Source organism: Falsiroseomonas stagni DSM 19981 (assembly GCF_900114315.1).
GTDB lineage: Bacteria > Pseudomonadota > Alphaproteobacteria > Acetobacterales > Acetobacteraceae > Falsiroseomonas > Falsiroseomonas stagni.
This window is the reverse complement of sequence record NZ_FOSQ01000021.1, coordinates 1-54,711: the sequence shown is the minus strand read 5'-3', so window position 1 is coordinate 54,711 and position 54,711 is coordinate 1. Positions and strand designations below refer to the sequence as shown.

55 protein-coding genes and 1 pseudogene are annotated in these 54,711 nt (G+C 69.1%); 34 read left to right on the top strand and 22 right to left on the bottom strand.

Annotation, left to right across the window (positions count from 1 at the left end; all coding sequences use genetic code 11):
- Positions 1-33 precede the first annotated feature (33 nt).
- Positions 34-798, bottom strand: a complete 765-nt coding sequence (locus tag BM041_RS28140; protein ID WP_092963243.1) for an amino acid ABC transporter permease — start codon at positions 796-798, stop codon at positions 34-36.
- Positions 799-905: 107 nt separating this feature from the next.
- Between BM041_RS28140 and BM041_RS28135 the strand changes: the two genes are divergently transcribed.
- On the top strand, positions 906-1,703 hold the full coding sequence (locus BM041_RS28135; RefSeq protein WP_092963242.1) for a transporter substrate-binding domain-containing protein: 798 nt from the start codon (positions 906-908) through the stop codon (positions 1,701-1,703).
- Positions 1,700-2,092: a Rid family hydrolase gene (locus tag BM041_RS28130; protein WP_092963241.1), complete on the top strand. Its 393-nt coding sequence runs from the start codon at positions 1,700-1,702 to the stop codon at positions 2,090-2,092. The genes BM041_RS28135 and BM041_RS28130 overlap by 4 nt, the downstream gene beginning before the upstream one ends.
- Here BM041_RS28130 and BM041_RS28125 read toward each other — a convergent pair.
- On the bottom strand, positions 2,077-2,871 hold the full coding sequence (locus BM041_RS28125; protein ID WP_092963240.1) for a creatininase family protein: 795 nt from the start codon (positions 2,869-2,871) through the stop codon (positions 2,077-2,079). The two genes, BM041_RS28130 and BM041_RS28125, sit on opposite strands and share 16 nt — an antisense overlap.
- A gap of 2 nt (positions 2,872-2,873) precedes the next feature.
- Here BM041_RS28125 and BM041_RS28120 point away from each other — a divergent pair, with 2 nt between their 5' ends.
- From BM041_RS28120 to BM041_RS28085, 8 genes are read left to right on the top strand one after another with little or no spacing between them, the layout of a single operon-like run.
- Entirely contained in the window at positions 2,874-4,055 is a 1,182-nt protein-coding gene (locus BM041_RS28120) for an NAD(P)/FAD-dependent oxidoreductase (RefSeq protein WP_092963239.1), read from the top strand.
- On the top strand, positions 4,052-5,065 hold the full coding sequence (locus tag BM041_RS28115) for an isopenicillin N synthase family dioxygenase (protein WP_217648875.1): 1,014 nt from the start codon (positions 4,052-4,054) through the stop codon (positions 5,063-5,065). The genes BM041_RS28120 and BM041_RS28115 overlap by 4 nt, the downstream gene beginning before the upstream one ends.
- Before the next feature lie 8 nt (positions 5,066-5,073).
- The gene (locus tag BM041_RS28110; RefSeq protein WP_092963238.1) at positions 5,074-5,685 is read left to right on the top strand and encodes a hypothetical protein; all 612 of its coding nucleotides are present in this window, start codon (positions 5,074-5,076) and stop codon (positions 5,683-5,685) included.
- Positions 5,682-6,494 (top strand): amino acid ABC transporter permease, encoded by an 813-nt coding sequence (locus BM041_RS28105; protein WP_217648874.1) that lies wholly within the window; start codon positions 5,682-5,684, stop codon positions 6,492-6,494. The genes BM041_RS28110 and BM041_RS28105 overlap by 4 nt, the downstream gene beginning before the upstream one ends.
- Positions 6,495-6,520: 26 nt before the next feature.
- Positions 6,521-7,366, top strand: a complete 846-nt coding sequence (locus BM041_RS28100) for a transporter substrate-binding domain-containing protein (RefSeq protein ID WP_092963237.1) — start codon at positions 6,521-6,523, stop codon at positions 7,364-7,366.
- Positions 7,366-8,268: an amino acid ABC transporter permease gene (locus tag BM041_RS28095; RefSeq protein ID WP_092963236.1), complete on the top strand. Its 903-nt coding sequence runs from the start codon at positions 7,366-7,368 to the stop codon at positions 8,266-8,268. Before BM041_RS28100 ends, BM041_RS28095 begins: the two co-directional genes overlap by 1 nt.
- The gene (locus BM041_RS28090; protein WP_092963235.1) at positions 8,265-8,888 is read left to right on the top strand and encodes a carboxymuconolactone decarboxylase family protein; all 624 of its coding nucleotides are present in this window, start codon (positions 8,265-8,267) and stop codon (positions 8,886-8,888) included. The genes BM041_RS28095 and BM041_RS28090 overlap by 4 nt, the downstream gene beginning before the upstream one ends.
- Positions 8,888-9,697, top strand: a complete 810-nt coding sequence (locus BM041_RS28085) for an alpha/beta fold hydrolase (RefSeq protein ID WP_092963234.1) — start codon at positions 8,888-8,890, stop codon at positions 9,695-9,697. Before BM041_RS28090 ends, BM041_RS28085 begins: the two co-directional genes overlap by 1 nt.
- Positions 9,698-9,702: 5 nt before the next feature.
- On the opposite strand, the gene BM041_RS28080 is transcribed toward BM041_RS28085, so the two are convergent.
- Positions 9,703-10,665 carry a Bug family tripartite tricarboxylate transporter substrate binding protein gene (locus tag BM041_RS28080; protein ID WP_217648873.1) on the bottom strand — a complete coding sequence of 321 codons (963 nt, stop codon included), beginning with the start codon at positions 10,663-10,665 and terminating at the stop codon, positions 9,703-9,705.
- 85 nt (positions 10,666-10,750) lie between these two features.
- On the opposite strand from BM041_RS28080, the gene BM041_RS28075 reads away from it, so the two are divergent.
- The 5 genes from BM041_RS28075 (at position 10,751) to BM041_RS28055 (ending at position 15,785) form a co-directional block, all read left to right on the top strand.
- Positions 10,751-11,707, top strand: a complete 957-nt coding sequence (locus BM041_RS28075) for an NAD(P)H-dependent flavin oxidoreductase (protein ID WP_092963260.1) — start codon at positions 10,751-10,753, stop codon at positions 11,705-11,707.
- Positions 11,704-12,885 carry a CaiB/BaiF CoA transferase family protein gene (locus tag BM041_RS28070; protein ID WP_092963233.1) on the top strand — a complete coding sequence of 394 codons (1,182 nt, stop codon included), beginning with the start codon at positions 11,704-11,706 and terminating at the stop codon, positions 12,883-12,885. Before BM041_RS28075 ends, BM041_RS28070 begins: the two co-directional genes overlap by 4 nt.
- Positions 12,882-13,622, top strand: coding sequence for an enoyl-CoA hydratase/isomerase family protein (locus BM041_RS28065; RefSeq protein ID WP_092963232.1), 741 nt, complete (start codon positions 12,882-12,884; stop codon positions 13,620-13,622). The genes BM041_RS28070 and BM041_RS28065 overlap by 4 nt, the downstream gene beginning before the upstream one ends.
- A complete protein-coding gene (locus BM041_RS28060) occupies positions 13,619-15,184 on the top strand; it encodes an AMP-binding protein (RefSeq protein ID WP_092963259.1) in 1,566 nt (521 codons plus the stop codon). The genes BM041_RS28065 and BM041_RS28060 overlap by 4 nt, the downstream gene beginning before the upstream one ends.
- Before the next feature lie 151 nt (positions 15,185-15,335).
- Entirely contained in the window at positions 15,336-15,785 is a 450-nt protein-coding gene (locus BM041_RS28055) for an NUDIX hydrolase (protein ID WP_245762299.1), read from the top strand.
- Positions 15,786-15,791: 6 nt separating this feature from the next.
- Here the strand turns inward: BM041_RS28055 and hydA are convergent, their stop codons facing one another.
- The 4 genes from hydA to BM041_RS28035 all read right to left on the bottom strand — a co-directional run bounded on the left by hydA (position 15,792) and on the right by BM041_RS28035 (position 19,821).
- Positions 15,792-17,258, bottom strand: coding sequence for a dihydropyrimidinase (hydA, locus tag BM041_RS28050; RefSeq protein ID WP_092963231.1), 1,467 nt, complete (start codon positions 17,256-17,258; stop codon positions 15,792-15,794).
- A gap of 13 nt (positions 17,259-17,271) precedes the next feature.
- On the bottom strand, positions 17,272-17,907 hold the full coding sequence (locus BM041_RS28045; protein WP_281244721.1) for an amino acid ABC transporter permease: 636 nt from the start codon (positions 17,905-17,907) through the stop codon (positions 17,272-17,274).
- Positions 17,908-18,058: 151 nt separating this feature from the next.
- Positions 18,059-18,880 (bottom strand): ABC transporter substrate-binding protein, encoded by an 822-nt coding sequence (locus BM041_RS28040; RefSeq protein ID WP_092963229.1) that lies wholly within the window; start codon positions 18,878-18,880, stop codon positions 18,059-18,061.
- 29 nt (positions 18,881-18,909) lie between these two features.
- Positions 18,910-19,821 carry a dihydrodipicolinate synthase family protein gene (locus tag BM041_RS28035; RefSeq protein WP_092963228.1) on the bottom strand — a complete coding sequence of 304 codons (912 nt, stop codon included), beginning with the start codon at positions 19,819-19,821 and terminating at the stop codon, positions 18,910-18,912.
- Positions 19,822-19,889: 68 nt separating this feature from the next.
- Here BM041_RS28035 and BM041_RS28030 point away from each other — a divergent pair, with 68 nt between their 5' ends.
- The 7 genes from BM041_RS28030 (at position 19,890) to BM041_RS32115 (ending at position 29,620) form a co-directional block, all read left to right on the top strand.
- Positions 19,890-22,757, top strand: a complete 2,868-nt coding sequence (locus tag BM041_RS28030) for an FAD-dependent oxidoreductase (RefSeq protein ID WP_092963227.1) — start codon at positions 19,890-19,892, stop codon at positions 22,755-22,757.
- Positions 22,758-22,801: 44 nt separating this feature from the next.
- On the top strand, positions 22,802-23,920 hold the full coding sequence (locus tag BM041_RS28025) for a TIGR03364 family FAD-dependent oxidoreductase (protein ID WP_217648871.1): 1,119 nt from the start codon (positions 22,802-22,804) through the stop codon (positions 23,918-23,920).
- Entirely contained in the window at positions 23,917-24,708 is a 792-nt protein-coding gene (gene phnX, locus BM041_RS28020; protein ID WP_092963225.1) for a phosphonoacetaldehyde hydrolase, read from the top strand. Before BM041_RS28025 ends, phnX begins: the two co-directional genes overlap by 4 nt.
- A 103-nt stretch (positions 24,709-24,811) precedes the next feature.
- Positions 24,812-25,831 (top strand): putative 2-aminoethylphosphonate ABC transporter substrate-binding protein, encoded by a 1,020-nt coding sequence (locus BM041_RS28015; RefSeq protein ID WP_092963224.1) that lies wholly within the window; start codon positions 24,812-24,814, stop codon positions 25,829-25,831.
- A 10-nt stretch (positions 25,832-25,841) separates the two neighbouring features.
- A complete protein-coding gene (locus BM041_RS28010) occupies positions 25,842-26,963 on the top strand; it encodes an ABC transporter ATP-binding protein (RefSeq protein ID WP_092963223.1) in 1,122 nt (373 codons plus the stop codon).
- Complete coding sequence (locus BM041_RS28005; protein WP_092963222.1) at positions 26,956-28,662, top strand: putative 2-aminoethylphosphonate ABC transporter permease subunit; 1,707 nt, start codon at positions 26,956-26,958, stop codon at positions 28,660-28,662. Before BM041_RS28010 ends, BM041_RS28005 begins: the two co-directional genes overlap by 8 nt.
- Positions 28,663-28,862: 200 nt before the next feature.
- Positions 28,863-29,620 (top strand): IS5 family transposase gene (locus BM041_RS32115; protein ID WP_092963257.1). Its coding sequence is split into 2 segments (ribosomal slippage): positions 28,863-29,199 and positions 29,199-29,620, totalling 759 coding nucleotides; the frame shifts between segments, so codons are not numbered across the junction.
- Between the two features lie 39 nt (positions 29,621-29,659).
- Here BM041_RS32115 and BM041_RS27995 read toward each other — a convergent pair.
- The 4 genes from BM041_RS27995 to BM041_RS27980 all read right to left on the bottom strand — a co-directional run bounded on the left by BM041_RS27995 (position 29,660) and on the right by BM041_RS27980 (position 33,893).
- On the bottom strand, positions 29,660-30,670 hold the full coding sequence (locus BM041_RS27995) for a S1C family serine protease (RefSeq protein ID WP_245762296.1): 1,011 nt from the start codon (positions 30,668-30,670) through the stop codon (positions 29,660-29,662).
- 9 nt (positions 30,671-30,679) lie between these two features.
- Complete coding sequence (locus tag BM041_RS27990; RefSeq protein ID WP_092963220.1) at positions 30,680-30,910, bottom strand: hypothetical protein; 231 nt, start codon at positions 30,908-30,910, stop codon at positions 30,680-30,682.
- Positions 30,911-31,175: 265 nt separating this feature from the next.
- On the bottom strand, positions 31,176-33,350 hold the full coding sequence (locus BM041_RS27985; protein WP_281244717.1) for a malate synthase G: 2,175 nt from the start codon (positions 33,348-33,350) through the stop codon (positions 31,176-31,178).
- Positions 33,351-33,470: 120 nt separating this feature from the next.
- The gene (locus BM041_RS27980; protein ID WP_092963218.1) at positions 33,471-33,893 is read right to left on the bottom strand and encodes a tellurite resistance TerB family protein; all 423 of its coding nucleotides are present in this window, start codon (positions 33,891-33,893) and stop codon (positions 33,471-33,473) included.
- Positions 33,894-34,216: 323 nt separating this feature from the next.
- Between BM041_RS27980 and BM041_RS27975 the strand changes: the two genes are divergently transcribed.
- Together BM041_RS27975 and BM041_RS27970 are read left to right on the top strand one after the other, a co-directional pair.
- The gene (locus BM041_RS27975; RefSeq protein WP_217648870.1) at positions 34,217-34,873 is read left to right on the top strand and encodes a GntR family transcriptional regulator; all 657 of its coding nucleotides are present in this window, start codon (positions 34,217-34,219) and stop codon (positions 34,871-34,873) included.
- 49 nt (positions 34,874-34,922) lie between these two features.
- Positions 34,923-35,390 (top strand): hypothetical protein, encoded by a 468-nt coding sequence (locus tag BM041_RS27970; RefSeq protein WP_092963216.1) that lies wholly within the window; start codon positions 34,923-34,925, stop codon positions 35,388-35,390.
- A 10-nt stretch (positions 35,391-35,400) separates the two neighbouring features.
- Here the strand turns inward: BM041_RS27970 and BM041_RS31990 are convergent.
- Positions 35,401-35,937: pseudogene (locus BM041_RS31990) on the bottom strand (serine/threonine-protein kinase); the annotation flags it as partial.
- 14 nt (positions 35,938-35,951) lie between these two features.
- Positions 35,952-36,302, bottom strand: a complete 351-nt coding sequence (locus tag BM041_RS31985; RefSeq protein WP_092963214.1) for a protein kinase domain-containing protein — start codon at positions 36,300-36,302, stop codon at positions 35,952-35,954.
- A 284-nt stretch (positions 36,303-36,586) separates the two neighbouring features.
- Here BM041_RS31985 and BM041_RS27955 point away from each other — a divergent pair, with 284 nt between their 5' ends.
- The 4 genes from BM041_RS27955 to BM041_RS27940 all read left to right on the top strand — a co-directional run bounded on the left by BM041_RS27955 (position 36,587) and on the right by BM041_RS27940 (position 40,718).
- A complete protein-coding gene (locus tag BM041_RS27955) occupies positions 36,587-38,170 on the top strand; it encodes a gamma-glutamyltransferase (RefSeq protein WP_092963213.1) in 1,584 nt (527 codons plus the stop codon).
- Positions 38,171-38,175: 5 nt separating this feature from the next.
- Positions 38,176-38,838, top strand: a complete 663-nt coding sequence (locus tag BM041_RS27950; RefSeq protein ID WP_092963212.1) for a GOLPH3/VPS74 family protein — start codon at positions 38,176-38,178, stop codon at positions 38,836-38,838.
- A 148-nt stretch (positions 38,839-38,986) separates the two neighbouring features.
- On the top strand, positions 38,987-39,976 hold the full coding sequence (locus BM041_RS27945; RefSeq protein ID WP_092963211.1) for a Bug family tripartite tricarboxylate transporter substrate binding protein: 990 nt from the start codon (positions 38,987-38,989) through the stop codon (positions 39,974-39,976).
- A 70-nt stretch (positions 39,977-40,046) separates the two neighbouring features.
- On the top strand, positions 40,047-40,718 hold the full coding sequence (locus BM041_RS27940) for a GOLPH3/VPS74 family protein (protein ID WP_092963210.1): 672 nt from the start codon (positions 40,047-40,049) through the stop codon (positions 40,716-40,718).
- 1 nt (position 40,719) lies between these two features.
- Here BM041_RS27940 and hpxZ read toward each other — a convergent pair whose 3' ends face one another.
- Genes hpxZ through BM041_RS27920 form a run of 4 tightly spaced genes read right to left on the bottom strand, consistent with a single transcriptional unit; the run spans position 40,720 to position 44,833 of the window.
- Complete coding sequence (gene hpxZ / locus BM041_RS27935) at positions 40,720-41,115, bottom strand: oxalurate catabolism protein HpxZ (protein WP_092963209.1); 396 nt, start codon at positions 41,113-41,115, stop codon at positions 40,720-40,722.
- Positions 41,115-42,278: an amidase gene (locus BM041_RS27930; protein WP_092963208.1), complete on the bottom strand. Its 1,164-nt coding sequence runs from the start codon at positions 42,276-42,278 to the stop codon at positions 41,115-41,117. Before BM041_RS27930 ends, hpxZ begins: the two co-directional genes overlap by 1 nt.
- A 50-nt stretch (positions 42,279-42,328) precedes the next feature.
- On the bottom strand, positions 42,329-43,879 hold the full coding sequence (locus BM041_RS27925; protein WP_092963207.1) for a TRIC cation channel family protein: 1,551 nt from the start codon (positions 43,877-43,879) through the stop codon (positions 42,329-42,331).
- A 54-nt stretch (positions 43,880-43,933) separates the two neighbouring features.
- A complete protein-coding gene (locus tag BM041_RS27920; protein ID WP_092963206.1) occupies positions 43,934-44,833 on the bottom strand; it encodes a polysaccharide deacetylase family protein in 900 nt (299 codons plus the stop codon).
- A 65-nt stretch (positions 44,834-44,898) separates the two neighbouring features.
- On the opposite strand from BM041_RS27920, the gene BM041_RS27915 reads away from it, so the two are divergent.
- From BM041_RS27915 to BM041_RS30855, 5 genes are all read left to right on the top strand, one after another.
- Positions 44,899-46,326 (top strand): amidase family protein, encoded by a 1,428-nt coding sequence (locus tag BM041_RS27915; RefSeq protein ID WP_092963205.1) that lies wholly within the window; start codon positions 44,899-44,901, stop codon positions 46,324-46,326.
- Between the two features lie 16 nt (positions 46,327-46,342).
- Complete coding sequence (locus tag BM041_RS27910) at positions 46,343-47,212, top strand: fumarylacetoacetate hydrolase family protein (protein WP_092963204.1); 870 nt, start codon at positions 46,343-46,345, stop codon at positions 47,210-47,212.
- 63 nt (positions 47,213-47,275) lie between these two features.
- Positions 47,276-48,262 carry a Bug family tripartite tricarboxylate transporter substrate binding protein gene (locus tag BM041_RS27905; protein ID WP_217648869.1) on the top strand — a complete coding sequence of 329 codons (987 nt, stop codon included), beginning with the start codon at positions 47,276-47,278 and terminating at the stop codon, positions 48,260-48,262.
- A gap of 58 nt (positions 48,263-48,320) precedes the next feature.
- Positions 48,321-49,493 (top strand): M20 family metallopeptidase, encoded by a 1,173-nt coding sequence (locus BM041_RS27900; protein ID WP_092963255.1) that lies wholly within the window; start codon positions 48,321-48,323, stop codon positions 49,491-49,493.
- A gap of 514 nt (positions 49,494-50,007) precedes the next feature.
- Entirely contained in the window at positions 50,008-50,238 is a 231-nt protein-coding gene (locus tag BM041_RS30855) for a hypothetical protein (protein WP_175534222.1), read from the top strand.
- Between the two features lie 75 nt (positions 50,239-50,313).
- On the opposite strand, the gene BM041_RS27890 is transcribed toward BM041_RS30855, so the two are convergent.
- Both BM041_RS27890 and BM041_RS27885 read right to left on the bottom strand, forming a co-directional pair.
- Positions 50,314-50,694 carry a hypothetical protein gene (locus BM041_RS27890; RefSeq protein ID WP_092963202.1) on the bottom strand — a complete coding sequence of 127 codons (381 nt, stop codon included), beginning with the start codon at positions 50,692-50,694 and terminating at the stop codon, positions 50,314-50,316.
- Positions 50,681-51,979 (bottom strand): FliI/YscN family ATPase, encoded by a 1,299-nt coding sequence (locus BM041_RS27885; RefSeq protein ID WP_175534221.1) that lies wholly within the window; start codon positions 51,977-51,979, stop codon positions 50,681-50,683. The genes BM041_RS27890 and BM041_RS27885 overlap by 14 nt, the downstream gene beginning before the upstream one ends.
- Positions 51,980-52,151: 172 nt before the next feature.
- On the opposite strand from BM041_RS27885, the gene ctrA reads away from it, so the two are divergent.
- Complete coding sequence (gene ctrA / locus BM041_RS27880) at positions 52,152-52,886, top strand: response regulator transcription factor CtrA (protein ID WP_092963200.1); 735 nt, start codon at positions 52,152-52,154, stop codon at positions 52,884-52,886.
- A 79-nt stretch (positions 52,887-52,965) separates the two neighbouring features.
- Here the strand turns inward: ctrA and BM041_RS27875 are convergent, their stop codons facing one another.
- The 3 genes from BM041_RS27875 to BM041_RS27865 all read right to left on the bottom strand — a co-directional run.
- Positions 52,966-54,036 (bottom strand): extracellular catalytic domain type 1 short-chain-length polyhydroxyalkanoate depolymerase, encoded by a 1,071-nt coding sequence (locus tag BM041_RS27875; RefSeq protein ID WP_175534220.1) that lies wholly within the window; start codon positions 54,034-54,036, stop codon positions 52,966-52,968.
- A 215-nt stretch (positions 54,037-54,251) separates the two neighbouring features.
- Entirely contained in the window at positions 54,252-54,542 is a 291-nt protein-coding gene (locus BM041_RS27870; protein ID WP_245762295.1) for a hypothetical protein, read from the bottom strand.
- Positions 54,463-54,711, bottom strand: a 249-nt coding sequence (locus tag BM041_RS27865) for a transposase (RefSeq protein ID WP_175534017.1), incomplete at its 5' end; no start/stop codon positions are given. The genes BM041_RS27870 and BM041_RS27865, both read right to left, overlap by 80 nt.

The window sequence follows — 54,711 nt, the reverse complement described above, 5'->3', positions numbered from 1 at the left end:
GCTCCGGGCGGCCGTCGCGCTGCGGGGCGGGCTTCAGCCGACGCGTCGCACGCCCTGGTCCGCGCCCATCTTCTTCTCCAGCCACCGCACGGCGAAGGAGATCGCCAGGATCAGCACCAGGTATTCGAGGATGAGGATGGTGTAGAGCTCCAGCGGCCGGAAGACCGTCACCACCAGCTCATTCGTCTTCCGCGTCAGCTCCTGGTAGCCGATGACGCTGGCGAGCGAGGACATCTTCACGACGTAGATGAACTGGTTGGCGATGGGCGGCAGCACGCGGCGGATGGCCTGGGGCAGGATCACGAAGCGCATGCGCTGCCAGGGCGTCAGGCCCAGCGCCATCGCGGCCTCACGCTGTCCCTGTTCCACGGATTGGATGCCGGCGCGGAAGATCTCCGCCTCGAAGGCGCTGTCGCAGATGGCAATCGCCAGCATGGCGGCGACGAAGACATCGAGCCGGATATCGAGCACCACCGGCAGCCCGTAGAAGACCCAGAGGATCATCACCAGGATGGGGATGGAGCGGAACAACTCCACATAAATGCGATTGGTCCAGCGGGCGACGCGGTATCGCGCCATGCCCAGCATCGCCACGCCCAGCCCCAGTACGACGGACAACAGCATGGTGGCGAGGCTGAGGGAGATGGTGGCCCAGAAGCCCGACAGCATGAAGGAGAGGTTGGCCTGGCCGCGGGCATCGCGGGGGTCCACGACGTGCCAGCCCCAATTGCCGCCGCAGGCCGAGAGCAGGGGCAGTGCCACGAACAGCAGCAGGAAGGCGCGCGCCTTGAGTGTCATGCGAAGCCCTGCCATCCGAATCCCGGCGCACCCGTTGCACCTGTTCAACCGTTGTCGCACCCTTACCTGTCAAAGCAAGTCCCGACCGCCCGCCTGAGGAGATCCCCATGCAACGCCGCTTCCTTCCCGCCGCCGCGGCCGCCGCCGCCGTGGCCATCCCCGGCCAGGCCCTCGCCCAGGCGGCGGGGTCGTCCCGCCTCCAGGCCATCCAGTCCTCCGGCCGCATCCGCTTCGGCACCACGGGCGACTTCAACCCGATGAGCTTCCGCGACCCGGCCAGCCGCGAATACCGCGGCCACCAGATCGATTGCGGGCAGCGCCTGGCGCGGGACATGGGCGTGCGGGCGGAATTCATTGCCACCGACTGGCGCACCCTCATCAACGGGCTGGTGGCGGACCAGTATGACGTGGTCTGCACCGGCACCTCCATGTCCGTCGCCCGTGCCATGGCGGCCAGCTTCACCATCCCCTGGGGGCGCAACGCCTTCGTGCCGCTGGTGCATCGCCGCAACGCCAACCGCTTCGCCAACTGGGATGCGATGAACCAGCGCGGCGTGACGATCGGCACCAACCTCGGCACCACCATGGAGCAGTTCGTGCAGCAGGGGCTGCCCAACGCGACGCTGCGGCGCGTGGAGAGCCCGGCGCGGGACTGGCAGGAACTGCTGGGCGGCCGGGTGGATGCGACCATGTCCTCGATGATCGAGGCCGCGTTCCTGACCAAGGAATACCCCGACCTCGTCGCCATCTTCCAGGACAGCCCGCGCAACCCGATCCCCATGGCCTTCCTGAGCCCGCTGAACGATCAGGTCTTCACCAACTTCCTGAACGCCTGGATCACCATCAGCACGGCGAATGGCTTCTTCGCGGAGACCAACGCGAAGTGGGGGATCGTGCAGGGGTGAGCCCTCGGCAAAGCCACAGCACCGACCGGTCATGGGAGGTCGCCTGCGGCTACAGCCGGGCGGTGCGCGTGGGGCCCTATGCCGAGACAGCGCTGTGCAGTCCCTGCGCGCCGGATGGCACGGTACTGCACCCCGGTGATGTCTACCGGCAGACGCTGGTGTGCCTCGACATCATCCGGGAGAGCCTGGAGGCGGTGGGGATGACGATGGCGGATGTGGTGAAGACCCGCATCTACGTCGTTGATCCCCAGCACTGGAAGGATTCAGGCCGCGCGCATGGCGAGGTCTTTGCCGATATCCGGCCCGCCCTCGGCTGGGTCTACATGAGCAGCTTCTTCGCCCCCGGCATCACCGTGGAGGTGGAGGCGACGGCCTACCGCGCCGGGTGATCCGGCGCGGCCTCAAAGGCCGCGAAGAGGTCCGCCACATCGGCCGTCGCGGCTTCCAGCAGCGCGTGGCCGTGTTCCGGGCGGGCCAGCGACGGATCGCTGCCGATGAGGCCGTCCGGGAACATCGCCCGATGACGGGCGGCGTCCAGGTGGCGGTCCCCGCCAGGGTCATGGAGCGGGTCGGCGGCCAGGGGGTGCCAGGCGGGCCAGGCGCCGGGCGGGGCGGCAAGCTGGGGGTGCAGCGCCATCGTCAGCGCGATCTCGGACGGGGTCGCGTGGAAACCCTCCCGCTCTCCGTAGAGGTCGCGGCGCAACGCGGCGACGCGCGGCCCGTCCCACCAGGCGCGAAGCTTCACGGTCAGGGGATGCGGCGGCGCGAGGCGGCCTTGCGAGATCTCCGCCATCACTTCCTGCACCGCCGTCTGCGCCGGGGCGATGTTCCCGCCATGGCCGGTCAGCAGCAACACGCGACTGAAGCCGCCAAGCGCGAGGCTGGTGAGGATATCCGCCAGTACGGCGACGAGGGTGGAGGGCCGCAGGCTCGCGGTGCCGGGGCGGCCCAGGTGGAACTGCGCCTGGCCATAGGCGAGGACGGGGGCGCTGACGCCGCCCGCGCGTGCGGCCGCACGGTCCGCCACCGCCTCGGCGCAGATCGTGTCCGTGCCGATCAGGCCGGGTGCGCCATGCTGTTCCAGGCTGCCGAGTGGCAGGATGATGCTGCGCCGGCCCTCGGCGAATCGGGCTTCGAGGGCCGAGAGGCTCAATTCGGCGAGGCGCATCGATGACTTCCCTGACGGCGCGAATCGCCGCCCTGCTTGATGGTCGCACGGACCGGCCGCGGCGCATCGCGGTGGTCGGCGCCGGGGTGCTCGGCCTGACAACCGCCTGGGCGCTGGCGCGTCGCGGCCATGCGGTGACGGTGCTGGATGCCGGGCCGATCCCGAATCCGGAGGGATCCTCCTTCGACGAGGGGCGCATCATCCGCCACGCCTATGGGACGATGGAGGGCTACGCGGCGATGATGCCGGCAGCCTTCACCGCCTGGCGCGCCCTGTTCGCGGAGACTGGGGCCGACCGCCTGGTGCCGGCGCGCGCGATCTATGCGCTGCGGGAGGAGACGCCCTGGCAGGGGGCGGTGGCGCGGAGTCAGGCGCGGCATGGGCTGGGCTTCACGGCGGTGGACCCCGCGACGATCCCGGTGCTGAACCCCGATGGCGTGATCCGCGCCATGGAGGTCGCGGGTTCGGGCATGCTGCTGGCGGCCCCGATCCTGGCCGACCTGGTCGCGCTGCTGCCGAGCCTCGGCGTGGTGCTGCGGCCGTGCAGCGTCGTGGCGGCCTGCCCGGAAGGCGGGCCGGTGCTGGCGGATGGCACGCGTATCCCCGCCGATGCCACGCTGGTCGCGGCGGGGGCGGGGGTGCTGCGCCTGATGCCGGAGGCGGCACGGCGGTTCGGGCTGCGGGCATCCTTGCAGACGGTCGCCTACCTCGAACCACCGCCAGGGCTGTGGGAGGATGCGCCGATGCTGCTCTGCCGGTTGCCGGGGCACCCGACGGGGGGCGTCTATGTGCTGCCGCCGCGGGCGGGAACGCGCCTCAAGATCGGGGATTACGACACATCGGCCACCGTGTCGCCGGATGCGCCGCGCGACCCGCCCCGTGCCGGCCGGGTGGCGGCGCTGCTCCATGCCGGAGCGCGGGCCATTGCGGGGTTCGGCGCCCATCGCGTGATGGGCGCGCGGCACTGCCTCTACACCATGGCGCCGGAGGATCGCTTCGTGCTGCAGCCGGTGGCGGCGGGCGTGACGCTGGCCAGCGCCTGTTCCGGCCATGGCTTCAAGCTGGCGCCGTTGATGGCCCTGGGACTGGCCGCGGGGGTGGAGGGGCAGGTGACGGCCGAGCACCTCGCTTTCTGGGCGAGCGGGCGGGAGGGCGAGGCTTCCGCTGCAACCGCATCCGCATGATGATGCGGCGACAGGAGAAGCACCCCATGGCCTATGCGACCGCGAAGCAGATCGCCGTCAGCGAGATCCCCGTCATCGACATCGCCGCGCTGGTCGCGGGCGATGCCGCCGGCAGCGAGGCCGCGGGCCGCGCCATGCGGGAGGCGAGCGAGCGGATCGGCTTCTTCTACGTCGCCAACCACGGCATCCCCCAGGCACTGATCGACGGCGTCTTCGCCCGCGCGCGCGACTTCTTCGCGCTGCCGGAGGACGCCAAGGCCTCGGTCAAGGTCAACAAGCGCCATCGCGGCTGGATCGGCCACGGCGGCGCCAAGATGTATACGGGTGCCAAGGTCGATCTGAAGGAGAGCTTCGTCTTCGGCCTCGAACTGCCGGAAGAAGACCCCGATGTCGCCGCCGGCACGCCGCTGATGGGGCCGAACCAGTGGCCGGAGGCACTGCCCGCGCTGCGGGAGACGGTCTATCCGTATTACGAGGCCGTGCTGGGCCTGGGGCAATCCGTGCTGCGCGGCCTGGCTCTCAGCCTTGGCCGCGATGCCGGCTTCTTCGCGCAGCGCTTCGCGCGGCCCTTGGCGCGCGGATCGCTGATCTGGTACCCGCCGCAGCCGCCAGACCTGGGGCAGGACCAGTTCGGCGTGGCGCCGCATACCGATTACGGCGGGTTGACCTTCCTGTACCAGGACATGACGGGCGGGCTGCAGGTGCGCAGCGCCAGCGGCGACTGGGTGATGGCCCACCCGATCGAGGGCACCTTCGTGGTGAACATCGGGGACCTCATGCATCGCTGGACCAATGACCGCTTCCATTCGAACCCGCATCGCGTGGTGAACACCTCCGGCCATGCGCGGCAGAGCATCGCGGTCTTCTACGACCCGGGCTTCCACACCGTGGTCGATCCGCGCGACCTGCTGGATGATCCGGGCCAGGCGAAGCATCCGCCGGTGGCCTGCGGGGAATGGGTGGTGGGGCGCTTCGACAAGGCGTTCCGCTACCGGGCGCCGGCGGCCTGAGGCGTGCCGTGGAGGAAGGGCGCACCCCGCTTCTCAAGCCGGATTTCCGCTATGTCGAGGCCCCGCGCCTGGACGCCTTCCGCCGGGAGGACTGGCAGTTGCTCGGCCGGCAGCGCCGGATCTTCGATGCAGAACACCAGGCGGCGCATGCGCTGCGCCTGCTGGAAGCGACGGCCGGCGATCCCGCCTTCGGCTATCAGGTGAACAACTACCGCCACAGCATCCAGGCGGCGACGGCGGCGATGCAGGACGGGCGGGACGAGGAGTATGTCGTCGTCACGCTGTTCCACGACGTCGGCTTCACCGTCTGCCCCGGCAGCCACGGCGCCTTCGCCGCCGCGATGCTGTCCCCCTATGTCAGCGATGCCAGCCGCTGGATCCTGGAACGCCACCAGATCTTCCAGTCCCACCACTGCCACGATCATCCGGATGAGGCGGTGGACCCCGATGGCCGCGAACGCTGGCGGGGCCATCCCCATTTCGCTGCGACCGCGGAATTCGTGGAGCGGTACGACATCACCACCATCGCCGCCGGCCTGCCGGAAGCGCCGCTGGCGGTCTTCGCCCCGATGGTGAGGCGCGTGCTCGCCCGGCCGCCCCGCCTGATCGCCCCGGCGTGAGGCCCCCGCCCGCCGCGGCACGATGGCGGCAGCGGCGCCGCGCGCTGCTCGACATCGCGCAATTCGCCGTCTTCGCGGCGGGGCTCGTCTGGCTGGTAGCCTCTGGCGCGGCGGGGATGGGCTACAACTGGCAATGGCATCGCGTGCCGCGCCATCTGTTCCAGGTCTTCGAGGGCGAGTTCTTCCCCGGCCCCTTGCTGAAGGGCCTGGTGGTGACGCTGGAGATCAGCGCCATTGCCCTGGTGCTGACCATCGTCATCGGCCTCGGCGCCGCGATCCTGCGGCTGTCGGGATCGGTCGCCGGGCGGTGGATCGTGCTGGCCTATGTGGAGGCCATCCGCAACACGCCGCTGCTGGTCCAACTCTACATCGTCTATTTCATCCTGGCGCCGATCCTGGGCCTGGATCGCTTCTGGGCCGGGGTGCTGGCGCTGGCGATCTTCGAGGGCGCCTTCGCCGCCGAGATCTTCCGGGGTGGCATCCAGGCGGTGCGCCTGGGCCAATGGGAGGCCGCCTGGACCCTTGGCCTCACGCGCGCGCAGGCCTATCGGTTGATCGTGCTGCCGCAGGCGCTGCGCGTCATCCTGCCGCCGCTGGCGGGGCTCGGCGTGTCGCTGATCAAGCATTCCGCCATCGTCAGCGTCATCGCCATCTTCGACCTGACGAATGAAGGCCGGAACGTCATCAGCGACACCTTCATGACCTTCGAGATCTGGCTGACCGTCGCGGCGCTCTATCTATGCGTGACGGTCACGCTGTCGCTTGCCGTGCAGGGGCTGGAACGCCGGCTGCGCGGCACCGTCGCCTGAACGAACCACAACGAGGAGAGAGAACCATGGGCTGGATCACGAGACGCTTCCTGGCACCCGCCGCCGCCGCCGGCGCCGCCGTGTCCATCACCGGCACCGCCCAGGCGCAGACCGCCGATGCGCGGGCTGCGCTGGCCGCGAGCTCCGTCATCGAGGAGATCAAGCGCCGCAATTCGCTGCGCGTCGGCATGTCCACCTTCGTGCCCTGGGCCTTCCGCAATCGCGCGGGCGAGCTGATCGGCTACGAGATCGATGTCGCGACCAGGCTGGCGCAGGATATGGGCGTGCGCGTGGAATTCGTGCCCACCGCCTGGGACGGCATCGTGCCCGCGCTGCTGGCGGGACGCTTCGACATGATCATCGGCGGCATGACGGTGACGGCGGCGCGCAACCTCTCCGCCAACTTCACCAATTCCTACTCGGCCTCCGGCGTCGATCTCGCGGCCAGCCGGCGGCTGGCGGAGGGCATGACGACGATGGAGGCCTGGAACCGGCCCAACGTCACCATCAGCGGCCGCCGCGGCACTTCCGCCCTGGCGGCAGCCCAGCGGCTGTTCCCGCGCGCGACCTTCCGGCAGTTCGACGACGATGCGCAGTCGGTGCTGGAAGTGGTGAATGGCCGGGCGCATGGCATGGTCGGGTCCATGCCCCGCCCGCGCTTCGCGGTGCTGGAGAATGAGGCCGCGCTGTTCAGCCCCTTCGCCCAGCCGCTGGCGCGCCAGATCGACAGCATGGCGCTGCGCAAGGGCGATCCGGATGCGCTGAACTTCCTCAACAACTGGATCGCGTCGCGGCAGTTGGATGGGTTCCTGGAGGAGCGCCAGGCCTACTGGTTCCAGAACCGCGAATGGCGTGACCAGGTCCCGGGCTGATGCAGCGACCCGGTGGACCTTATGCGCGGGGCAACCCGCGCTTCGGCCTGCTGGACGCGGCTCTGCTGGCCGTCGTGGTCGGCGCGCTGGGCTTCCTGGCCTGGCGCGCCGGCGCGGCGCTGGATTATCGATGGAATTTCTGGCCCGTGCTGGGCTTCGTCGCACGGCAGGATGCGTCGGGCGCCTGGGTCGCGAATCTGCTGCTGCAGGGCGTGATGACGACGCTGCGCGTATCCTTCTGGGCGGCGATCGTCGCGGCGGTGGTCGGCACGCTGATGGGCATCGCGCGCTGTGCGACGGCGCTGCTCCCGCGCCTGGTCGCCGGCGCCTATGTGGAGACGATCCGCAACATCCCGCCGCTGGTCTTCATCTTCGTCTTCTACTTCTTCGTCACCGCGCAGATCGTGCCGGCGCTGGGCATCGAGGACTGGATCCGGCGGCAGGATGACGACACCTTGCGTGTGATCGGCTGGTTCTTCGGCCCGCCGCAGCAGGCCGCGGGCGTGATCGCCGCCATCCTCTGCCTCGGCCTGTTCGAGGGCGCCTATGTCGCGGAGATCGTGCGCGGCGGCATCCAGTCCCTGCCGCGCGGCCAGTGGGAGGCGGGGCAGGCGCTTGGCCTGTCGCGCATCAGGCTGTTCCGCCTGGTGATCCTGCCGCAGGCCGTGGCGCGCGTGGTGCCGCCGCTGGCGGGGCAGGGGATCAGCCTGGTGAAGGACAGTTCCATCATCTCCCTGGTTTCCATCCAGGACCTGTCCTTCCTGGGCAACGAAGTCGCTGCCACCACGGGCCGGGTCTTCGAGACCTGGCTGATGGTGGCGCTTTTCTACTTCATCATCTGCGCCGTGCTCTCCGCCGCTGCCGCGCGGCTGGAACGGCGTTTCTCCACGAGGAATGCATGACCGACGAAGCGAACCCCGCCTGGATCCGCCTGGTGCCCTATGGGGAAAGCGAGGGCTATCTCCGTACGCTCTATGACCGCGTGAAGGGGCCGGGCGGGAAGATCGACAATGTGATGCGCGCGCACAGCCTGCGGCCGCACACGATGGAGGGGCACAGCGCGCTCTACAAATCCGTCCTCCACCACACCGGCAATTCCACGCCCGTCTGGTTCCTGGAATGCCTGGCCGTCTACACGAGCCTGTCGAACCGCTGCGACTATTCCGTGGCGCACCACTTCGCCGGCCTGTCGCGCCTGCTGGCCGATGAAGCCCGGGCGGGTGCGATCTACAAGGCCTTCGCCGCCGCGCAGCCGGAACGCGTCTTCCAGGGCAAGGAACTCGCGCTGCTGCGCTATGTCCGCAAGCTGACGCTTGATCCGCAGGGCATGGTGGAAGCCGATGTCGCGGCACTGCGGGAGGCCGGGGCGAATGACGGGGAGATCCTGGAGGCCAACCAGGTCTGCGCCTATTTCAACTATTCCAACCGTCTGCTGAACGGGCTGGGCGTGACGACCAAGGGGGATATCCTCGGCACATCGCCGCCCAACACTGATTCCCTCGACGATTGGGAACACCAGTGATGCCCTTCGGCGCGACGCGCCACGCAACGGCCGATGATGGCGTGGTGCTGGCCTATGGCATTGCGCCGGCGCGCCGGCCGGGGGCGCCGCGCATCGCGCTGCTGCATTCGCTGGCGCTGGACCGGCATTTCTGGAACGGCGTTGCCACGGCCATCGACGGGCAGGCTGACCTGCTGGCGATGGATTGCCGCGGCCATGGGACCTCCGGCCGCGATGCCGGGCCGTTCCCGGTCGGCCGCATGGCGGATGACCTGGCGGTGGTGCTGAACCATGCGGGCTGGGACCGGGCGCTGGTCTGCGGCTGTTCCATGGGGGGCACCATCGCGCTGGCCTTCGCCACGGCGCATCCCGCGCGCTGCGACGGCTTGGTCGCGATCGACACCACGGCCTGGTACGGGCCGGACGCGCCCAAGGCCTGGGAGGATCGCGCCGCGAAGGCAGAGGAGGGCGGCATGGCGGCGCTGCTGCCCTTCCAGCACGCTCGTTGGCTGAGCCTTGGCTTCCGCGAATCGCACCCGGAAGTCGAGGCCGCCGCCGATGCGGTATTCCTGGCGAATGACGTCGCCTCCTACGGCGCCGCCTGCCGGATGCTGGGCACGACGGACCTGCGGGAGGCCATCACTGCCATCCGCATGCCGACGCTGGTGATGGTCGGCACGGAGGATGGCGCGACGCCGCCCGCGATGGCGGAGGAGATCGCCCGGCGCATTCCGGGCGCGATCCTTCAACCGCTGGAGGGCGCGCGGCACCTGACGCCGCTGGAACGCCCGGCGGAGATCGCGGCGGCGCTGCTGCGGATGGCGCGGTAGCGGCGCTATTCCGCGGTGATGCGGGCGCGCGCCGCGACGTCGCGCCACTGCGGGACCTCCGCCCGCATGCGCTCCGCCAGCCGCGCGGGGCCGTCCAGCAGCAGCTTGGCGCCGCTTTCCTCCATGCGCGTCGCCAGGACGTTGCCGCGTGCGAGTGGCGCCATCTCCGCCGCCAGGCGCTGCACCACGGCGGGCGGCGTGCCGCGCGGGCCGAACATGGCGTACCAGATGTTCAGGTCGAAGCCCGGGACGATCTCCGCCATGCTGGGTACGTTCGGCAGCACGGGGCTTCGCTCACGACTGGTGATCGCGATGCCGCGCAGCCTGCCGTCGCGCAGATGGGGCAGCGCATCGATGGTGCCGGCTACGACCAGATCCGTGTCGCCGGACAGCAGCGCGGTCGTCGCCTGGGCGGCGCCGCGATAGGGCACGTGCAGCAACTCGATCCCCGCCCGCGTGGCGAAGAGCGCGCCGCCCATATGCGTGGTCGATCCGACGCCCGACGTGCCATAGGTGATCGCGTCCGGCCTCGCCTTGGCCCGCGCGACCAGGTCCGCGAGGTCCCGGATCGGGTGGTCCGGCCGGGTCATGATCACCATGGGTGCATCGCTGATGACGGTGATGGGCACCAGGTCATGGATCGGGTCATAGCCGGGGTTGCGCATCAGCGCCGGCGCGATGGCGACGCCGGAGGTCGAGACCAGCAGCGTGTGGGGGTCATTGGTCGCCACGACTTCCCGCGCGCCGATGGACCCACCTGCGCCGGGGCGCGTTTCCACCAGGACAGTCTGGCCGAGGGCGCGGCCGAGATGGTCCGCGAGGAAGCGTGCCGGCACCTCCACCGGGCCGCCGGGGGCGAAGGGGACGATGAATCGGATGGTGCGGCTGGGCCATGGGGTCTGTGCCAGGGCGGGCAGGGGCAGGGCAAAGGCGGCCCCCATCAAGGCACGGCGGGTCATGCGCATCATTGGCGTTCCTCCCTGGTGGTTGACAATATCAACCAATATCGTCGACACCGACAAGAGCCTACCGGGGGACCGCCAGATGGACAGCATGGGATTCCGATCGCGCCTGCCGCGGCTCCTCGGCATTCGCCACCCGATCATCCAGGGCGGCATGAGCTGGGCCTCGTCGAGCCCCGCCCTGGCGCTGGCGGTGAGCCGGGCGGGCGGGCTCGGGGTGATCGCGGCGGGGCCGATGCGGCCCGACGATCTGTTGACGGCCATCCGTGCCGTCCGCGCCGGTACCGATGCGCCCTTCGCGGTCAACGTGCCCCTCTACAACAAGCGGTCGGCGGAGTTCCTGGACATCGCGGCGGCGGAACGGGTGCCGGTGATGATCGGCAGCCAGGGCGGGCCGCGCGGGCATGTCGAGCGCTTCCAGCGCCTTGGTGCGAAGTGGCTGCATGTGGTGGCGGCGCCCGAACATGCGGTGAAGGCGGAGGCCGCGGGCGTGGATGCGCTGATCGTCGTGGGAGGGGAGGCCGGTGGGCATCCGCCGCCGAATGAGGTTTCGACCCTGGTGCTGGTGCGCGCCGTCGTGAAGGCAGTGACCATTCCCGTCATCGCCGCCGGCGGCATCGCCGATGGCGCGGGCATCTGCGCCGCCTTTGCGCTGGGGGCGGAAGGTGCGCAGCTCGGTACGCGCTTCCTGATGACGCGGGAGGCGACGGTGCATGATGCCTACAAGGATACCGTGCTGAAGGCCGGCATCGCGGATACGACGCTGGTCGGGCGACAGGGGCTGCCGATCCGGCAACTGAAGAACGCCTTCTCCGCGCAGATGGAAGCCGCGGAGCGTGAGGGCGCCACGAAGGAAGCGCTCGACGCCCTGTTCAAGTCGCGCAGCCTGAAGGATGCGGCGCTGGATGGTGACGTGACGCATGGCAAGACGGAGGCCGGGCAATCCGCTGGCCTGATCGACGATATCCCCGGCGCGGAGGAACTCGTGGCGCGCCTGGTGCGGGAGGCCGAGGCGATGCGCCTCCGCCTAGCGGGAGAGCCCGCATGAAGCCATTGGAGGGGGTGCGGATCCTCGACCTGTCCCGCGTGCTCGCCTGCCCTTTCGCCACCATGCTGCTGGCGGAGATGGGCGCTGATGTCATCAAGGTGGAGCAGCCGGGCACGGGCGACGAAACGCGGAGCTTCGAGCCTTTCTTCGATTTCGGCGTCAGCGGCTACTACCTCGCCTGCAATCGCGCCAAGCGCAGCATTACCGTCGACATGCGCAAGGAAGGCGGGCGCCAGGTGATCCGGGACCTGGCCGCGCGTGCTGATGTGGTGGTGGAGAATTTCCCGACCGGCGCGCTGAAGCGGCGGGGGCTCGACTACGCGTCGCTGAAGGCGGTCAATCCGCGGCTTGTCTATCTGTCCTGTACCGGCTTCGGCCAGACCGGCCCTTATGCGAAGCGCAAGGGCTACGACACCGTCTTCCAGGCCATGGGCGGGTTGATGGGGTTGACGGGGGAGCGTGGCGGCGGGCCGGTGAAGCCGGGACTGCCGGTGGCGGATCTCACCTCCGGCCTGTGGGTCGCCATCGGGCTGCTGGCGGCGCTGCGCGGGAGGGACGCGACAGGGCAGGGGGCACATGTCGATTTCAGCATGCTGGACGGCCAGGTTGCGCTGCTGACCATAGCGGCCGCGCGCCTGTTCGCGCTGGGGGAAGTGCCGCCACGGCTCGGTACGGAACATCCCGGCCGCGTGCCGACCGCCAGCTTCCAGTGCCGCGACGGCCGCTTCCTGCACATCACCGCAAGCGACCAGCACTGGGCCCCGCTTTGCACCGCGCTCGGCCTGCATGATCTGCTGGAGGATGCCGCGCTTTCGACCAATGCCGGCCGCCTGGCGCAGCGGGACCGCGTGATGGCGGCGATGACGGCGGCCATGGCGGCGCTGACGCGGGCGGAGGCAGTGGCCGCGCTGGATGTCGTCGATGTCCCCAACGGCCCCGTGCTGGCGCTGGATGAGGTCGTGGCCGACCCGCATGTCCAGGCGCGCGGCTGCATCACGGAGGTGCCGCATGGCGAAGCGCGGTACCCCGCGCTGCGCCTGCCCTTCCGCTTCGACGGCTTCGACGACCCCGTGCCGCGACCTGCGCCACCGCTTGGCGCGGATACGGATGGCATCCTCTCCGAACTCGGCTACGACACCGCGCGCATCGCCGCGCTGCGCGAGGAATCCGCGATATGACCGACGACGTCCTGATCTACGACGCGAATGACGGGCTGGTGACGCTGACGCTGAACCGCCCCGCAGCGCGCAACGCATTGAACACGGCACTCGCGGAAGCCCTCGCCGCCGCCTGCCGCCGCGCCACCGCGCAGGCCGCGAAGATGGTCGTCATCCGCGCCAACGGCCCCGTCTTCTGCGCCGGCGCGGACCTCAAGGAACGCCAGGGAATGACGGATGATGCCGTCCGCGCCCGCCGCGTGAAGGGTTTTCTGGCGTATGACCTGATCGAGCGTCTGCCCATGCCGAGCGTCGCGGTGGTTGAGGCCCCCGCCATCGGATCGGGCGTCGAGATCGCCGGCGCCTGCGACTTCATCATCGCGACCCCCAAGGCCAGCTTCAGGACGCCGGAGGCGCTGTGGGGCACGGTGGGCGCGACACAGCGCCTGCCCCGCATCCTCGGCAAGCGTCTGGCGAAGGACATGATGTTCACCGGCCGTACCCTGACGGCGGAGGAAGCGCTGGCCGCTGGTTTCGTGACGCGGCTGCTGGCCCCCGAAGCGCTGGAGGCCGCGCTGGCGGAGATCACGACGACAATCCTCAAGGCGCCGGTGACGGGCCTCGCGCTCGCCAAGCGCAGCATCGACGAAGGCCTGGAACGCGATCCGCGCGGCGCCCTGGCGACGGAACTGTTGGCCATCGAGGAAAGCCTGGCGGCCGCCGAATGGCGCAAGACCATGTCGGGCTTCGGATCATGAGCTGGACCCGGCGCCTTGCCGACTTCCTCGACTCCAACGCGCAGGAACGCGGCGGTGACGAAGCGGTGGTCGCCCGTGACGCCCGCCTGACCAACGCCGCGCTGCGCGACGAAGCCCACGCCATCGCGCGCAGCCTGCTGGCGCGCGGCATCGGCAAGGGCGACTTCGTCGGCCTGCTCATGGGCAACGACGCGCGCTGGGTCAGCAGCTTCTACGCCTGCGCCCTGATCGGCGCCGTCACCGTGCCCATCAACACCCGTTTCAAGGCGCCCGAGATCGCCTTCGCCTTGTCCCGTGCCAAGTGCAAGGCCGTGCTGCTGTCAGGCAGTTTCCTCGGTATCGACTTCGCCGCGGCGGTGCGGCAGGTGGCGCCTGAACTGCCGGACCTGCAACACATTGTCATCAGCGGGGAGCCCTCCTGGGACCATTTCTGCGCCACGCAGGCCCCCGAAGCCGCACTCGACGCCGCCATCGCGCAGGTCGGCGCCGATGATCCGCTGCTGGTGCAGTACACCTCCGGCACCACCGCCCACCCCAAGGGGGTGCTGCTGACGCACCACAACATGCTCCGCAACGCCACCGTCTGCGCAGCAAAGCTCGGCGTCCGCGGTGACGATCGCTACCTCAACTGCCGCCCCTTCTTCCACGTCGCGGGATCGACGCTCTCGCTCCTCGTCTGCCTCGTCACCGGTGCCACGCTTGTCACGCCGCCGACCTTCGAGGCCGGGGAGGCGCTGGCTCTCCTGGAGCGCGAGCGCTGCACCGTCACCTCCGGCAATGACGCGATCTTCCAACTCATGCTCTCCCACCCATCCTTCGATCGCACGCGCATCCACCTCCGTGGCGGTTGGGCGGCGGCGGGGCCGGAGACGATGCGCCGGATCGTGGAGGAGATGGGCGTGCGCGACCTCTGCTGGGCCTATGGCCTCAGCGAGGCCTCGCCCAACGTCGCCCTCTCCGACCACCGCGAACCCGTCGCCGCCCGCATCGCCGGCGGCGCCTTGCCGCATGAAGGGCTGGAGGTCCGCATTGCCCACCCGGAGACCTTCGTGCCGTTGCCGTCCGGGGCGGCCGGCGAGATCCAGGTGCGGGGCTGGTCGGTGATGAAGGGCTACCTGAACGACCCCGAGAACTCGGCAAAAGCCTTCACGCCGGACGGATTCCTGCGCACCGGGGACCTCGGCACGTTGGACGCCGGCGGGCGCCTGCGCATGGTGGGGCGCATCAAGGATGTGATCCGTGTGGGCGGGGAGAATGTCGCGCCGGCCGAGGTGGAGGAGGTGCTGTCCTCCCACCCCGCGGTCGCGCTCGCGCAGGTGGTTGGCGTGCCCGATGCGCGCCTCGGGGAGGTCTGCGCCGCCTTCGTGCAGTTGCGCGTTGGCGCCAGCATCGAGGCTGCCGATCTGCTGGCCTGGCTCAAGCCGCAGATCGCCAACTTCAGGCTGCCTCGACACCTGCGTGTCGTGAAGGATTTCGAGGCCATCGGCATGACGGCCAGCGGCAAGGTGCAGAAGGTGAAGCTGCGGATCCATGCCCTGGAGGTCCTCGGCCTGTCTTCGTGACAGCTCCATGAATTTGCGTGTTGTATGCTGAAATCGCGGTCTGCCCTTAATCTCCTCTTCACATTGGCCCCACGATTCTCCATGTGAAATCAACGGGGTCTCCCGGGCCATGCGGCCCGGGATCCGGCCTGGTTGGGGAACGGGGCTGGCAATGCCTGATGGAATGATGCTGGGCGGCGGAACGCCCGCCGGCGAACTGCGCCGCCAATGCGCCGCGGTGCCTCTGCTGGGCGCCGCCGGCGACCTGCGGGTGGTGCTGGTGACAAGCCGGGAGACTCGGCGCTGGGTGGTGCCAAAGGGCTGGGTGGAGCCGGGCGAGGCGCCCCATGTCAGCGCGGCGCGGGAGGCCTTCGAGGAAGCGGGACTGGAGGGGGAGGCCGAGGCCGATCCGCTGGGTATCTATGCCTATGACAAGCGCAAGGCGAATGGCGTGCTGCTGCCCTGCGAGGTGCTGGTCTTCCGCTACCGCGTGAACCGCCTTCTGTCCGAATGGCCGGAACGCCACCAGCGCGAACGGCGCCTGTTCCGGCCGGAAGCCGCGGCCGCGCTGGTGTTGGAACCCGACCTCGCCAGGCTGCTGCGCAGCCTGGCGACCGGCTGACCCGCCCTATGCCCCGAAACCGTCCGGCGTGATGCCGCGCGGCTTCACCATGTCGTAGGGCCCGCGCGGCAGGAACCGGCCCGTGCCGGGTTCCGCCTGCACCTTGCCATCGCGCATCACGACTTCGCCCCGGCGGATCGTGCTGATGGGCCAGCCCGTGACCTCCAGCCCTTCATAGGGCGTGTAGTCGATGGCGTGCTGCATCAGCGCGTTGGTGATGGTCACCTTCTTCGCGGGGTCCCATAGCACGAGGTCGGCATCGGCGCCGGGCTGGATGGCTCCCTTCTTCGGATAGAGCCCCATCAGCCGCGCCGGATTGGTGCTGGTCAACTCCACGAATTTCTCGATGGAGATGCGGCCCTTGGAGACGCCCTCGCTGAAGATGATGGGCAGGCGGGCGGCGAGGCCCGGGATGCCGTTCGGGATCTTCTCGAAGCTCGCATCGCGCCCCGCCGAGCCCTTCCCCTTGTCGCCTTCATAGCTGAAGCCGCAATGGTCGGAGGAGACGATATCGAGTGTCCCGCGCCGGATCATCTCCCATATCCGCGCATGCTCCGCCGTATCGCGTGGCGCCGGGCTGCACATGAACTTCGCGCCCTCGAAGCCCGCGCGGTCCATATCGGCCGCCGTCAGCGTGACGTATTGCGGGCAGGTCTCACCCCACACCTTCACGCCGCGTGCCTGGGCGCGGGCAATCTCCTCCGCCGCATCTTCGCAGGAGACGTGGAAAACCTGGATCGGCTGATCGACCAACTCCGCCAGCGCGATGGCGCGGTGGGTCGCTTCGCGCTCGACGACGCGGGGGCGAGACCAGGCGTGGTATTTCGGGGCGGTCATCCCGGCATCCAGCAGCGCGCGCGTGCGCCAGCCGATGGCGTCGAAATTCTCGCAATGCACGGTGACGAGGCAGCCATGCTCCCGCGCCGCCAGCAGCACCTTGATGTATTCGGCATCGCCGAGATGCAGCGGTTCATAGGTCAGGAAGACCTTGAGGCTGCGCACGCCTTCCGCGACCAGCTTCGGCACTTCCTGCTTCATCACGACGTCGGTCGGGTCGCTGATGATCTGGTGGAAGGCGAAGTCCAGCATGCCCGTCTCGCCGCGCTTGCGGGCATCGACATAGCGTTCCCAGACACCGAAGCCCTTCCACTGCGGGATGAAGCAGACCACGCTGGTGGTGCCACCGGCGAAGGCGCTGGTGGAGGCGGTGACGAAGCTTTCCTCGTTGACCGTGATCTGCGGCTCGCCGTCGCTCATCGTGTAGCCGCCGCGCGACGTCTCCTCGATGTGGCAGTGGCTGTCCACGCCGCCGGGCAGCACCAGCAGCCCGCCCGCATCGATGACCTGGGCGGCATCCGTGATGCTTTCCGCGATCGCGGCAATGCGACCATCCTTGATGCCGATGTCGCAGCGCGTCACGCCGAAGCTGGTGGCGACCTGCCCGCCGCGGATGGCGATGTCGTAGGTGCTCATATCGTTGGCTCCTCTATCGTCGGTCTGCTGCATGGCCGGCATAGGCGCGGCCATAGCGTTTCTCGAGCTGCCGCTGCACCAGTTCCCAGGCGGTGGTCATCACCAGATACCAGCAGGCCGCGGCGATGAAGAGTTCCAGCACCAGGAACTTCTCCTGGATCAGGATCTGCGTCCGGCGCAGCAATTCCTCCATGGAGATCACGCTGGCGACGGAGGTGGTCTTCAGCAGCCCGTTCACGCTGTTGCCCAACGGCGGGATGATGATGCGGAAGGCCTGCGGCCAGGTGATGGTGCGGAAAACCTGCGTGCGGGATAGGCCGAGCGCCAGGCCCGCTTCCCGCTGGCCGCTGCCGACGGCCGAGATGCCGGACCGCACGATCTCGCTGAGATAGGCGGCTTCGTTCAGCGCGAGGCCGAGCAGGGCGGCGGTGGTGACGCTGAAGCGGATGCCGAAGAGCGGCAGGCCGGTATAGATGATCAGCAGCTGAACCAGCAGCGGCGTGCCGCGGAAGATCCAGCAGTAGAAGCCAGCTACTGCCGCCAGCGGCTTGTTGCCCGACAGCCGCATCAGCGCGATCAGCACGCCTAGCACGAGGCCGCAGAGGAGGGAGGCGGCCGTCAACCACAGCGTGGTGAGAGCGCCTTCCAGGAGATAGGCATTGAAGAGGTAGTCGAGGAACCCCGACCAGGACCAGATATGGATGGGTAGGCTCCTGCTTGTTCGATGATGCCGGCCCCGCCTGCGCGGGGCCGGGTGTCCTCATGGGTGCCAGCCCCGCCGAGGCGGGGCCGGCTGGGCCTTATTGCGGCCCCACGATCTCGAAGGTGCCGGTCCACTTGCTGGCCCCGTAGCGGTCGAACAGCCGATCATACCAGCCATCCGCGCGCATTTCCGTCATCACCGTGGCGACGGCATTCGCCAGCGTGCGGCTGCGGAAGTTCAGGCTGGCAGGGCTGGGGTAAAGGCCGAACAGCACGCGGGAAAATTCGCCGCGCTGATCGTATTCCGCTGCCACGGCATCGACATTCGTCACCGCTTCAACCTGGCCCGCGCGCAGCGCCTGGAAGGCGATGGCGAAATTGTCGAAGGTACGGATGTTCAGCGGCCGCAGGCCCTTGGCCTGGAGCTCCGTGCTGATCTGGCGCGTGCGCGCTTCCTCGAAGCCGCCAAGCTCCACGCCGATCGTGCGGCCGGCCAGGTCATCCACACTGCGGATGTTGAGCGGGTTGCCACGCGCGGCGGAGATGGCGATGGCCTGGTTCTCGTAGCGCAGCATCTGCATGATGCGCGCCCGCTCCTCCGTGTAGAAGGTGCCGGTGTTGATCATGTCCCAGCGCCGGGCGGCCAGGCCCGGGATCATCGCGCTGAACTCGATCCGCACCCATTCCGGCGTCAGGCAGAGCCGGCGCGCGATCTCCACGCCGAGTTCGAAGCGAAGGCCCTGGAGCTGGCCCTGCGCATCCACGTATTGCAGCGGGCGCAGAGTCGGGTTGATCGACATCACCAGCGTGCGCGGCTTGATGAGTTCGCTGTCGGCGACGCGCGGCGTGCAGGCCGGCGTCTGGGCGAAGGCGGGCGTGGCGAAGGCGGCGAGGGCCGCGGCAAGCAGAAGGCGACGCATGGTGGGAACTCCCTGTTGAGCGGTTGACGTCAGGCGGCCTGTCGGGCCCCTTCGGAAAGCAGGCCGAGCTTCTGCAGAACGGCGGACAGCGCGGCGGTATCGGCGCCCGGCAGCGGCAGCCGCGGCGGCCGCGGATCACCCATGCTCATGCCCATCAGCCGGAAGCCCATCTTGGTGCCACTGACGTAGCGGGGGCCGCCGACGAAGGGCAGCAGCGGCATCAGCTTGCGGTATAGCGGCAGCGCCTTGTCCATGTCCTTGTCGAAGGCCGCGGCGTGGAACATCTCCGTGGAAAGCTTCGGCGCGAGGTTGCTGCACACCGCGACCCAGCCGATGGCGCCGAGCCAAGCGCTTTCATAGCCCAGCACGCCGGCGAAGACCTCCATGCGATGGCCGCAGAGATCCACGATGTCACGCACGCGCGTGACTTCCAGCGTGCTTTCCTTGACGTATCTGCAGTTCGGGATGCGGGATATCTCGGCCAGCATCGCTGCCGTCATGTCCACATTCGCCGTCGCCGGGTTGTTGTAGACCATGATGGGAATGCCGATCGCCTGCGCCACCGTGTCGTAGTGGTGCATCAACTCCGGCAGTGTCGGCACGGAATAGAAGGGCGGGATGATCATCACGCCATCGGCACCGAGCGCTTCCGCTTCCTTCGAGGTGCGCACCACTTCCCGCGTATCCTCGGCGCCTGTGCCGATCAACACGGGCACGCGGCCCGCGGCGGTACGCACGACCGTCTCCACGATCTGCGTGCGTTCGTCGGGGGAGACGGACAGGAATTCGCCGGTGGAGCCGAGCGGGATCAGGCCGCGTATACCTTCGCGGATCTGGAATTCCACCAGCCGCTCCAGCGCCTTGACATCGACGGCGCTGCCATCTTCCGTGAAGGGCGTGATCAGAACGGTGTAGCAGCCGCGAAAAGGCTCGCCGGCCATCGATTGGCTCCCATGTCTCAAGTGGGCAGCATCCAGCCCAGTTTCCGCGAAAGCATCAAGCCCACTCCATGCGCCTGACCCATCCGGACATCCATCCCGCTGCCGAAGCCGTGGGCATCACCTTCGATGGCCGCCCGATTCCCGCGCTGCCCGGGGAGACGGTGGCAGCCGCGCTCTCGGCGGCTGGCGAGATGGTGTTGCGGTATACGGCATCCAGCGCGCCGCGCGGCCTGCATTGCGGCATGGGTGCCTGCTTCGATTGCCTGGTGACGATCGACGGCCGCGCCAACCAGCGCGCCTGCCTGGCGAAGGTGGAGCCCGGCATGCGCGTGGAGCGCGCGGCCCCGGAACGCCCCGCGCCGCTCGCGCCCCTCGCCGAGCACCAGGCGGAGCAGCGGGGCTGCGACGTGCTGGTGGTGGGCGCGGGTCCCGCCGGCCTCTCCGCCGCCATCGCCGCGGCGGAAGCGGGTGCAAGCGTGATCGCGCTGGATGAGCGTGACGCTCCGGGCGGGCAGTACCTGAAGCCGCTGTCGAAAAGCCACCGCCACGCCGCGCCGGACCGCCAGTTCCGCCAGGGCGACGCGCTGCGCGACCGCGCGAAGGCCGCCGGCGTGACGTTCCACTTCGGCGCCACCGTCTGGGGCGGATTCTCGGAGCACGAGATCGCTGCCCTGGTCGAGGGCCGCAACGTGCTGTTCCGCCCCCGCCGACTGGTGATCGCCGCCGGTGCGCATGAGCGGCCCGTGCCCATCCCTGGCTGGACCCTGCCGGGCGTGATGACCACGGGCTGTCTTCAGACCCTCGCCCGCGCCAACCGCGTCTCCCCCGGCGAACGCGTGGTGATCGCGGGCAACGGCCCGCTCAACCTGCAATTGGCCTGCGAATTGGTGGAGGGCGGCGTGCAGGTTGCCGCCGTGCTGGAAGCCGCGCCGAAGCCTGGTTTCCTCGAATGGCGCCAGGCGCTCCGCCTTGCCGCGAAGGCGCCGGACCTTGCCTGGGACGGAGCCCGCTACCTCGCCACGCTGAAGCGCGCCGGCGTCCCCCTGATCTGGGGTGCCACGCCCGTCGCCGCCGAAGGGGAGGGCCGCTTCGCCCGCCTCCGCGCCGCGACCCCCAGCGGCGAGATCACGATCGAGGCCGATGCCTTGGCGCTCAACCTCGGCTTCCAGCCGGAGACGGGGCTCGCCCGCGCACTGGGCTGCGCGCATCGCTTCCAGGATTCGGGTCTCGGAAGGCTGGAGACCGTCACCGACGATGACGGCCGCACCAGCCTGCCCGCCATCTTCGCGGTCGGCGATGGCGCGCAGGTCGGCGGATCGCGCATCGCGCTCGCGCGCGGCCGTCTCGCGGGGCTCGCCGCCGCGCGGGATCTGCTGCCGGATGTGCCGGAGGACGCCGCCTCCCGCCGCGCCCTGGCCCGCGCCATCGACTTCCAGGATGCGCTGTGGCGCTTCTTCGCCGTGCCGCCCTTCGACGTGACGGCCATCGCCGACACCACCCTGGTGTGCCGGTGTGAGGAAGTCACTGCTGGCACGCTGCGCGCCGCCAGGGCCGAGGGCGCCTGTTCGCTGGGTGCCGTGAAGAAGGCGACGCGCGCCGGCATGGGCCGCTGCCAGGGCCGGATGTGCGGCGCCACCGTCGCCCGCCTGGTCGGCGCCTCGGAGGAAGCCGGCTTCGCCGCCCCCCGCGCGCCTCTCAAGCCCGTGCCCGCCATCGCGCTGGCCATGGAGAAGCCGGAATGGGAGGAAGGCCCCTCCGCCGATCCCGGCCCGACCGCCCCCGCGCAGCGCGCGCCGCTGACCGGTGAGACGCGGGATTGCGAGGTCCTTGTCATCGGCGGCGGCGCCCTCGGCCTTTCCACCGCGCTCGCCTGCGCCCGCGAAGGCATGGACGTGCTGGTGGTGGAACGCGCGGAGCCCGGCCAGGGCGCCACCACCGCCAATGCCGGCAGCCTCCATGTCCAGCTCCACGCCTATGACAGCGCCGGCGCGGCGGAGGGGCCGGACAGCGCTGCCGCCCAGGTGCTCGCCATCGGCCCCGAAAGCATCCGCCTGTGGCGTGCGATTGCGGCGCAGGAGGGCGAGGCGCTCGGCATCCGCACCGAGGGCGGGATCATGCTGGCGGAGACGGCGGCGCAGATGCGGGCGCTGACCGACAAGGTCGCGATGGAGCGGCAGTTCGGCCTGGCCAATGACGTGCTTGGCCCCAATGAGCTTTACGCCTTGGCGCCCTATTTGGCCCCGGGCTTTGCCGGCGCCGCCTTCTGCCCGGATGAGGGCCAGATGGACCCTCTGCGCGGCCTCACCGTGCTGCTGCGCGCCGCCACCCGCGCCGGCGTGCGCATCCGCCCCGGCACAGCCATCGCCGCCATCGCGCGGGAGGGGAGCGGCTTCGTCGCGGAAACGGCCGACGGCCTGCGCATCCGCGCCGGCCAGGTGGTGAACGCGACCGGGCCCTGGGCCGGGCAACTCGGCGCCATGCTGGGCGCACCGATCCCCGTGCGCGCGGCCGTGCAGCAGGTCATGGCGACGGAGGCGTCGGGCACCGAGATCATGCGCCACCTCATCCTCCATTCCGGGCGGCACCTTTCCGTCAAGCAGGGCGATGCGGGGCATCTGGTGATCGGCGGCGCCTGGCCCGGCGTGACGGATGCGGCCGGCCGACCGCGCAACCTCCGCGCCTCGATCGAGGGCAACCTCTACGTCGCCCGCACCGTGCTGCCCGCCATGGCCGGGCTCCATGTCATCCGCGTCTGGACGGGGGTGAATGTTCAGGTGCCGGGGCCGATCATCGGCGCCGATTCCCGCGTGCCCGGCCTGCACCACGCCGTCACCTTCAATGGCTGGACCCTCGGCCCCATCGCCGGGCAGCTGGTGGCAGATGGCATCAGGGGGCGGATGGGGGCGCCGCGCGTCTTCTCCCCCAATCGCTTCTGAATTGTCCCTTGTGCGGTTGCGGCACCGTGCCGATGCTGCACCGCATGCAAGACACGCGCTTCGACCTCCTCGTCATCGGCCACGGCATCGTGGGGCTCGCCCATGCGCTGAAGGGGGCGCAGGCGGGGCTGAGGGTGGGGGTCCTGGATCGGGATGTGCGGGCCAACGGCGCCTCCATCCGCAATTTCGGCTTCGTGACCGTCACCGGCCAGGGCGCGCCGGATACCTGGCGCCGCGCCCGCCACGCCCGCGATGTCTGGGCCGATGTCGCGCCCAAGGCGGGCATTCCCGTGATTCATCGCGGCACCCTGATGGCCGCCCGCCGGCCCGAGGCCGTCGCCGTCATCGAGGAATTCGCCGCCGGCCCGATGGGGGAAGGCTGCACGGTGCTGCGCCCCGGCGCGCTGCCGGACCCTCTGCGTCAGGACGGCGCCGTGCGGGCCGCGCTGCATTCGCCGCATGAACTGCGGGTGGAAAGCCGCGACGCCATCCCGAAGCTGCGCGCCTGGATGGCGGCCGCCCTCGGCGTGACCTTCATGCCCCAGCGCGTCGCGCTCTCTGTCTCCACTGGCCGGGTGGAGACGCCGCAGGGGACGCTCCACGCCGACCGGATCGCGGTCTGTCCTGGCACGGATCTTGTCTCCCTGTTCCCCGATGCTTTCGCGAAGCGGCAGGTGACGCTCTGCAAGCTGCACATGCTGCGCCTTGCCGACCCTGGCTGGCGGCTGCCGGCGGCGGTGATGAGCGACCTCGGCCTGCATCGCTACCGCGGCTACCATGGCTGCCCCTCGCTGCCCGCGCTGCGCGCCGAGCTCGCGCGGGACCAGCAGTTGCATCTCGACAACGGGGTGCACCTCATCGTCGTGCAATCCGCGGACGGGTCGCTGGTGGTCGGCGACAGCCACCACTACGACCCCACCCCCGATCCCTTCCAGCCGGAGGCGGTGGATGCGCTGATCCTCGACGAATACGCGAAGGTGCTGGGTGCGCCGCCGCCGGTCATCGACCGCTGGATCGGGGTCTATCCCTCCGGCCCCGAGGATGCGTTCTTCGAGGAGGTGGCGCCGGGCGTCATGCTCGTCTCCGTCACCTCCGGCACTGGTGCCTCCACCGCCTTCGGCCTGGCCGCCGATGTCTTCACCACCTGGGGTCTGCCCGCATGATCAAGGCTGTAGTTCTCGACTGGGCCGGCACGGTGCTGGACCATGGCAGCCGCGCGCCCATGGGCGCCTTCGTCGACGCCTTCGCGCAATTCGGCGTCGCCATCTCCATCGCCGATGCGCGCGGGCCGATGGGCATGGCCAAGGCGGACCACATCCGGATGGTCGGCGCGGCGGTGAACGAATCCTGGCGCGCGAAGCACGGTCGGGACTTCAACGAGGCCGATGTGCAGGCGATCTTCGAGGTCTTCGAGCCCCTGAACATCGCGGCCGTCGAGGCCCATAGCGCCCTGATCCCTGGCGCGAGCGAGACGCTGGCGGCGCTGGCGGAACGCGGCATCCGGGTTGGTTCCACCACCGGCTACACCCGGCCGATCATGCAGCGCCTGGCGCCACTGGCCGCCGCGCAGGGCTTCACCCCGGAGATCATGGTCTGCGCGGGCGACCTTGCCGCCGGCCGCCCGGCACCGCTCCAGATGTGGAAGGTGATGGCGGAGATGGGCATCTGGCCGGCCGCTGCCGTGGTGAAGGTGGACGACACGCCGCCGGGAATCGGGGAGGGTCGGCAGGCCGGCACCTGGACCGTGGGGCTCGCGCTGTCCGGCAACATCGCCGGCCTCTCCGCCGGGGAACTCGCCGCGCTGGACGACGCCGAACGCGACGCCATCCGTGACCGCGCGACGGCGGAACTGGTGGGATCGGGCGCCCATCTGGTGATCGACAGCATCGCCGACCTGCCCTGGGCCATCACTGCGATCGAGGAGCGGATGGCGGCGGGAGAAGCGCCTTGACCCCGGATTGACGCGTGACGCCGAACTGAAACACTATCGTCATTACCGCGACGCCAGATCGCGATAGGGCAGGAAACGCGCGCCAGGGAAGGACCCCATTCGCATGCGTTTCGCCTTTATCGCCGCCGGCCTGCTGGCCGTGCTCCCGCTCACCGAGGCCGAGGCGCAGTCCCGGACCCGCCTCACGGTCTACACGGCGCTCGAGAACGAGCAGCTCGCCCCCTTCAAGGCCGCTGCCGAGGCCGCGGTGCGGGATATCGAGGTCGTCTGGGTGCGCGACAGCACCGGCGTCATCACCGCCCGCCTGATCGCCGAACGCCAGAACCCCCGCGCCGACGTCGTCTGGGGCCTTTCCGTCTATTCGCTGCTGCAGATGGAAGCGCTCGAGATGCTGGAGGGCTACACCCCTGCCGGCGCCGATGCGCTGCGCGCCAACATGCGCAGCGACCGCAGCCCGATGACCTGGACGGGCATGGATGCCTTCGTCTCCACCATCTGCTTCAACACGGCCGTCGCCGCGCAGCGCAACCTGCCGCGCCCCACCAGCTGGGCCGATCTGCTGGATCCGCGCTTCCGCAACCAGGTTGCCATGCCCAACCCGTCATCCAGCGGCACCGGCTTCCTGACCGTCGCGGGCTGGATGGGATCGATGGGGGAGGCGAATGCCTGGACCTACATGACCCGCCTGCATGACAACATCCAGGTCTACACCCATTCCGGCAGCGCCCCCTGCAACAATGCCGCCCGCGGCGAGTACGGCGTCGGCATCTCGCTCGACATGCGCGCCGTCACGCTGCGCAACCAGGGCGCGCCGATCGAGGTCATCATCCCGACCGATGGGGTTGGCTTCGACCTGGAAGGCACCGCCATCATGCGTGGTACGCGGAACCTGGATGCGGCGAAGCGGCTGGCCGATTTCGCGGTCTCCCGCCCCGCCATGGAGCAATATGGCCGCTTCTACGCGCTGCTCGCGATGCCGGGCGTGGACGCCACCGTGCGGAACTACCCGCCGGAATTCGCGCAGCGCCTGGTGAATGTGAACTTCCGGGAGACGGCGCTGCAGCGTGACCGGATCCTGCGCGAATGGTCGCAGCGCTTCGACGGCAAGTCGGCGCCGCGCTGAGCGGGCCGGCATGACCGCCCTCGACACGCTGCTGCAGGGCGGCATCCGCCGTGCGGCGACCCAGGCACCGTATCTCGACATCGTCGCTTTGGGGAAGCAGTTCGGCACCTTCGTCGCGCTGAAGGATGTCAGCCTCAGGGTCCGGGAAGGGGAGTTCATCTCCTTCCTCGGCCCCTCCGGCTGCGGGAAGACGACGCTGCTGCGTGCCATCGCGGGGCTTGATCCCGCGACGACGGGCGTGATCCGCCAGGCCGGGAGGGACATCACCGGCCTGCCGCCGGCGGCGCGGGATTTCGGCATCGTCTTCCAGAGCTACGCGCTGTTCCCGAATTTCTCCGTGGCCGACAACATCGCCTACGGCCTGCGCGGCCCCGCCTGGCCGGCGAAGCGCGTCGCCGCGCGCGTGGCCGAGTTGCTCGACCTCGTCGGCCTCGCGGAGCACTCAAAAAGGTATCCGGCGCAGCTCTCGGGTGGCCAGCAACAACGCGTGGCGCTGGCCCGCGCGCTGGCGCCGGAGCCCGGCCTGCTGCTGCTGGACGAACCGCTCTCCGCGCTCGACGCCATCGTCCGCCTGCACCTGCGGCAGGAAATCCGCGCGCTGCAACGCCGCCTCGGCGTCACGACGATCATGGTGACCCATGACCAGGAGGAGGCGATGGGCGTCTCCGACCGGATATTGGTCATGAGCCGCGGCCATGTGCAGCAGGTCGGGACCCCCGAGGAGGTCTACCGCACGCCAGCCACCGCCTTCGTGGCCAGTTTCGTCGGCCGCTCCTCCGCCTTCGACGCGGTGGTGCAGGCGGCGCCGGGCACGATCTCCACCCATGGCATCACCCTGCCCGCGGAGGCGGCGCAGGGCATGCTGTACGGCACCGCCATCCGCGCCTTCGTGCGGCCGGAGGATGTGCGCCTGGGGCCGGCAGCGGAGGGGATGCCTGGCGCCCTGCCGATGCTGGTGACGCATCTGGAGTATCTCGGCCCCACCTGCCGGATCGCGCTGGAACGCGGCGCCTTCCGGCTGGAGGCCGATGCCGCCCCCGACCTGGTCCGGGCGGTCGGCGCGCTGCCGGGGGCGGAGGTGCTGTCCGCCATCCCGCCTGACCGGATCATGGTCTTCCCCGGGGATGAGTGACGTCCTGGCCGGCCCGCTTGTCCGCGTCGAGGCCTCCGCCGACCAGCGCCTGATGCGCGCTGGCCTCTGGCTCGCCGGCGGCTTTCTTCTGTTGGCACTCGGTTTGCCGATGGCGGTGCTGCTGTCGCGGGCCTTCGAGGATCAGTCGGGCCACTTCGTGGGGCTGGCGAACTTCGCCACCTATGTCAGCACGCCGGCATTGCTGCGATCCGCCTGGAACAGCATCTGGACGGCGGCGCTGACCATGGTGATCGTCGTGCCGCTGGCCTTCACCTATGGCTATGCGCTGGCGCGGTCGCGCCTGCCCTTCAAGCCCGTCTTCCGCGCGGTGATGCTACTGCCGATCCTTGCGCCGTCGTTGCTGCCAGCGCTGTCGCTCATCTACCTCTTCGGCAACCAGGGAATGCTGCGCTGGATGCTGCCGATGGAGAACATCTACGGCGCACCCGGCATCATCGTGGCGCAGGTCTTCAGCACCTTTCCCTCCGCCGCCATCATCCTCTCTGTGGCCCTGGCCACGGCGGATGCGCGACTCTACGAGGCGGCGGAGGCGCTGAAGGCTGGCCGCGCGCGTATCTTTGCCACCGTGACGCTGCCGGGCGCCCGCTTCGGCATCGTCTCCGCCGCGGTCGTCACCTTCACGGCCGTTGTCACGGATTTCGGCATCCCGAAGGTGATCGGCGGGCAATTCCCGGTGCTGGCGACCGATGTCTACAAGCAGGTCGTGGGGCTGCAGGACTTCAACATGGGCGCGGTCGTGGGCCTGGTGCTGCTGCTGCCCGCGCTGCTGGCCTTTGCCCTGCAACGCTGGGCGGAGGGCAAGCGGGCCGCGACGCTGACCGGCCGCGCCGTGCCGCTGGTGCCGAAGCGACGCCTGGCTCGGGACCTGCCGCTGACGCTGTTCTGCGTCGCCATGGCCGGCGTGCTGGTCGGCATCGTCGCCGTGGCCGCCTGGGGGTCGCTGGTGCGCTTCTGGCCCTGGAACCTGTCGCTGACCTTGGATAATTACGACTTCGGCCGATTCGACTCCTCCGGCTGGGGCGCGGTCGGTACCTCCATCCGCATGGCGCTGACCACCGCCTGCATCGGCACCGCCATCGTCTTCCTCGGCGCGTATGTCATGGAACGCGCGCCGCGACTGTCGGGCGGGGACGGCGCGCTTCGCGGTGCGGTGGGACTGCTGGCGACCGTGCCGCTGGCGATCCCCGGGCTGGTACTGGGCCTCGCCTACATCCTGTTCTTCAACCACCCCGCCAACCCGCTCGGCTTCCTCTACGGGACGCTGGCGATCCTGGTGCTGAACTCGCTGGTGCATTTCTACACCGTGGGCCACCTGGCGGCGACAACCGCCATCCGCCAGCTGGACCCGGAGTTCGAGGCGGTGGGCGCCAGCCTCAAGGTCCCGGTGTGGGAGACCTTGCGCCGCGTGACGCTGCCGATCTGCCTGCCGGCGATCCTGGAGATCTGGGTCTATCTCTTCGTCACCGCGATGACGACGGTGAGCGGGGTGATCTTCCTCTACGGGCCTGACACCAAGCCGGCCTCGGTCTCTGTCGTCCATATGGATGAGGCCGGCCAGGCCAGCGCCGCGGCCGCCATGGCCTGTGTGCTGCTGGGGGTCGCGATCCTGGCCAAGCTGGCGCAGATGGGGGTGGGGGCGCTGACGGCGCGGCGGACGCAGGGCTGGCGGCGCCGGTGACGCAACCATGGAACCGCTGTTCCGTTCTTGTTATGATCCTGTCGCCGCGCCAGAAGTGCGTCCATGCTCTCGCCGGAAGCGCTGCTAAACCCTTATAATCGGCATAAATGGCACAATCGGTCTAGGATCTGTTGACATTAGGGGATTCCCGATAGCGCGGAAATGCGATTCAACCTTTGCTTCGGCGGAGGTCGGGCGTGGTGCTTCGGGATCGGTTTGTGATCAGCGACGCGGCTTGGGCGCAGGTAGCGCCGCTATTGCCAGGCAAAGTGGGTGATCGTGGCGTAACCGCGAAGGACAATCGGCTGTTCCTGGAAGCGGTGCTCTGGCGGGTGCGAACCGGTCTGCCGTGGCGCGACCTGCCGCCGGAATTTGGCAACTGGAACAGTGTCTTCCAGCGGTTCCGCCGCTGGGTCCGCGCCGGAGTGTTCGAGCGCATCTTTGAGCGATGGTCTGCCGAGCCGGACTTCGAATATGTGCTGATCGACGGCACCATCGTCACCGCTCACCAGAAGGCGAGTGGCGCAAAAGGGGGACTCAGCATCAGGCGATCGGGCGATCCCGCGGTGGCCTGACCACCAAGATCGTGGCGCTTACCGATGCGCTCGGGAACCTCGTCCGCTTCGTGCTGCTGCACGGTCAACGGCACGACACCATCGGCGTACCACCGCTGATTCACGGCGTGGCATTCGGCGCCCTGCTTGGTGACCGCGCCTTCGATGTCGATTGGCTGCGGGCCGACCTCGACGCACGCGGCGCGACCGCGGTCATCCCACCCAAATGCAACCGCAGGGCCTCCATCGCCTACGACAAACACATCTATCGCTGGCGCCACCTCATCGAAAACTGCTTCGCCAAACTCAAGGAGTTCCGAGCCGTCGCCACCCGCTTCTGCAAAACCGACACGAGTTTCCGTGCCACCATCAACCTCGCCGCCGCCATCATCGCTACCCGATAATGTCAACAGACCCTAGTGACCTAAAGGTCACGGAAGCCGTCAGTGCAGCCGTGGCGCCTTCATGAAACTGGTGCGGTCAGCGCTGGTGACGGGCAGGCTGAAGCGGCGGCCATCCCGTTCCACCGCGACCTGCACCGTCACCCCGGCCTGGCCGAGCGACCAGAGGCGCCGCCACAGCGCGGCGAGGTCTGCGGCATCCTCGCCGCCGATTCCGACGATCCGGTCACCCGCCCTGATGCCCGCCTTCTCCGCCGGGCCCTTGCTGGCGACCGAGGCGACGATGATGCCTTCCTCCTGGTCCGCGCAGTAGAGGCCAAGCCAGGGCCGCGCCGGCTTGTTGACGCGCCCGAAACTGGTCATGTCGTCAAGGATCGGGTGCAGCAGCCCGATCGGCACCGCCATGTTGAGGTCGAGCCGCCTGCCCTTCGAATCCCGGTGCTGGAGCACCAGGGACCCGATGCCGATCAGGGACCCGTCCTCCCCGATCAGCGCCGCGCCGCCCCAGGAGGGGTGGGCTGGGGCGGTGAACAACGCTTCCTCCAGCAGATATTCCCAATAGCCGGCGAAGGGTTCCTTCGCGACGATGGAGCACGCCAGCGCGCCACCTTCCGCGGCGTGGCGGCCGGAATGCGGCGCGGCGGCCAGGACCGTGTTCGTGCCGGCTTCCGGCAGGGCCGCGGCGCCGAGAGGAATGGCCGGAGCCTCCAGTCGACCAAGGGCCTGCACCAGGCCAAAGCCTGTCTCGAAATCATAGGCGAGGCCATGGCCCTGGACGACGCGGCCGGTGGCGGTGGTGATCCATATGCTGTCGGCTTCGCCGATCAGGTAGCCGATGGTCAGCACCAGCCCCTTCGCGCCGATCACCACGCCGCTGCCTTCGCGTTCGGTGCCCAGCGTGCGGGCAGAGAAGGCGTCGGCCGGCACCCGCGACTTGATCGACACCACGGATGCCAGGGTGCGCGCCAAGTCGAAGCGGTAGTCGGCCGGGTCGGGCCGCATTTCCGCGGGAATGGTCCAGTCCTCGTCCGCCATCACTGCTTCCGCTGCCAAGGCGGCATACTAGAAGAGCCCGGGGCTGGTGGGAACGCCCCGGCGGTTTCGCGGGGTTGCGGCGGTGGGTTCGGGGGCGGGTAGCGGAGCGGCGGCCGGCGCCGACAGCGCTTCCGCGACCGGGTCGGGCATGATCCGCGGGCAGCGGAAGGCGATCCGGTATTCGTTCGGCCAGATCTCGCTGCGGACGATGTCGAAGCCGCGCTCACGCTGCGCGCAGAAAGCCTGCGCCAGTTCCACGCCCCGCCGCGCCGCCGTGGCGGGGGTGGTGGCGTGTGTCGTCAGGCCGAAGACCTCCGGCGACAGTTCGACTACCTCCGACCGGGTGGCGCAGGCGGCCAGCAGGGGCAGTAGCAGGAAGGCGTATCGGACCAGTGTCGCTCTCCGCAGTGTGATCGCGCTGCGAGGCTAGGGCACCCGTCCTGGCGCCACCAGCCGGAGAATCATGCGGCGGCAGCCTCGAAATACCCTCTCCCCGGCAGGGAGAGGGTTGGGTACGGCGCGGCTAGAGTGCCTTCGCTTCCCGACGCCGCCGCGTGAGAATGAACTCGGTATACCCGTTCGGCTGCGTTGCGCCGTCGAAAACCAGGTCGCAGGCAGCCTTGAAGGCCGGCCCGTCGAAGCCCGGCGCCATGGGCTTGTAGAGTGGGTCGCCAGCGTTCTGGCGGTCCACCACCGCCGCCATCCGCTTCAGCGTCTCCTCCACCTGGGCGCGTGTCACGATGCTGTGGCGCAGCCAGTTGGCGATGTGCTGGCTGCTGATGCGAAGCGTGGCGCGGTCCTCCATCAGGCCGACATCGTTGATGTCCGGCACCTTGGAGCAGCCAACACCCTGGTCCACCCAGCGCACGACATAGCCCAGGATGCCCTGCGCGTTGTTGTCGAGCTCCGCCTGTACGTCCTGTGGTGCCCAGTTGGTGTTGGTGGCGACGGGGACGGTCAGGATGTCCTCCAGCTTCCCGCGGGGGCCGCCGGCCGCAATCTCGGCCTGGCGGGCGGGGACATCCACCTGGTGGTAGTGAAGCGCGTGCAGCGTGGCGGCGGTAGGGGAGGGGACCCAGGCGGTGTTGGCGCCGGCCTTGGGGTGGCCGACCTTCTGGTCCAGCATCGCCGCCATCATGTCCGGCATGGCCCACATGCCCTTGCCGATCTGGGCGCGGCCGCGAAGGCCAGCCGCCAGGCCGACATCGACGTTCCACTCCTCATAGGCCTTGATCCAGGGCAGGCCCTTCATGTCGTTCTTGCGGACGACGGGGCCGGCCTCCATGGCCGTGTGGATCTCATCACCCGTGCGGTCGAGGAAGCCGGTGTTGATGAACACCACGCGGTCCTTCACGGCGCGAATGCAGGCGGCGAGGTTCACCGTGGTGCGGCGTTCCTCGTCCATGATGCCGAGCTTGGCGGTGTAGCGCGGCAGGCCGAGCGCATCCTCGACCCGCTTGAACAGAAGGTCTGCCGCTCGGACCTCATCGGGGCCGTGCATCTTGGGCTTCACGACATAGACGCTGCCGGTGCGGCTGTTCATCCGCTTGCCGCGGCCGGGCGGCTGGATGTCGTGCAGCGCGATGGTGACGGTCACCATGGCGTCGAGCGCGGTTTCCGGAATCTCCTGCCCGTCCAGCGTGACGACATCCGTCATCATGTGGTGGCCGACATTGCGCACCAGCATGACCGAGCGGCCATGCAGCGTGATGGCGCCACCGGCGGGGGTCTTCCACACCCGGTCGGCGTTCAGCCGGCGGGTGATCGTCTTGCCGCCCTTCTCGAGGTCAGCCGTCAGGTCGCCCTTCATCAGGCCGAGCCAGTTCCGATAGACGTCGATCTTGTCGGCGGCATCCACCGCGGCGACGCTGTCCTCGCAATCCATGATCGTGGTCAGCGCGGCTTCCACGACCAGGTCGCTGACGCCTGCCGCATCGTCCCGCCCGATGGCGCTGGTGCGGTCGATATGCAGTTCCATGCGCAGGCCGTTGTTGCCGAGCAGGATGGCGTTCGGTGCCCAGGTCTCGCCCTGGTAGCCCATGCACTGGCCAGGGCGTGCAAGATGCGCCTTGGAGCCGTCCTTGAGTGTCACGACAAGCGTGCCACCCTCGATGGCGTAGCTGACGCTGTCGGCATGGCTGGCGCCGCCGGCGAGCGGCACGGCCTGGTCGAGAACCTTCCGCGCGAAGGCGATGACCTTGGCGCCGCGCTTGGGGTTGTAGCCCTTGCCCTTCTCGGCGCCGTCTGCCTCCGGGATCGCGTCCGTGCCGTAGAGCGCGTCATACAGGCTGCCCCAGCGCGCATTGGCAGCGTTCAGCGCGTAGCGGGCGTTGGAGACGGGGACGACCAGCTGCGGACCGGCCATCGTTGCGATCTCCGCATCGACATCGGTCGTGCCGACGGAGAAAGGCTCAGGCTCCGGCGCCAGATAGCCGATTTCCTTCAGGAAGGCGGTATAGGCGGGCAGGTCCACGGGGCGGGCGGGGTTGGCGCGGTGCCAGGCATCGATCTTCGCCTGCAACTCGTCGCGCTTGGCCAGCAGCTCCGCATTGCGGGGCGCCCATTCGCGCAGGATGGATTCGAAGGAGGACCAGAAGCGCGCGGGATCGATCCCGGTGCCGGGCAGGGCTTCGTCCTCGATGAAGGCGCGGAAGGCGTCCTCCATGCCGAGGTTGCCGATCTTCACGGTCTGGGGCACCGAACCATCTCCTCGCCTGCCTGCCCCGGCGTGCCGGGGTGCTCGTCCGGGCGCCATCTGCGGGCATTTGCTTGATGTGGCAAGGGGGATGACCCGCACAGGCCATCCCCCCGGTCTGACCTAGCGGTCCAGGACCGCCCGGTCGTTCTTGGCGGTCAGGCTGCGGAAATGCGGCTCGAGCTCCGCCTCGCTCAGCCCAAAGGCCTGCACGAAGCCCATGACCAGGCGCTGCTCCTCCTGCTCCGCCTGGCCATCGGACATGGCGCTGTCGATCATGTTCAGGATGATGCAGAGCTTCTGGTCGTGCCGCAGCTTGGGCGCGGCGGCGGCGGCGAACTGCTCGGCCGGCGTGGCGCGGCAGTAGCGCAGCGCGTTGTCGAGGGCCTGGCGCGTGGCGCCCGGGCCCATGACTGAGAGGAGGTGGCCGATCTCCTCCTGATCCATCTCGCCATCGGAGGCCATGCAGTAGAGCAGGCTGGCGACCAGGCAGTTGCGTGGCGTGAGGTCGAAGGCTGGCGCCTGGCTCTTGAACATTCCGAACATCGTTGGGTGTCTCCCGGCAGGGTTGTGGCAGGCGCGCCGGACACTCTGGTGGTACCGGTCGCGCCACGCGGCTACAGCCAGGGATTCGGTCATTCGGCAAGGGGGCAACGTGTTGCAGGAATGCGACACTGCGGTGCTACTGCGGCGGTGGCATCGAGTCCCACGAGTAAGTGGCTTACCGAACCAATAGATTGAATTTAGACTGGATACGATTGACCGAGGCCCCCCGCATCGTGATCACCCTTTCCCCCGACGCCGTCGAAGCGCCGAACGTCGAGGCCGCGTCGGATTCGCGCCGGCTGGCGCCTGTTCAGCCGCGAACCATGGTCGAGCAGGCCGCGGAAGCGATCGTCGCCGCGGCCGCCCGGGGCATCTTCCTGCCGGGCGACCGGCTGGTGGAGGCCGAGATCGCCCGCGACCTCGGCATCAGCCGCGTCCCCGTGCGGGAGGCCCTGCGCCTCCTGGAATCCCAGGGCATCGTCGTCAGCACGCCCTACAAGGGCATGCGGCTGATGCAGATCACCAACCGCAACGTGGCGGAATTGATGCGCGTCCGCACGGCGCTGGAGACGCTGGCGCTGCGGGAGATTTCCGGCAGCGGGCCTGCCACGCCGGAACGCCTGGCGCCGGCCTGGCGGGCGGCGGAACGGTACGAGGCGGTGTCCAGCGGCCCCGATGCCGCGGCGATCGTGGCGGCCGACGAGGCCTTTCACGGGGAACTCTGCCGACTGTCGGGCAATGGCGTGCTGCATGGCCTCTGGCTCAGCGTGGCGCGGCAGCTATCGGTCGTCTGGGGCCTGGGCCATGATGTGCGGCCGAAGCCGCGGATCGCGCAGGAACACCGGGAGATCCTGGAACGCCTGTCCCGCGGCGACGCGGCCGGCGCGCAGGCGGCGCTGGACGCGCACCTCGCCTGGCATGAGGACCTGGACTTCGAACGCCAGGTGGAACGCCGGCGGCTCGGCAAGAACCGCGCCTGACGATCCGCCGGCGATCCTCGCCCGCGGCGTGGCTGAGGAGGATCGGCGCATGTTCCAGGTTGGGCAGAGGGTCTGGCACCGCGATGGCAAGCGCAGCGGCGTGGTGCTGGATAGCGACGGCGACCGCGTTTTCATCGAGCAGGAGAATGGCGCGGAGTTGGATTTTCCGGCCCGCGAGTTGAGCCTGACGGCGCCCGCCGCGGCGACGCCCGCGCATCGGGCCGCGGCACCGGTGCCCTATTCCATGGTGGACCGGACCCTGATCGCGGCCGACATCACGCCGGAGCATGTGCGAGTGCTGGGACTGATCCCGCCCCGCACCGTGCAGGCCGTCGCCGCGCTGTATGAGAGGCGGCCGCGGGCGGGCAAGTTCAGCGCGCTCGATGTCGCGCAGAAGCTGAACCTGATTGCTCAGGTCACCGACGTGCCCTACCGCACAATGCGGAGCTATAGCGACCGCCCCGGGGAGATGGGGCTACTGATGGGCAAGGGCCTAGCGGACAGCCAGAAGGGCTGAACCACCTGGGTCAGGTGCAGCCCGCCGCGCCCACCCGCCTCGTCGTGTCCTCCGGCTCCTCCTGCGCCAGAAAGGCGCTGCGTTCCGGCCAGCGTCCCGGGGATGCCAGCACCGCCCGCAGGGCGTCGGCCATGTCCGATGCATGCCCGAACCGGTCCGCGGCGACCTTGGCCGTTGCCCGAGCCACGATGGCCTCCAGCCCCGTCGGCAGGCCGGCCACCAGGCTGCCGAGCGCCGGGGTCGGGCGATGAATGATGGCGTGGGTCACAGCGAAGAAATCAGCGGGCGGCCGGAAGGGATGCCGGCCCGCCAGCATCTCGAACAGCACGACGCCCAGGCCCCAAAGGTCCGCGCGCGCATCAGCGGCTTCGCCCCGCAACTGTTCGGGGGCCATGTAGGCGGGGGTACCGGCCAGAGTGCCGGTCAGTGTCAGGTCGCTCGCCTCCGTGCGGGCAATCCCGAAATCCGTCAGCTTCGGGGTACCGTGACCGGTATTCTCGCTCATCGTGAGGAGGATGTTGGCCGGCTTCACGTCGCGGTGGACGACGCCGCGGGCATGGGCTAGCCATTCAGCAGCGCCGCCACGATCGAAACCGCGTCCCGGGGCGAGATCTCCCCGCGCCGCATGGGCGCTCCCAGCGGCTCTCCGATCACGAGTTCCATGACGATGTAGAACAGGCCCTCATGCATCCCCGCGTCATGCACGGTGACCAGGTTGCCGTGGTTCAGGCGGTTGGAGACGCTGACTTCCCGCTCCATGCGCTGGCGTTCCTCCGGGCTGGTGCGGCCGCGCATCATCTTGAGGGCGACCAAGCGGCCCAGCCGGCGGTCCACAGCCTCCACCCCCACGCCGGATGCCCCGCGGCCGATGATCTCGCGCAACTCGTAGCGACCGGCGATCACGCCGGACATTCCAAAGCCTCGACTGCTTCAACAGGCGCTGCCGCAGGAAAGGCGCCGGGTAGATCAGGGTGTGCCGCGCGGGGCCGGCACGCGATCACCCTAGGGGGTCTTCCGCGAGGAGGGAATTGCCCCGGATGCCATGAAGGCGGTTTGCAGCATGGAAACTTCCGTTGGCAGGCAAGGAAGGAATGCAATCCCGACGGTTGCCAGCGGCATTCTGGCGGCCAGCTAGCGCCGGGGTTGTCGATCGCGTCCGGCGGGTCGATCCTGCACGCCTCGGAGGACACAACCTGATGCCGCTCATCTACACCCCGCCTGTCCATGTCAGCCAGCACTGGCAGGTCTCCAAGCCGGCCGCGACTGGCCGGCGCGGGATGGTCGCCAGCCAGTCCCGCGACGCGGCGGAAGCGGGCATCGCCATCCTGGCTGCCGGGGGCAATGCGGCGGATGCGGCGGTCGGCATGGCCTTCGCGCTCGCGGCCATGGAGCCCTGGAACAGCGGCCTCGGCGGCATCGGCTTCGCGCAGGTGGTGGCACCAGGCAGTGCGGCGGAAACCTTCGATTTCGGGCCCGTCTCGCCCGCGGGCCTCCATGCCAAGGACTTTCCGACCACGGGGCGGATGAAGCAGGATCTGTTCGCCTGGCCGGAGGTGGTGGGCGACCGCAACATCCACGGCCCGATGAGCTTCGTCATCCCGTCCTCGGTCGCGGGCTATGCGCTGCTGCATGAGAAGCGCGGGCGGCTGCCGGCGCGGGACGTGCTGGCGCCGGCGATCGCGCTCGCGAAGCGGGGCCTGGCGCAGGACTGGTTCACGACCCTGAAGATCGCGAATGCGGCGTCCACCCTGAAGCTCTACGCCGAATCCGCGCGCATCTACCTGCCGGGTGGGCTGCCGCCCGTCGCGCCCTACCAGGGCACGCCCGGCTTCTTCCCACTCGGCAACCTGGCCTCGACACTGGAGCGGCTGCAGGCCGCAGGGTTCCGCGACTTCTATGAGGGTGACATCGCGGCCTCCATCGCGACGGATGTGAAGGCGATGGGCGGCGTGCTCTCCGCCGCCGACCTCGCGGGCTGCCGGGCGCGGGTGCTGCCGGCTGTGTCCGTGCCGTGGCGGGGGCGGACGCTCCACCTCTCCAACGGCCTCACCGCCACGCCGACCTTCCGCCGCGTCATGGAACTGATGGAAGGCGCGGATTGGTCGGGCGCGGAGCCCGGAACCGCCTGGCACATCGCCTTCGCCAAGGCCATGCAGGCCGCCTATGCGGAGCGGCTGGAGGGCCTCGGCGATGCCGAGCCCAAGGGCGCCGACAGCTGCACCACCCACCTGACCGTCTGCGACGAGGACGGGATGATGGTGGCGATGACCACCACGCTGCTGTCCTCCATGGGCAGCCGGGTGGTGCTGCCGGGGTCTGGTGTGCTGATGAACAACGGCGTCATGTGGTTCGACCCGCGGCCGGGTTCCCCCAACCAGATCGGGCCGAGCAAGCGGCCGCTGACCAATATGTCGCCCGTGCTGGTCTCCGACCCCGCGGGGGTGCCGGAGATGGCACTTGGCGCCTCCGGCGGGCGGCGGATCCTGGCCGCCGTGTACCAGACCCTGGCGCTTGTGGCCGGCTTCGGGATGGATCCGGAGGCTGCGGCGCACTTCCCGCGCATCGATGTCAGCGGGCCGGAGGGCGCCACCGCCGACCGCCGCCTGCCCCAGGCGACGCTCGATGCCCTGGCCGCGATGGGGCCGCTGGAGATCGTGGAGCACGCCGTGCTGCCGGTGAACTTCGCCTGCCCGAACCTGATCCGTATCTCGGCCGACGGCACGCGCCAGGGCATCACCGACGTGATGTCGCCCTGGTCCGCCGCGCTCGCGCAGGGCTGAGGCCGATGGAGGCCGCGCTCAGCCTGGCGGAGGAGATCACCCTTCTCTCCCTGGATGACGAGACCGGGAGGCCGGTCGGCCGCGCAGGCATGGCGCCCGACCGCGCGCTGGCTGGCGCACTGCTGATGCAACTGGCGCTGGCGGGGCGGGTGGACACGGACCGGGATCGGCTGATCCTGGTCGATGCCGCGCCGACCGGTGACGAGGCGCTGGATGGCGCGCTGGCGCGCCTCGCCGCGCCGGGCGCGCCCATCGATGCGCGCGGTGCCATCCCGCTGCTGGCGCGGGATGCGGCGGCGGCGCGGGCGGTGATCCTGGACCGGCTGGTGGTGCGCGGCATCCTGAAGCGCGTCGATGAACGCCTGCTCTGGATTCTGCCCGATCGCCGCTACCCCAAGGCGCCAGGCCGGGCGGAGGTGACGGAAGCGCGGGCACGGCTCCGTGCCCTGCTGATGCGGGAGGAGATACCCGACCCGCATGATGCGCTGCTGCTCGGGCTGGCACGGGCGGCGGGGCTGCTGCCGCTGATCTTCTCCGCGGCGGAACTCGCGCGGGTGCAGCCCTGGCTGGAGGTCGTCACCCGGATCGAGAGCCTGAACCGGTCTCTGGCGGTGGCGGTGGCGGATATCCGCGGCGCCGGGATCGGGACCGCGCAGCGGGAGGCGTGAGGTGGAGGCGCTGACACGCCCCGGCCATCCGCGCGGCATGGTGTTTGCCTATCCCACGGGCAGGTAGGGGTTGCCGCATGCGGTGCTGGGCGATGTGCCTGGAAATTGTGCGGTTGCCCGGCCTGTTCTGATCGCTGGGAGCGCATTCATGTTGCAACGTCGTCACCTGCTTGGCCTGACCGCCGGCGCCGTCGGGACCCTCGCCGCGCCGGCCGCGCTGCGCGCGCAGGGCGCCTGGCCCAGCCGCGGCACCATCCGCCTGGTCGCCCAGTTCCCCCCGGGAGGGCTGGTCGACACGGTCGCCCGCCTGATGGCGCCGGCCATGTCCCAGGCGCTGGGCCAGAACATCGTCGTGGAGAACCGTCCGGGCGCCGGCGGCATCATCGGCACCGACCTCGTCGCCAAGGCCCCTGCCGATGGCTACACGCTGCTGGTCAGCCATGCCTCCGTGCATGTGTTCAGCACGGCGACGCGCCCGACCCTACCCTTTGACCCGATCAACGACTTCACCCACATCATGCAGCTGGTGGAGGCGCCGAACATCATCCTGGTGCGCGCCAACTCCCCGTTCCAGACGCTGGAACAGCTGCTGACGGCGGCGAAGACGCGCCCGGTCCGCTACGGCTCCTCGGGCATCGGGTCCGCGCCGCATCTGCTGGGTGCTATGCTGTCGGCGGAAGCGGCGGCGCCGAACCTCGACCACATCCCCTATGCCGGCAGCGCGCCGGCCATGCAGGACGTGCTCGCGGGCAACATTGAATGCATGGTGGACCCCATCACCACCAACACGCAGCAGATGCGCGACGGGTCGCTGCGCGCGCTGGCGGTCTCCACCGCCCAGCGGCTGGCGATGTTCCCGAACGTGCCGACCTTCGCGGAACTCGGCTATCCCAAGCTGACCTCCGCACAGTGGCTCGGCCTGTCCGGGCCGAAGGGGCTGCCGGCGCCGATCGTGGAGAAGCTCGCTTCCATCATCCCGCCGATCCTGGCGCGGCCGGAGTTGGCCAGCCGCTTCGTCGAACTCCAGACCATGCCGCGCAACCCGCCGCCGGCGGGGGCGGACTTCATCGCGCTGATGCGGCGCGAGATCACGGAATGGACCGCCGTCGCCCGGCAGTTCAACATCACCGTCAGCTGAGAAAGAGCCTTCGGTGGTGAAGTGGGGGCGGCCTCACGGCCGCCCCTTTTTTGTTGCACAATCCATCGCGATGCCTGGGATGGATGCGATGGCGCTGACGATGGCGGAGGAGATTCTGCTGCTCCTCCTCGATGACGAGACGGGCCAACCCGTCGGTCTGAAGGGGCCGGCGGGCGACTTGGCGTTGGTTGGCGCCATCCTCATGGAACTGGCGTTGGCCGGGCGCATTGACACGGACCTCGACTGCCTGACGGTCGTGGATCCGAAGCCCGTCGGCGACGCGGTGCTGGATGGCGCACTGGCCCAGTTGGTAGCGCCGGGCGCCGCGCGCACCAGCCGCGGCTGGATCCAGGCCTTCGCCAGAGGTGCGGGCCCGATGCGCACGCAATTGCTGGAGCGCCTGGTGCAGGGCGGCGTTTTGCGGCGGGTGGAGGACCGTTTCCTCTGGGTCTTCCCGGAGCGCCGTTATCCGAAGGCAGAGGGACGGGCGGAGGTCGAGGAGGTTCGGGCGCGGCTCCGCCATGTGCTGCTGGACGATAGCATCCCGGAGCCGCGCGACGCGCTGCTGATCGGGTTGGCCCGCGCCACAGGGTTGGTGCCGCTGCTGCTCTCGGCGGAGGAAGCCGCGCGCGTCGCGCCCCGGGTGGAGCGGATCGTAGCGCTTGAGGAACTATCGCGGTCCCTTGGTGCGGCGACGCGTGACATCTACGCCGCACTGATGAGGCAGGGGGCGATCCACTGAGTCAGTAGGCGGGTGATGCCTCCGTCACCGACACATGCGCTGACACGACCTTCCAGCCGGTTTGTGGAAAGCGAACCCAGGTCTGGCTCTGTCGTCCGGTCGTAGTGCGGCCGCGCATGTCGAATTCCAGGTTCACCGTGGCGAAGTCGCGCCCCAGCGTGGTGATCACCAGGCGGCGGTGCGCCAGCTTGATGCCGGGGCCGGGCGGGCGGCGTACGCGGTGGGCGTGGATTTCCTGGAAGCCATAGCCGTTCTCATGGATGGCGTAGCGGATGGTGTGGGGACTGTTCCAGAAGGTGGCGTCCAGGACCTCGACATCCTTGTCGACCAACGCCTGCTCGTAGCGTTCGAAGAGGGTGCGGATCTCCTCCACGACCTCCGGGATGTTCACGTCCATCAGATGCTCTCCAGGGCCAGGGCGGTGCGCACCAGCATGGCATCGGCGCCGCGCGCGGCAAGCAGGCTGAGGCCGATGGGGCGGCCATCGAGCGTGGCGCCGGGGATGCTGATTTGTGGGTGGCCGGCCAGGCCGCCATGGGCGCAGAGCACGTTGATGGCGGCGCGGATGCCATCGATTTCCGGCAGCGGAAGCGCCGTCTTCGGCGCCGCGAAGGGCGCGGTGGGCATGGCCAGGATGGTGCCCGGCGGCAGCAGGTGGCGGAGCCGGCCGCGGGCCTCCCGCCGCACCAGCGCCGCCCAGCCGCGATCGGCCTCCGGCGTCATCGCCGCCATGACCAGGCCGCGGGCGACGCTGAAGGCGAAGCGTGGGTTGTCGCGCTCCACCCAGGTGCGAAAGGTCTCCCACGCCTCCACGGGTTGCAGGGTGCGCTGGGCGCGGGACCAGGTGGTGAGGCCCTGCGGCGCCATCACCTCCTCCTGCCAATCCGGCACCAGGCGCTTCAGGCGGTTGAGGATCGGGGTAATGGCTTCCGCCGCCGCGAGGTCGGCGAAGCCGAATGCGTCGATGGCGATCACCAGCCGCGCCGGCAGTGGCCCCTCGATCGCCTCTTCCAGCAGCACGGCCGAGACGCGGGCGAAGGTGGCGGCATCGCGGGCGAACCAGCCGGTAGTGTCAGAGGACGGCGCCTGCGGCAGCATCCCCGTCAGGTCCAGTCGCCCATGCGTCGGGCGGATGCCGTAGAGCCCGCAGAAGCTGGCGGGCACGCGGACGGAGCCACCGGTATCCGTGCCCAGCGCCGTGTCGCAGATCCCCTGCGCGACGGCGCTGGCGGAACCGGAGGAGGAACCGCCCGGCACATGGCCCGGCGCCGCGGGGTTCAGTGGCGTGCCCTCGAAGGCATTCTCGCCGAGGATGCCGAGCGAGACCTCATCCGTGATGGTCTTGCCGACCAGCGTGGCGCCGGCATCCAGCATCGCCTGCACCGCCCAGGCATGGCGCGTCGGGATGGGATTCTGGCGCGCCCAGTCCGGGTTGCCGCCGCCTGTCGGGTGGCCGGCGACATCGAACAGGTCCTTGGCGGCGAAGGTCAGGCCTGTGAGCGGACCGCCCGGCGTGCCGGGAAGACGGACCGCCGTGCCGGGGACGAAGGGGGAGGACATGGATGCTCCTGGAAACCGGGACTGCTCAATTCGATGCAGGAAGCGCGCCATCAGGGCATGCGGGGCGGCTTCCACCGGAAGGCCAGCGCGGTCATTCGCGTGATCACGCAGCCGATGACGGCGACGATCACTGCGGGCGCCACCTCATCGATCTCGATGCCCGGGCCGCGCACCATCAGATAGGCGGTCAGCGCCAGCGACCAGATGAGCGCGACCTCCCCATAGAAGCCCGTGGTCAGGTTGGGGATGCTGCCGCCGCCGCGCAGCACGTCGCGGATGATGCCGCCCCCCGCGCCGGTGATGGTGCCGAGCAGCGGTCCCCAGAGCCAGAGCGGGTCCGCCCCCATGCCGAAGGCGATGGTGACGCCGAGCACGGTGGAGGCGCCGAGGCCGAGCGCATCGGCGAAGTCGAACAGCCAGCGATCCGCGCGGCGCTGGCGCATCGCCACCGCAACCTGCGCGATCCAGAAGGCCAGGATGGCACGCCCCCGCAGCAGCGCCCAGCCATGCATCACCGCCCAGACCACCAGAACGGTGCCGAGGATGAGCTGCAGGAACAGGGGATTGCGCAGGATCCCAAGGGGATAGCGCCCTACCAGCAGGTCCCGCAGCACGCCGCCGGCCGCGGCGGTGATGGCCGCCAGCACGAAGGCGCCGAACAGCGACCAGCCGCTGTGCCGCGCCGCCAGCGCGCCGGCCAGCGCGCTGGCGACGGCGCCGGTGATCTGCAGCACCAGGAACCACCGCCCCTCGATGGATAGGGACAGCAGGATGGGGAAGCGGAAGCGCGCCGCGATGCGGTCCAGCGTTCCGTCCTCCGTCAGCATCTCGATCGCCGCGTCGAAGCGGCCGAGCATGGCGGGCGTCACCGTGCCCGGGCTGAAGGCCAGGTGGAGCGGGATCATGATGCGCATCGGCGCCTCCTCCACCCACGTCGCGGCGCCGAGGCTGGTGATGGTCAGGGCGACGGACAGGCGTTCCGCCAGGAAGCCATCGATCTCCCCGGCCAGCAGGCGCCGGATGTTGGTCGCATCGTCATTGGCAGGGCGCACGCGCCCGGAAATGGAGGGTGAGGCGATGAAGGCGTCGAGCGCCGCGTTGAAGTAGGAGAAGCCGGCACGGACGCCAAGGCGGAACTGCCGGTCCTGGGCCAGGAAGGCGGCGAGCCCCTCGGCATCGGTGAAGCGCAGCCGCGCGCCCTCCCCACGCCGGACCACCAGCACGTTGACGTCGTGCCTGTAAGGCAGGGAGAAGGCGTAACGCCGGGCGCGCTCCTCCGTCTGCGGGATGCCGGTCGCCAGATCCATCCGGCCCGCCGCAACGGCTTCCAGCAGCGGCAGGTAGCCCATGGGGACGAAGCGGACATCCTCACCCACCTTGCGGGCGATGGCGCGCACCATCTCGATGTCGAGGCCGGTAAGCTCCCCCTGGCGCAGGTATTGCTGCGGTTCGCTGGCGTACCAGCCGGCCTGCAGCACGCGGTCCTGCGCCAGGGCCGGGGGGGGCGCCAGCAGCGCGATCAGCGCCGCCAGCAGCAGCCGCCAGGGTCCGAAACGGCGCCGCGCCTGAGCATCACCGCCCGCTCGTATCGATCGACTCATTCCCGCAGCGCACCACTTCCGGGCCTCGATGCACAAGCGCTCAGCCAGCCTTGATCAGCCTGTGCCGCCATGGTCCTTGCACCATTGCGCGGCCTGGGCGTGGGTCGCGAACCACACGCCCTCATGCTTCTTCATGCGGGTGATGAGGCGGTCGAGGAGGGGCAGGCGGGACCGGTGGCCGATGATGTGCGGGTGCATGGTCAGCAGAAACATGCCGCCTTCCGCATAGGCGCCGTCGAACTCCGCCGTGAAGATCTCCTCCACCGCGGAGGGCGGCGTGTAGGGCCGCAGCCCGCTGAAGCGGAGCATGTTGAAATAGACCGCGTCGTCACGGATCCATTCCGGCGGCAGTTCCACGATGCCGGTGGGCTCGCCCTGGTCCAGCAGCTCATAGGCATCGTCATCGGCCATGAGGGAGCTGTCGTATAGCAGCCCCATCTCCTTGATGATCGACAGCGTGTCGATCGAGAAGTCCCAGGACGCCGTGCGGATGCCGACGGGGCGCTGGCCGGACAGCTTCTCCAGCATATCGGCCGATCGCAGGGTCAGGTCGCGCTCCACGCCCTGGGGCAGCTTGGTGTTGGCCTCATGAATCCAGGAATGGATGCCGATCTCATGGCCCTCGTCGGCGACCGCGCGAATCTCCTCGGGGTGCAGCATGGCGCTGACGGCGGGGTAGAAGAAGGTCGCGGGGATGCCGTGCTTCGCCATCAGGGCGCGGATGCGCGGGATGCCCTGGCGGGACCCGTACTGGCCCTGGCTGATGCGCATGGGGCTGTCGTCGGAGTCGCGCAGCGGCCCCGTCTCATGGTCCGCGTCGAAGGACAGGGTCACGCAGCAGCGGGCGCCGCCGGGCCAGGATGCGGGGCGCAGGCTGCGGCCGGCGCGGGCGCGGCCGACGATCTTCCGCCACTCGGGCTCGGTCAGTTCCCAGGGGGGCGTCGGTTCTGGCATCGGGGTTTCCTCGGAGGCGGTGCGGCGCCATGCTGCCCGCCACAGAGCCCCCCTGGAAGCCCCGCATGACGACACCGACCGATCCCGCGCTGATGACCGCGGAACAGCTTCTCTCGCTCTATGCGCGCCGCGCGCTCTCCCCGGTCGAGGCGCTGAAGGCGGTGACGGAGCGGATCGCCCGCTACAACCCCTGGGTCAACGCCTTCGCCACCATGAATCCCCGCGCCCTGCGGGAGGCGGGGGAGAGCGAGGCGCGCTGGGCCGTCGGGCGGCCGGTGGGCATCCTGGACGGCGTGCCCTGCACGGTGAAGGACCTGCTGAACATCGCGGGCTTCCCGACGCGACGCGGCAGCCTGGTGACGGATCCGACTCCGGCGACGGAGGATGCGCCGGCGGTAGTGGGGCTGAAGGCGGCGGGGGCTGTCATCATCGGCAAGACGACGACGACGGAATTCGGCTGGAAGACGCCGGGCGACTGCCCGCTGCACGGCATCACCCGTAACCCCTGGAACCCGCAACGCACGCCCGGGGGTAGTTCGTCGGGCGCCGGCGCGGCCGGGGCGGCCTGCTTCGGGCCGCTGCATATCGGCACCGATGCCGGCGGATCGATCCGCATTCCCGCCGCCTATTGCGGTCTTGTCGGCGTGAAGCCGAGCTACGGGCGCATCCCGCAATGGCCGCATGGCGCCTTCTCCGCCGTCGCCTGCGCGGGGCCGATGACGCGCAGCGTGGGCGACGCCGCTCTGATGATGTCCGCCATGGCGCGGCACGACCTGCGCGACCCCGTCTGCCTGCCGGATGACCCACGTGACTGGCGCGCTGGCATGGACCAGGGCGTGGCGGGCCTCCGCGTGGCCGTGGTGCGGCGCCTGGGCTTCGAGCCGCCGCTGGACGAGGAAGGGGAGGCCGCTCTGCAGGTAGCGGCCAAGCTGCTGGCGGAGCAGGGCGCGATCGTGGAGGAGGCGGACCCCCAGCTGCCCGATACGCGCGCCATCTTCTCCCGCGTCTGGGGCGTGGCCATCGCCCGCATCTGGACCGGCACGGCCGAGGAGAAGCGTGGCCAGTTGGATGCGGGGATCGAGGAAGTCGCCCGGAAGATGGGCGACATGGGGGCGGCCGATTTCCTTGGCGCCGACATGCTGCGCGTGGAATGCGGGCATGCCATGGCGCGCTTCCACCAGCGTTATGACCTGATCCTGACGGCGGCGACGCCGACCGCGGCGCTGGACGCCGATGCGCCGACCATCCGCCCGGTAGAGGCGCTGTGGCGGGACTGGGCACCCTGGACTTTCGCCTTCAACCTGACCCGCCAGCCCGCCATTGCCGTGCCGATCGGCCTTGATGAGGCCGGCATGCCGCGCGGCGTGCAGGTGGCGGCGGCGCTCTACCGGGACGACCTCGCCTTCCGCGCGGCCCGCGCCCTGGAGACGGCGGCCTCTCTCCCCCTGGCCAACCCCGCCGAATCCGGGCAGATGCGCGCCAAGCTCAACTGACCGGGAGACCCGCGCGATGCGGCTGGTGACGTTCAAGGATGGCAGGGGCACGCGCGTGGGCGCGCTGGATGCGGCGGGCCAGGTGCTCGACATCACTGCCGTCGATGCGGGTCTGCCCACGGATATGGTCGGGCTGATCGCGGCGGGGGCCGTGGCGGCGGCGCAGGCCGCGGCGGCCAAGGCGCCGGTCGTAGCGGGCGCGACGCTGCTGGCGCCGATCCCGCGGACGCCCAAGAACATCTTCTGCGTGGGCAAGAACTATCACGAGCACGCGAAGGAGTTTGCTGGATCGGGCTTCGATGGCGGCGCCAAGGATGTGGTGCCCCCGTTCCCCGTCGTCTTCAGCAAGCCGCACACCAGCATCATCGCGAATGGGGAGCCGATCCTCAGCGCGATGGACCCGACGGGGGGGCTCGACTACGAGGGCGAACTCGGCGTCGTCATCGGCACGGGCGGGCGCGGTATCAGCAAGGCGGACGCGCTGAAGCACGTCTTCGGCTACACCATCGTCAATGACGTGACGGCACGGCACCTGCAGAGGCGCCACAGCCAGTGGATCCTGGGCAAGGGCCTCGACACTTTCGCGCCCATGGGCCCGGCCATCCTGACGGCGGATGAGTGCCCGGACCCGACGAAGCTGGTCCTCACGACCTGGCTGAATGGGGACCAGCGGCAGCACGCCCCTGTCTCCGACCTCATCTTCGACATCCCGACCCTGGTGGAGGCGATCAGCGCCGCCATCACGCTGGAGCCGGGCGACGTGATCGCGACGGGCACGCCGGCTGGCGTCGGCATCGGCTTCAACCCACCGAGGTTCATGAAGGCCGGCGATGTGGTGCGGATCGAGGTGCCGGGCATCGGTATCCTGGAGAACCCCGTCGCCTGAACGGATATCTCCCTCCCTCGTATCGGCGGGGGAGGGGACGCCTGACCAACGGGAGGAACAAGAATGACGATCAATCGCCGCAGCCTGCTGGCCGCTTCCGCGCTTGTCCCCTTCGCCGCCCCAGGGCTGGCGAAGGCGCAGGGCACCGACTACCCAAGTCGCCCCATCAACTTGGTCGTGCCCTTCCCGCCGGGCGGCCAGGCCGACCTCGCCGCCCGCCCCGTGGCTGGGGCGCTGGAGAGGATCCTCCGGCAGCCCGTGGTGGTGCAGAACCGCGGCGGCGCGGCGGGGGCCATCGGCAACGGCTTCGTCGCCCGCAGCGCGCCGGATGGCTATACGTTGGTGATGGCGCTGTCCTCCCTGGCCGTAATCCCGGAGGCGGAGCGCCTGTTCAACCGCGCGCCGCCCTACACCGCCGACCAGTTCGCGCCGGTCGCGCTGGTCAACGCGGACCCGACCATGCTCGCGGTCCCGGCTTCCGCCCCCTGGCGCACGATGGAGGAGTTCATCGCCGCGGCGCGGGCCAATCCTGGGAACATCCCATATGGATCTTCCGGCACCTACGGCACGCTCCACGTGGCGATGGAGATGCTGGCGGCCTCGGCCAATATCCGCCTGCTGCACGTGCCCTTCACCGGGGCGGGGCCGGCGATCACGGCGTTGCTGGGCGGACAGATCCAGGCGCTCGCCTCCGCGCCGGGGACTCTGACGCAGCATGCCCGGGATGGCCGCATCCGCGTGCTGGGCTGCTGGGGGAGGGAGCGCGTGGCCGCCTTCCCAGAGGTGCCGACCTTCATCGAGAAGGGTTTCGCGGATGTCGAGTTCTATATCTGGGCCGGCATGTTCGCGCCTGCCGCGACACCGGCGCCGGTGATGCAGCGGCTGCGGGAGGCGATGCGGGACGCGGTGCAGGACCCGCAACTGGTGCAGGCCTTCACCGCCGCCGGCGCCCCGGTGCGCTACATGGACGCGCCTGAATTCGCCGCGTTCTTCGCGGAGGACAGCGCGCGGCTGGTGCGCGCCGTGCAGCGTATCGGCAGGGTCGAGTAGCTTCCGCTCCGCGGCGGGAGGCGCTTGAATGCGCCCCCCGCTGACGGAGAATGCCCCCATGTCGTCCGAGACCGAGATCCTCGCCTGGCTGTCACAGCAGCAGGAGGCGATGATTGCGACACTACGGGAAATGGTTGATACCGATGGCGGCAGCTACGACAAGGAAGGCGTGGACCGCGTGGGCGCGCAGGTGCGGCGCTTCATGGATGCGCAGGGCATCCCGACCGAGGTGCTGCACCAGCAGAAGCATGGCGATTGCATCCGCGCGACGGTCGAGGGCGGCGACGGCCTGAGCGGGGGGAACAGCAGGCAAAACATCGTGCTGATGGGCCATCGTGACACCGTCTTTCCGAAGGGGGAGCCGGAGCGGCGGCCCTTCAGGGTCGAGGGCGGCCTCGCCTATGGCCCCGGCGTCGCCGACATGAAGGCAGGGTTGGTGATGAACATGTTCGTCCTGGCCGCCTTCCGGAAGTTCGGCGGCGCGCCGGGCCCGCTGGTGGCGCTGTTCACCGGGGATGAGGAAATCGGCAGCCCGGAGGGCCGCCCGGTGATCGAGGCCGAGGCCCGGGCCGCGCGCGTGGTCTTCAATTCCGAACCGGGCCGGCCCACCGGCGGCATCGTCACGGGCCGCAAGGGCGGCGTCTTTTCGGTGTTCGACATCGAGGGCAAGGCTGCGCATTCCGGGGGTAACTTCGAAGCTGGCATCAGCGCCATCGGCGAACTGGCAGCGAAGATCACGGCCATCCATGCGCTGACGGACCTCAAGCGCGGCATCACGCTGAATGTCGGCCTCGTCAGCGGCGGCCAGTCCGTGAATACCGTGGCGCCCTGGGCGCAGGGGCAGATCGACCTGCGCTATGTGGAGCCCGCGGATCGAGACGAGGTGATGGCAAGGATCGAGGCCATCATCGCGAAAAGCTTCGTCCCTGGCACGCGCGCGACGCTCACCATCAAGGGGGAGTTCCTGCCCCTGACGCAGTCGCCGGACGCGAAGCGCCTGTTCGACCTGTATCGCGATGCGGCGCGGGAGACCGGCTTCGAGCCAGAGGGTGAGTTCAGCGGAGGCTGCGCCGATAGCGGCTTCACCGCGGCCATGGGCGCACCGACACTCTGTGCCGTCGGTCCCGTGGGCGGGCGGGCGCATACGCCTGAGGAATACCTTGAAATCGCGAGCCTGGTGCCACGCGCTCAGACAATGGCCCGGGCGATCCTGAGGCTGGGACGGCTCTGATTTTCCAAGGCCGCCAATGCTGCTCGCTGTCTCGGGTAAGATATGCCCAGTTTGCTTGACGGTGAGCGGCGCGCGCGGCGTGTTTGCTTGGTGGATCGATTGCACAGGGCGGGCGTCGGACTGCGTGATTGCGCCTGATATTGACGAGGCGCTTTGCATCGCCAAGGAGGAGACAGGCGCTCGGTCCCGGCGCACCGCCTCCATCCGTCGCACGAGCTTCCTCCCTTTAAACTCCGTGGATGCCATCCGGATTTCGGATGGGATGCGTTCCGGATGATGGGCTTTGCAGTGCAGAACCCCTCAGCGTGCCAGTGAAATCGTCCCATGCGCAGCGTGTCGGCCTCGCAGCGGACGCTGCCGGCAGGCTGTTGACCAACGGCGCGACGCAACCGGACGCAGTCGCCGGGGGCCTGCCTGCTGCCTGATGGCGGTCAATCGCCCAGCATAGGCGCCGTTCACACATTGATGCGGGACGGCTGCTATCGCGTTGGACATGGCTCGCACCCCTCGCCTTATGACCCCCGAAACCCGGCTGGCCGCGATGCAGGCCGCGGACGCTGCCCGCCGGGCCGCCGCGAGGGTATGTGCGGAGGCACCGATCGGCAGCGCTCAGTACCGGGCCGCCGTGCGCATCCTGGAGGCGTTGTGCGATCTGGCGATCGCGCTTTCTCAGGCAACCATCGTTCCATCAGGGCACATGCCTCCAGCGGGCGGCATCGGCTTGCGCCAGCCCGGGGTGCATTGACGGTCATCGTCTCGGCCGGGCCGCTACCGGTCCGGCGTTGACGGGATCCGGGTTCCTGTCAGCGTGGTGAGTATGTCAGCGATCGTCCAGCCGCCTCTGTTCTCGGGCGAGTCGCTGGCGGCGCGCAGCCTTCCTGCGCCGTTCCTGCTCATCCATGATCAGCTGCTCGGCAAGCTTGGTCGTGGCCAGGCGGTGCTGCGCTGCGACTTCGGCGGTTTCTTCCCGCTTGAGATGTGTTGTCAGGGTCGCGAGCCTGGCCTGGGCGGCCGGTGCCCAGGAAGCATAGCTGCTTGGCTCTGCGCATTGGCGCTCCCGCGCCAGGTTGCTGGCCATTGCAGCCATGGCGTGTTCCGCCTTCTGCCGCCGATCGAATGCCTCGGCGACCTGCAGCCTTGCCGCCTCCAGTTCGGTACGGCGCACCAGGCGAAGGATCGCCAGGGGATCAGGACGGCTCATCGTTCAAGGCCCGGGCTAGTGCGGCAAATGCTTCTTCCAGTGTGCTGATCTCGCCTTTTTTCTGACTCAGCACGGCGTTGATCCGTGGTGCGGCGCGCAGCGCAAGATCGGTCTCCACATCGGCTCCGGCCCGGTACGCCCCCAGTCGGACGAGATCGGCAACACCATCATGCAGCGACAGAAGGCGCCGAGCTCGCACGACAAGAGCCGCCTGCTCGGCGGTCTGGCTGCCGGGCACTGATCGCGACAGGCTCCGCAGGACATCGATGGCCGGATAGCGGCCTCCTTCCGCGATACGCCGGTCCAGCACCACATGGCCGTCGAGGATACCGCGGACGGAATCAGCGATGGGTTCATCGTGATCGTCGCCCTCAACCAGCACGGTGATCAGCGCCGTGATGCTTCCAGCCTCAGGACCGCCCGGGCCTGCGCGCTCCAGCAGTGCAGGCAGCTCCCGGAAGACGCTGGGGGGATATCCGCGCGTCGCTGGCGGTTCGCCCGCTGCGAGCCCGATCTCGCGGCATGCATGCGCAAATCGTGTGACTGAGTCGAGCAGGAGCAGCACGCGCTGACCACGGTCGCGGAAGTGTTCCGCGGCCGCCATGGCAGCGTAGGCCGCCTCCCGTCGGACCGCAGCGGCGGCATCGGAGGTGGCGCAGATGACAACGCTGCGGGCGAGCCCCGCGGGTCCCAGATCGTCCTCGACAAATTCCCGGAGTTCGCGGCCCCGCTCCCCGATCAGGCCGACAACCGTCACGTCGAAGTCGTCGGACCGGGCCAGCGTCGCAAGGAGTGTCGATTTGCCGACACCTGATGCAGCGAACAGACCAAGCCGTTGTCCTTCGCGGGTGGTGCAGAAGCAGTCCAGGGCCCGCACGCCGAGCGACACCGCAGACCCAAGACGCTGCCGCGTGCCTGGCTGTGGTGGCTGGCGCCTGGTTGTGCATCGGTAGAGGGAGGGCGGCGGATCGGAACGTCCGTCCAGAGGTTTGCCGGTTGGATCAAGAACTCGCCCCAGCCACGCATGGCCAATTGTCAGGCCGTCCGAGGGCTTGGTGCGTGCCGCGGCGCCTTCGGCCAGGCCGTCGCCATCGCCCAGTATCGCCGCCCTGGCCTGACCGTCGCGTGTCCCGACAATCTCCGCCACAACAGGATCATTGCTGCGGTCCATGACGACCACGCGGTCCCGAAGGGCGAGCGGAGGCCTGAACCCGCCAAGCATGACGCCACTCTGGTCGACCGCGACGATCTGGCCTTGCTGTTGGGTTAAGGGTGCTGGGCTCATTAACGCTTCAGCGCACGCCAATCGCTGGGCCAGGGAATGTGTCATAAATAGTCAATCTTTCTCTCGTTTTTTATACCATCTTTCAACATGATCCATTTTTCGGATGAATCAGCTCTTCACATGTCGCGTAAAGGTGGTATCTCTACACGCATCAGGTGTGTGGAGCCGGCGCATGCGTGTCCTTCTGGTTGAAGACGATACAATCGTAGCGCGTGGAGTTGCCTTGGCACTCAAGGCGGCGGCCATGATCATCGACACGGCCGATACGGGGGAGGAGGCGCTGGAGCTCGCGCGCCTCTATGACTACGATATCGTGGTCCTGGACCTCATGCTGCCCGACATGGAGGGCTATGAGGTGGTTCGCCGCCTCCGCGCGGCCCGGGTGGAAACACCGGTTCTGATTTTGTCGGGCCTCACCCGGCCGCAGGCCAAGGTTCGCGGCTTCGGCATGGGTGCTGACGACTATATCACCAAGCCATTCGACCAGCAGGAACTCGTCGCCCGTATTCAGGCCATTGTCCGCCGCGCCAAGGGCTTCAGCCAGCCGACGCTGTCGGTCGGGCCCCTGACTCTGAATCTCGGCTCACGTGAGGTCCTGGTTGATGGGCGCGCGGTGCATCTCACCGGCAAGGAATACGCCGTGCTTGAATTGCTTACCCTGCGCAAGGGGGTGGTGCTGACCAAGGAAGCCTTCCTGAACCACCTCTACGGCGGGATGGACGAGCCGGAGGTCAAGATCATCGACGTGTTCATCTGCAAGCTCCGCAAGAAGCTTGCCAATGCTGGTGCGGCCGAACTGATCGGCACCGTCTGGGGTCGCGGCTATGTCCTGCGTGAGCCCAATGGTGCGATCAGGCTGTCCGGCCCGCCGGATCACCGCGATGGGCCGGCTTCGGCCGCAGCTTGACCTCGCCGGGAATTGCGCCGGCCATGCGCTCGCGGGTTCCCCGTTGGTGCAACGCCTCTTTCCGATGTCTCGCGTATCATCACCATGGCGCGGGATGCTGATGGGCGAGGAAGAACCTTAGCATCTCGCGCGAGGCGTCGGGCCCCTTGGGGTCTGTATAAGAACCGCGTTCGCTTCCTCCGGACCAAGCGTGACCACCGCCATGGATGGTCCACTGCTCCAGAGCAATCATGCCGTCGCGATCGACGTGGCAGTGTCGGCTGTAGCGATGGCCGCCAGGCACACGGCCCTGTTCGACGGTCACGCGGTATGCACTGCCATCACCACCGGCCTGCGCCACTACGTGATCGCCGTTTCGCGGATGAACTGTGCCGTCCCGATCAGCATGAAAGACGATCGTCGGCACAACGCGTGATTCCGTGCGTGGCGGCGGCGCGGCAATCCCGCCGCGCATGGCAGCGAAGGCAGACGGCAGATCCCGCGCAGCGCCACAAGCAAGGCCGGAATGGACGCCGATCGCCGCATAAACCTCCGGATAGACGGCCCCCATGATGGCCGCCGCCGCACCGCCCGCTGAAAGTCCAGCCGCATACACCCGTGTCGGGTCAACCGCGTGATCCCGCATCACCTGCCGGGTGATCCCAGCGATGAGTGCGGGCTCGCCCTGACCTCGTGTCTGATCAGCCGGATTGAACCAGTTCCAACACCGCTGCGCGTTCGCCGCGGAGGATTGGCAGGGATAGACGACCAGGCAGCCCTCCTTTTCCCCCTGGGCGTTCATGCGTGTGCCGGCTGCGAAATCATCGGGCGATTCTGTGCAGCCGTGCAGCATGACAATCAGCGGCGGCCGGGCCCCCAGCATCTTGGGCGGCACGTAGAGCTTGAAGGTGATGCTGCCCTGATCGCTGCGGTGCGTGCCTGACAGGAATTGCCCCGACTGCCCGGCACCGCCAACGGCCGCACCGCTTTCAGGATCGATGTCGACGATCTGCCCAGTCGGATGCTGGCTTCGCGCGCCTTTATGCCTTGGAACAGATGGCGGCGCCTCTTGGTGCAGATGGCTGCGCAGCAGGGCAGTTGCCTCCATCAGCCTCCCCGCCCGGGTGAGGCGTGTAGCTTCCATCAGGCGCGTCGCCGAAGGGATCTTCATCAAAACTGCTTTCACCGGCCGGCGTGTAGTCCGGCCCCGGTATGAAGAGGGAATCATCAAGAGGCTCAAATGCGTTTGGGCATAACGATCGCAGGCGGAAGCGCTGGGACGCTTCCCCGGGGTGCTTCGCGGACTGCTGTGGAAACCATCGGCGCGGTTGGGGAACCGCTTACCTCGCCAGGTGAATGGGCCGCGGGCTATGTCTGGCGACCCATTCAGATCATCCGATCAGCCAGTGCAGCCTTGACCTCGGCGCTGGCCTGCAGCGCGCCGAACACCGTGACGGAATCAATCGCCGCTCTCGCGAGATCTGCCGTTACGTCAGACGCTATGCTGGCGAGGCCCAGGACACGGATCTGCAGCCGTTCCCCCGACGCCGCAGCGTTTTCCAGATCCTGCCGGCTGAAGTACCTTATACCAACGCCCTCAACGGTTGACCTGTGCGTAGTCGCGGGTGGCGATGGAGGTGATGCGGCTTGGATCGTTGATGAGGGCGTTCCAGGCATCGCAGCACGCATCGACGATAGCGTCGTAGGTTTCGTAGACCCGGTTGCTGAGCTGGTTCTGGCGCAGGAACTGCCAGACGTTCTCGACCGGGTTCAACTCGGGCGAGTAGGGCGGCAATGGTAGCAGGCTGATGTTCTCCGGGACCTGGAGCTTGCCGCCGGTCTGGTG

Excerpts from the sequence above, each read along its gene's own strand:
- BM041_RS28140 (WP_092963243.1), bottom strand. The coding sequence starts at position 798 with ATGACACTCAAGGCGCGCGCCTTCCTGCTGCTGTTCGTGGCACTGCCC.
- BM041_RS28135 (WP_092963242.1), top strand. The coding sequence starts at position 906 with ATGCAACGCCGCTTCCTTCCCGCCGCCGCGGCCGCCGCCGCCGTGGCC.
- BM041_RS28125 (WP_092963240.1), bottom strand. The coding sequence starts at position 2,871 with ATGCGCCTCGCCGAATTGAGCCTCTCGGCCCTCGAAGCCCGATTCGCC.
- BM041_RS28120 (WP_092963239.1), top strand. The coding sequence starts at position 2,874 with ATGACTTCCCTGACGGCGCGAATCGCCGCCCTGCTTGATGGTCGCACG.
- BM041_RS28115 (WP_217648875.1), top strand. The coding sequence starts at position 4,052 with ATGATGATGCGGCGACAGGAGAAGCACCCCATGGCCTATGCGACCGCG.
- BM041_RS28100 (WP_092963237.1), top strand. The coding sequence starts at position 6,521 with ATGGGCTGGATCACGAGACGCTTCCTGGCACCCGCCGCCGCCGCCGGC.
- BM041_RS28095 (WP_092963236.1), top strand. The coding sequence starts at position 7,366 with ATGCAGCGACCCGGTGGACCTTATGCGCGGGGCAACCCGCGCTTCGGC.
- BM041_RS28090 (WP_092963235.1), top strand. The coding sequence starts at position 8,265 with ATGACCGACGAAGCGAACCCCGCCTGGATCCGCCTGGTGCCCTATGGG.
- BM041_RS28085 (WP_092963234.1), top strand. The coding sequence starts at position 8,888 with ATGCCCTTCGGCGCGACGCGCCACGCAACGGCCGATGATGGCGTGGTG.
- BM041_RS28080 (WP_217648873.1), bottom strand. The coding sequence starts at position 10,665 with ATGATGCGCATGACCCGCCGTGCCTTGATGGGGGCCGCCTTTGCCCTG.
- BM041_RS28075 (WP_092963260.1), top strand. The coding sequence starts at position 10,751 with ATGGGATTCCGATCGCGCCTGCCGCGGCTCCTCGGCATTCGCCACCCG.
- BM041_RS28070 (WP_092963233.1), top strand. The coding sequence starts at position 11,704 with ATGAAGCCATTGGAGGGGGTGCGGATCCTCGACCTGTCCCGCGTGCTC.
- BM041_RS28065 (WP_092963232.1), top strand. The coding sequence starts at position 12,882 with ATGACCGACGACGTCCTGATCTACGACGCGAATGACGGGCTGGTGACG.
- BM041_RS28060 (WP_092963259.1), top strand. The coding sequence starts at position 13,619 with ATGAGCTGGACCCGGCGCCTTGCCGACTTCCTCGACTCCAACGCGCAG.
- BM041_RS28055 (WP_245762299.1), top strand. The coding sequence starts at position 15,336 with ATGCCTGATGGAATGATGCTGGGCGGCGGAACGCCCGCCGGCGAACTG.
- hydA (WP_092963231.1), bottom strand. The coding sequence starts at position 17,258 with ATGAGCACCTACGACATCGCCATCCGCGGCGGGCAGGTCGCCACCAGC.
- BM041_RS28040 (WP_092963229.1), bottom strand. The coding sequence starts at position 18,880 with ATGCGTCGCCTTCTGCTTGCCGCGGCCCTCGCCGCCTTCGCCACGCCC.
- BM041_RS28035 (WP_092963228.1), bottom strand. The coding sequence starts at position 19,821 with ATGGCCGGCGAGCCTTTTCGCGGCTGCTACACCGTTCTGATCACGCCC.
- BM041_RS28030 (WP_092963227.1), top strand. The coding sequence starts at position 19,890 with ATGCGCCTGACCCATCCGGACATCCATCCCGCTGCCGAAGCCGTGGGC.
- BM041_RS28025 (WP_217648871.1), top strand. The coding sequence starts at position 22,802 with ATGCAAGACACGCGCTTCGACCTCCTCGTCATCGGCCACGGCATCGTG.
- phnX (WP_092963225.1), top strand. The coding sequence starts at position 23,917 with ATGATCAAGGCTGTAGTTCTCGACTGGGCCGGCACGGTGCTGGACCAT.
- BM041_RS28015 (WP_092963224.1), top strand. The coding sequence starts at position 24,812 with ATGCGTTTCGCCTTTATCGCCGCCGGCCTGCTGGCCGTGCTCCCGCTC.
- BM041_RS28010 (WP_092963223.1), top strand. The coding sequence starts at position 25,842 with ATGACCGCCCTCGACACGCTGCTGCAGGGCGGCATCCGCCGTGCGGCG.
- BM041_RS28005 (WP_092963222.1), top strand. The coding sequence starts at position 26,956 with ATGAGTGACGTCCTGGCCGGCCCGCTTGTCCGCGTCGAGGCCTCCGCC.
- BM041_RS27980 (WP_092963218.1), bottom strand. The coding sequence starts at position 33,893 with ATGTTCGGAATGTTCAAGAGCCAGGCGCCAGCCTTCGACCTCACGCCA.
- BM041_RS27975 (WP_217648870.1), top strand. The coding sequence starts at position 34,217 with ATGGTCGAGCAGGCCGCGGAAGCGATCGTCGCCGCGGCCGCCCGGGGC.
- BM041_RS27970 (WP_092963216.1), top strand. The coding sequence starts at position 34,923 with ATGTTCCAGGTTGGGCAGAGGGTCTGGCACCGCGATGGCAAGCGCAGC.
- BM041_RS31985 (WP_092963214.1), bottom strand. The coding sequence starts at position 36,302 with ATGTCCGGCGTGATCGCCGGTCGCTACGAGTTGCGCGAGATCATCGGC.
- BM041_RS27955 (WP_092963213.1), top strand. The coding sequence starts at position 36,587 with ATGCCGCTCATCTACACCCCGCCTGTCCATGTCAGCCAGCACTGGCAG.
- BM041_RS27950 (WP_092963212.1), top strand. The coding sequence starts at position 38,176 with ATGGAGGCCGCGCTCAGCCTGGCGGAGGAGATCACCCTTCTCTCCCTG.
- BM041_RS27945 (WP_092963211.1), top strand. The coding sequence starts at position 38,987 with ATGTTGCAACGTCGTCACCTGCTTGGCCTGACCGCCGGCGCCGTCGGG.
- BM041_RS27940 (WP_092963210.1), top strand. The coding sequence starts at position 40,047 with ATGCCTGGGATGGATGCGATGGCGCTGACGATGGCGGAGGAGATTCTG.
- hpxZ (WP_092963209.1), bottom strand. The coding sequence starts at position 41,115 with ATGGACGTGAACATCCCGGAGGTCGTGGAGGAGATCCGCACCCTCTTC.
- BM041_RS27930 (WP_092963208.1), bottom strand. The coding sequence starts at position 42,278 with ATGTCCTCCCCCTTCGTCCCCGGCACGGCGGTCCGTCTTCCCGGCACG.
- BM041_RS27925 (WP_092963207.1), bottom strand. The coding sequence starts at position 43,879 with ATGAGTCGATCGATACGAGCGGGCGGTGATGCTCAGGCGCGGCGCCGT.
- BM041_RS27920 (WP_092963206.1), bottom strand. The coding sequence starts at position 44,833 with ATGCCAGAACCGACGCCCCCCTGGGAACTGACCGAGCCCGAGTGGCGG.
- BM041_RS27915 (WP_092963205.1), top strand. The coding sequence starts at position 44,899 with ATGACGACACCGACCGATCCCGCGCTGATGACCGCGGAACAGCTTCTC.
- BM041_RS27910 (WP_092963204.1), top strand. The coding sequence starts at position 46,343 with ATGCGGCTGGTGACGTTCAAGGATGGCAGGGGCACGCGCGTGGGCGCG.
- BM041_RS27905 (WP_217648869.1), top strand. The coding sequence starts at position 47,276 with ATGACGATCAATCGCCGCAGCCTGCTGGCCGCTTCCGCGCTTGTCCCC.
- BM041_RS27900 (WP_092963255.1), top strand. The coding sequence starts at position 48,321 with ATGTCGTCCGAGACCGAGATCCTCGCCTGGCTGTCACAGCAGCAGGAG.
- BM041_RS30855 (WP_175534222.1), top strand. The coding sequence starts at position 50,008 with ATGACCCCCGAAACCCGGCTGGCCGCGATGCAGGCCGCGGACGCTGCC.
- BM041_RS27890 (WP_092963202.1), bottom strand. The coding sequence starts at position 50,694 with ATGAGCCGTCCTGATCCCCTGGCGATCCTTCGCCTGGTGCGCCGTACC.
- BM041_RS27885 (WP_175534221.1), bottom strand. The coding sequence starts at position 51,979 with ATGAGCCCAGCACCCTTAACCCAACAGCAAGGCCAGATCGTCGCGGTC.
- ctrA (WP_092963200.1), top strand. The coding sequence starts at position 52,152 with ATGCGTGTCCTTCTGGTTGAAGACGATACAATCGTAGCGCGTGGAGTT.
- BM041_RS27875 (WP_175534220.1), bottom strand. The coding sequence starts at position 54,036 with ATGAAGATCCCTTCGGCGACGCGCCTGATGGAAGCTACACGCCTCACC.
- BM041_RS27870 (WP_245762295.1), bottom strand. The coding sequence starts at position 54,542 with ATGCCTGGAACGCCCTCATCAACGATCCAAGCCGCATCACCTCCATCG.